This is a genomic window from Burkholderia sp. Bp8963 (assembly GCF_003854275.1).
In the GTDB taxonomy this organism is placed as follows: Bacteria; Pseudomonadota; Gammaproteobacteria; order Burkholderiales; family Burkholderiaceae; genus Burkholderia.
In genome coordinates this window covers 56,919-99,017 of the sequence record NZ_QTQP01000029.1, presented here as the reverse complement: position 1 = coordinate 99,017, position 42,099 = coordinate 56,919, and the positions used below count along the sequence as shown (strand labels likewise).

Annotated in this window: 41 protein-coding genes (1 of these 41 cut by a window edge); 25 read left to right on the top strand and 16 right to left on the bottom strand. The window is 67.7% G+C overall.

The features are described 5' to 3' along the window. The 6 genes from DID96_RS23365 to DID96_RS23340 form a co-directional block, all read right to left on the bottom strand. On the bottom strand, positions 1-265 hold a 265-nt coding region (locus DID96_RS23365; RefSeq protein ID WP_409333803.1), incomplete at its 3' end, for an acetyl-coenzyme A synthetase N-terminal domain-containing protein. A gap of 343 nt (positions 266-608) precedes the next feature. Next, positions 609-2,576, bottom strand: a complete 1,968-nt coding sequence (locus DID96_RS23360; protein ID WP_124601637.1) for a sigma-70 family RNA polymerase sigma factor — start codon at positions 2,574-2,576, stop codon at positions 609-611. After that, on the bottom strand, positions 2,560-2,874 hold the full coding sequence (locus DID96_RS23355) for a high-potential iron-sulfur protein (RefSeq protein ID WP_124601636.1): 315 nt from the start codon (positions 2,872-2,874) through the stop codon (positions 2,560-2,562). Before DID96_RS23355 ends, DID96_RS23360 begins: the two co-directional genes overlap by 17 nt. A gap of 115 nt (positions 2,875-2,989) precedes the next feature. After that, positions 2,990-4,198 (bottom strand): c-type cytochrome, encoded by a 1,209-nt coding sequence (locus DID96_RS23350; protein WP_124601635.1) that lies wholly within the window; start codon positions 4,196-4,198, stop codon positions 2,990-2,992. A 79-nt stretch (positions 4,199-4,277) separates the two neighbouring features. Then, positions 4,278-5,999: a methanol/ethanol family PQQ-dependent dehydrogenase gene (locus DID96_RS23345; protein ID WP_124601634.1), complete on the bottom strand. Its 1,722-nt coding sequence runs from the start codon at positions 5,997-5,999 to the stop codon at positions 4,278-4,280. Positions 6,000-6,563: 564 nt separating this feature from the next. Next, a complete protein-coding gene (locus DID96_RS23340) occupies positions 6,564-7,550 on the bottom strand; it encodes an alpha/beta fold hydrolase (RefSeq protein WP_124601633.1) in 987 nt (328 codons plus the stop codon). 349 nt (positions 7,551-7,899) lie between these two features. Here DID96_RS23340 and DID96_RS23335 point away from each other — a divergent pair, with 349 nt between their 5' ends. The 6 genes from DID96_RS23335 to pqqE all read left to right on the top strand — a co-directional run bounded on the left by DID96_RS23335 (position 7,900) and on the right by pqqE (position 13,495). Beyond that, positions 7,900-9,990 carry a sigma-54-dependent Fis family transcriptional regulator gene (locus tag DID96_RS23335; protein WP_124601632.1) on the top strand — a complete coding sequence of 697 codons (2,091 nt, stop codon included), beginning with the start codon at positions 7,900-7,902 and terminating at the stop codon, positions 9,988-9,990. Positions 9,991-10,297: 307 nt separating this feature from the next. After that, entirely contained in the window at positions 10,298-10,372 is a 75-nt protein-coding gene (pqqA, locus tag DID96_RS23325; RefSeq protein ID WP_006485436.1) for a pyrroloquinoline quinone precursor peptide PqqA, read from the top strand. A 64-nt stretch (positions 10,373-10,436) separates the two neighbouring features. Next, positions 10,437-11,360, top strand: coding sequence for a pyrroloquinoline quinone biosynthesis protein PqqB (gene pqqB, locus DID96_RS23320; protein ID WP_124601631.1), 924 nt, complete (start codon positions 10,437-10,439; stop codon positions 11,358-11,360). A 2-nt stretch (positions 11,361-11,362) separates the two neighbouring features. Then, positions 11,363-12,082, top strand: coding sequence for a pyrroloquinoline-quinone synthase PqqC (gene pqqC, locus DID96_RS23315; RefSeq protein ID WP_124601630.1), 720 nt, complete (start codon positions 11,363-11,365; stop codon positions 12,080-12,082). After that, positions 12,079-12,360, top strand: coding sequence for a pyrroloquinoline quinone biosynthesis peptide chaperone PqqD (pqqD, locus tag DID96_RS23310; RefSeq protein ID WP_124601629.1), 282 nt, complete (start codon positions 12,079-12,081; stop codon positions 12,358-12,360). Before pqqC ends, pqqD begins: the two co-directional genes overlap by 4 nt. A 1-nt stretch (position 12,361) precedes the next feature. Then, the gene (gene pqqE, locus DID96_RS23305; protein WP_124601628.1) at positions 12,362-13,495 is read left to right on the top strand and encodes a pyrroloquinoline quinone biosynthesis protein PqqE; all 1,134 of its coding nucleotides are present in this window, start codon (positions 12,362-12,364) and stop codon (positions 13,493-13,495) included. A gap of 577 nt (positions 13,496-14,072) precedes the next feature. Here pqqE and DID96_RS23300 read toward each other — a convergent pair. Then, on the bottom strand, positions 14,073-14,411 hold the full coding sequence (locus tag DID96_RS23300) for a helix-turn-helix transcriptional regulator (RefSeq protein ID WP_124601627.1): 339 nt from the start codon (positions 14,409-14,411) through the stop codon (positions 14,073-14,075). A 79-nt stretch (positions 14,412-14,490) separates the two neighbouring features. On the opposite strand from DID96_RS23300, the gene DID96_RS23295 reads away from it, so the two are divergent. Both DID96_RS23295 and DID96_RS23290 read left to right on the top strand, forming a co-directional pair. After that, positions 14,491-15,396: a hypothetical protein gene (locus DID96_RS23295; protein ID WP_124601626.1), complete on the top strand. Its 906-nt coding sequence runs from the start codon at positions 14,491-14,493 to the stop codon at positions 15,394-15,396. 287 nt (positions 15,397-15,683) lie between these two features. Next, positions 15,684-15,905, top strand: coding sequence for a hypothetical protein (locus tag DID96_RS23290; protein ID WP_124601625.1), 222 nt, complete (start codon positions 15,684-15,686; stop codon positions 15,903-15,905). Positions 15,906-16,053: 148 nt separating this feature from the next. Here DID96_RS23290 and DID96_RS23285 read toward each other — a convergent pair whose 3' ends face one another. The 3 genes from DID96_RS23285 to DID96_RS23275 all read right to left on the bottom strand — a co-directional run bounded on the left by DID96_RS23285 (position 16,054) and on the right by DID96_RS23275 (position 18,676). After that, positions 16,054-16,953, bottom strand: coding sequence for an alpha/beta hydrolase family protein (locus DID96_RS23285; RefSeq protein WP_124601624.1), 900 nt, complete (start codon positions 16,951-16,953; stop codon positions 16,054-16,056). Positions 16,954-17,102: 149 nt separating this feature from the next. Then, the gene (locus DID96_RS23280) at positions 17,103-17,831 is read right to left on the bottom strand and encodes an alpha/beta fold hydrolase (RefSeq protein WP_124601623.1); all 729 of its coding nucleotides are present in this window, start codon (positions 17,829-17,831) and stop codon (positions 17,103-17,105) included. Between the two features lie 65 nt (positions 17,832-17,896). After that, entirely contained in the window at positions 17,897-18,676 is a 780-nt protein-coding gene (locus tag DID96_RS23275; protein WP_124601622.1) for a DinB family protein, read from the bottom strand. Positions 18,677-19,083: 407 nt separating this feature from the next. Here DID96_RS23275 and DID96_RS23270 point away from each other — a divergent pair, with 407 nt between their 5' ends. Beyond that, complete coding sequence (locus tag DID96_RS23270) at positions 19,084-19,707, top strand: hypothetical protein (protein ID WP_260463984.1); 624 nt, start codon at positions 19,084-19,086, stop codon at positions 19,705-19,707. An 81-nt stretch (positions 19,708-19,788) separates the two neighbouring features. On the opposite strand, the gene DID96_RS23265 is transcribed toward DID96_RS23270, so the two are convergent. Continuing rightward, positions 19,789-20,223: a YciI family protein gene (locus DID96_RS23265; protein ID WP_124601620.1), complete on the bottom strand. Its 435-nt coding sequence runs from the start codon at positions 20,221-20,223 to the stop codon at positions 19,789-19,791. A 130-nt stretch (positions 20,224-20,353) separates the two neighbouring features. Then, positions 20,354-21,172: a FadR/GntR family transcriptional regulator gene (locus DID96_RS23260; RefSeq protein ID WP_124601619.1), complete on the bottom strand. Its 819-nt coding sequence runs from the start codon at positions 21,170-21,172 to the stop codon at positions 20,354-20,356. 239 nt (positions 21,173-21,411) lie between these two features. On the opposite strand from DID96_RS23260, the gene DID96_RS23255 reads away from it, so the two are divergent. The 7 genes from DID96_RS23255 to DID96_RS23225 all read left to right on the top strand — a co-directional run bounded on the left by DID96_RS23255 (position 21,412) and on the right by DID96_RS23225 (position 28,932). Next, complete coding sequence (locus tag DID96_RS23255; protein WP_124601618.1) at positions 21,412-22,620, top strand: ABC transporter substrate-binding protein; 1,209 nt, start codon at positions 21,412-21,414, stop codon at positions 22,618-22,620. A gap of 69 nt (positions 22,621-22,689) precedes the next feature. After that, positions 22,690-23,550 carry a branched-chain amino acid ABC transporter permease gene (locus DID96_RS23250; RefSeq protein WP_124601617.1) on the top strand — a complete coding sequence of 287 codons (861 nt, stop codon included), beginning with the start codon at positions 22,690-22,692 and terminating at the stop codon, positions 23,548-23,550. Beyond that, positions 23,547-24,602, top strand: coding sequence for a branched-chain amino acid ABC transporter permease (locus tag DID96_RS23245; protein ID WP_124601616.1), 1,056 nt, complete (start codon positions 23,547-23,549; stop codon positions 24,600-24,602). The genes DID96_RS23250 and DID96_RS23245 overlap by 4 nt, the downstream gene beginning before the upstream one ends. Continuing rightward, on the top strand, positions 24,599-25,366 hold the full coding sequence (locus tag DID96_RS23240; RefSeq protein ID WP_124601615.1) for an ABC transporter ATP-binding protein: 768 nt from the start codon (positions 24,599-24,601) through the stop codon (positions 25,364-25,366). Before DID96_RS23245 ends, DID96_RS23240 begins: the two co-directional genes overlap by 4 nt. Beyond that, positions 25,363-26,064, top strand: coding sequence for an ABC transporter ATP-binding protein (locus DID96_RS23235; protein ID WP_124601614.1), 702 nt, complete (start codon positions 25,363-25,365; stop codon positions 26,062-26,064). The genes DID96_RS23240 and DID96_RS23235 overlap by 4 nt, the downstream gene beginning before the upstream one ends. Positions 26,065-26,098: 34 nt before the next feature. Then, positions 26,099-27,433 carry a Zn-dependent hydrolase gene (locus DID96_RS23230; protein ID WP_124601613.1) on the top strand — a complete coding sequence of 445 codons (1,335 nt, stop codon included), beginning with the start codon at positions 26,099-26,101 and terminating at the stop codon, positions 27,431-27,433. Beyond that, a complete protein-coding gene (locus tag DID96_RS23225) occupies positions 27,430-28,932 on the top strand; it encodes a M81 family metallopeptidase (protein ID WP_124601612.1) in 1,503 nt (500 codons plus the stop codon). The genes DID96_RS23230 and DID96_RS23225 overlap by 4 nt, the downstream gene beginning before the upstream one ends. 39 nt (positions 28,933-28,971) lie before the next feature. Here the strand turns inward: DID96_RS23225 and DID96_RS23220 are convergent, their stop codons facing one another. The 3 genes from DID96_RS23220 to DID96_RS23210 form a co-directional block, all read right to left on the bottom strand. Further along, complete coding sequence (locus DID96_RS23220) at positions 28,972-30,402, bottom strand: MFS transporter (protein ID WP_124601611.1); 1,431 nt, start codon at positions 30,400-30,402, stop codon at positions 28,972-28,974. 151 nt (positions 30,403-30,553) lie between these two features. Continuing rightward, complete coding sequence (locus DID96_RS23215; RefSeq protein WP_124601610.1) at positions 30,554-31,315, bottom strand: ABC transporter permease; 762 nt, start codon at positions 31,313-31,315, stop codon at positions 30,554-30,556. A gap of 6 nt (positions 31,316-31,321) precedes the next feature. Next, on the bottom strand, positions 31,322-32,266 hold the full coding sequence (locus DID96_RS23210; protein ID WP_124601609.1) for an ABC transporter ATP-binding protein: 945 nt from the start codon (positions 32,264-32,266) through the stop codon (positions 31,322-31,324). Between DID96_RS23210 and DID96_RS38400 the strand changes: the two genes are divergently transcribed. The 9 genes from DID96_RS38400 (at position 32,265) to DID96_RS23170 (ending at position 41,238) form a co-directional block, all read left to right on the top strand. Further along, positions 32,265-32,432 carry a hypothetical protein gene (locus DID96_RS38400; RefSeq protein ID WP_185732336.1) on the top strand — a complete coding sequence of 56 codons (168 nt, stop codon included), beginning with the start codon at positions 32,265-32,267 and terminating at the stop codon, positions 32,430-32,432. The genes DID96_RS23210 and DID96_RS38400 overlap by 2 nt on opposite strands. Before the next feature lie 657 nt (positions 32,433-33,089). Continuing rightward, a complete protein-coding gene (locus DID96_RS23205; RefSeq protein WP_124601608.1) occupies positions 33,090-34,709 on the top strand; it encodes a DUF2957 domain-containing protein in 1,620 nt (539 codons plus the stop codon). A gap of 71 nt (positions 34,710-34,780) precedes the next feature. Beyond that, positions 34,781-36,034 carry a DUF2957 domain-containing protein gene (locus tag DID96_RS23200; RefSeq protein WP_124601607.1) on the top strand — a complete coding sequence of 418 codons (1,254 nt, stop codon included), beginning with the start codon at positions 34,781-34,783 and terminating at the stop codon, positions 36,032-36,034. A gap of 78 nt (positions 36,035-36,112) precedes the next feature. Further along, positions 36,113-36,937 (top strand): OmpW family protein, encoded by an 825-nt coding sequence (locus DID96_RS23195; protein WP_124601606.1) that lies wholly within the window; start codon positions 36,113-36,115, stop codon positions 36,935-36,937. Between the two features lie 111 nt (positions 36,938-37,048). Next, entirely contained in the window at positions 37,049-37,552 is a 504-nt protein-coding gene (locus DID96_RS23190) for an activator protein (protein WP_124601605.1), read from the top strand. Between the two features lie 80 nt (positions 37,553-37,632). After that, positions 37,633-38,706 carry a hypothetical protein gene (locus DID96_RS23185; RefSeq protein WP_124601604.1) on the top strand — a complete coding sequence of 358 codons (1,074 nt, stop codon included), beginning with the start codon at positions 37,633-37,635 and terminating at the stop codon, positions 38,704-38,706. 310 nt (positions 38,707-39,016) lie between these two features. Next, positions 39,017-40,159, top strand: coding sequence for an MGDG synthase family glycosyltransferase (locus tag DID96_RS23180; RefSeq protein ID WP_124601639.1), 1,143 nt, complete (start codon positions 39,017-39,019; stop codon positions 40,157-40,159). After that, positions 40,156-40,650, top strand: a complete 495-nt coding sequence (locus tag DID96_RS23175; protein WP_124601603.1) for a hypothetical protein — start codon at positions 40,156-40,158, stop codon at positions 40,648-40,650. The genes DID96_RS23180 and DID96_RS23175 overlap by 4 nt, the downstream gene beginning before the upstream one ends. 6 nt (positions 40,651-40,656) lie before the next feature. Continuing rightward, positions 40,657-41,238: a dual specificity protein phosphatase family protein gene (locus DID96_RS23170; RefSeq protein WP_124601602.1), complete on the top strand. Its 582-nt coding sequence runs from the start codon at positions 40,657-40,659 to the stop codon at positions 41,236-41,238. A gap of 130 nt (positions 41,239-41,368) precedes the next feature. Here DID96_RS23170 and betA read toward each other — a convergent pair whose 3' ends face one another. Next, positions 41,369-42,099: the 3' portion of a choline dehydrogenase gene (gene betA, locus DID96_RS23165; RefSeq protein WP_124601601.1), read on the bottom strand. It continues 970 nt past the right edge of the window; the window shows 731 of its 1,701 coding nt (coding positions 971-1,701); its start codon lies off the right edge, out of view; it ends in the stop codon at positions 41,369-41,371.

Sequence of the window (42,099 nt, the reverse complement as noted above, 5' to 3'; positions counted from 1 at the left end):
ACGACGCGTTCAGCTCGCCGTCGTCGAACCACTTGCAGAACGGCGCGTCGGATTCGTCGAGCACGTTCGTGAACGGCTTGTGCCACGCGAGCGTCTCGCGCGCGTGGCGTGCCCAGAATCCTTCGTAGTCGCTTTCGGCCTCGGCGGCGAGCGCGCGATAGGCTTCCATGCCGGAAATGGCCGCGCGGTCGCGCAAGTCGGCGGGCGGATCGAAAGTCCGGTGTTCGTGAAGGATCGATACGAGGGCGGTCACTGGAGTCTCCATGTAAATCGTGCGGTGAAGCTGTGGCAGGACAAAAGGCAACTTGCATGCCAGATGCGCGATGACCGACGCTCGCGCTCGCCGCAAGCGGTTGCGTGCACCGTGCAGGCGCCTGCGGAACCGGGCGATCGCAATCGGCGATGCCCGCTGGAGCAGGGCTGGCGGCGCGCGGCATGGCTCAGCGACTGCGCAGCCGGCATCATGCGAATCAAAAAACAGAGGAATACGAATCGATGAAAGAAGAGTCAGACGAGACAATCAACGGCGTGCAACCCGCTGCATCATTGCGCCGAAACGCATCAGTCTCTGTTGCAGGCATCAACAGGCGGAACGGCTGCCCCCGGCGTCATCCGATGAATGAGCGGAGGCCAGGCAGCGCGTCGGATGCGCGGATACGCTCGAGCGCCGATGCCTCGATCTGCCGCACGCGCTCGGCCGACAGGTTGAGCTGGCGGCCGATGTCGCGCAGCGAATACCCGTCGTCCGCGCCGATCCCGTAACGCAGCCGCAGGATCGTCGCTTCGCGGGCCGGCAGCCGGTCGATCGCGGCTGCCATCGCGTCGCGCAACTGCGCCGCGCTGGCCGCGTCTTCCGGCGACGGCATCGCGCTGTCCGGCACGACGTCGCCGAGCGTCATGTCGCCGTCCGGCGATACGGGCACGTCGGTCGACACGGGCTCCTTGACGATCGCCAGCAGGTCGAGCACCTTCGCGACCGGCAGCCCCATCCGCGCGGCCAGCTCGGCAGGCGCCGCGGCGTCGCCCGTGTGCTGCGCGTGGTCGCGCTTGATGCGCGACAGCTTGTTGATCGCGTCGACCGTATGCGTGGGCACGCGTATCGTGCGGCCCTGATCGGCGATCGCATGCGTGATCGCCTGCCGGACCCACCAGGTCGCATACGTCGCGAATTTGAAGCCGCGCCGATGGTCGTAGCGATCGACGGCCTTCATCAGGCCGATATTGCCTTCCTGGATCAGGTCGAGAAGCTGCAATCCGCGATCGGGATACCGTTTGGCGATCGACACGACGAGCCGCAGATTGCTCTGGAACAGCTTCTTTCTCGCGGGCTGCATCGCACGATCGATGCGCGACAGGCGCGCGTCGATCGCGATCGTGATATCGAGCGGCAGGATCGACTCGCTCGCGAGATGCGCGAGCGCGGTTCGCGCTTCGATCAGCGCCGGTGCGCGGCGGGCGAGGGCCGTGCCGCATCCGGGATGCGCGGCGATGCGTTCGTGAAGCCACGCGCGAACGTCGTTGCAGGGTGTGAAGAGAACGCGACGCGGCGTATCGGCGCGCATGCCCGATTCGGTCAACGATTCCACGATGCGTTTTTCGAACTTGCGTGCTTGCGTCGCGCGTTCGCAAATCGTGCTGCCGATACGTTCGATCGCGCGCGCGGTGAAGCGGATCCTGCCGGTCAGCGCAGCGGCCTCGCGCATCAGCAACCGGTAACCGGCCGAAGCGAAGCCGTCGGAGCGCAACGCGTGATGCATCGCCGATGCAAGCGCACCGGCACGGTCGAGCGAATCGACGACGGCATCGCGCCACGCCGGGCTGTCCAGCGCGCGCTCGGCTTCGCCTTCCGGCGCCGGTGATTCCGTCTCCGAATCGGGCGTGGTTTCGTTCCCGGGCGAATCCGCAGGCGATCCCGCAAGCGGGTGCGCGGGCGAATCCGTGAGCGATCCGGCGTGCGATTCCGTGAGCGATTCGGTGAGCGCTTCGGCGTGCGATTCGGCGTGCGATTCGGCGCCGTCGACGAACCCCGTCACGTAGACCGAAGCTGCCGCCTTTCCCGCGCGGATGTCGTCGGCGATCGATGCGATGACCTCAAGCGCGGCCGGATCGCGGCTCAACGCCTCGATGCACGCGGCGCGACCGCTTTCGAGACGAAGCGCGAGCGCGACCTCCTCTGCGCGCTCGAGCAGCGGTGTCGCGCTCATTTCCCGCAGATAGATCCGGACAGGATCGTTCGTGCGGCCCGCAAGCAGATCGGCGGCCGCGAGCGGCGCCGACGCATCGGCAAGCGGCGACGTCACTTCCGTCGCTTGCGCGAAATGACGATCGAGCGTCCACGCGGTGCGCGAGTCGGCATGCTCGCGCACCTCGATGCCGAGCTCGCGGAGCATCGACGCGGCCGCATCGAAATCCGTGCCTTCGGCCGCATCGTCGGGCAGCGCATCGACGATTTCGCCGCGCGTCACGTAGCCGCGATCGATGCCCAGCGCGATCAGCGCATGCAGATGCTCCGCACGTTCGGCGTCCGCACCGCCGCGCGGCGCGCTGTCGTGTGCGCGATCAAGCACGCTTCGCATAGACGTTGCACCAGCCTTCAGCGGCAACCGACTTGCCCGCGAACATCGGGCACGTGCCGGACGATTCGCCTGCGGCGCCCTTGTAGAAGCGGCAATCCGCGCACGTCTGGCCAGCCTGATACTTCGGGAACTTGCTCGTGTCGACGGTCGATGCTTTCGCGCGATAGCCGAGCGTCTTCGCGGTCGCGTCGTTTTCGTCGACGAGCGGTGCTGCCGCGAATGCCCGGGTTCCGGCCGCGAGCGTGGCGCACAGGCCGGCCGTCTGAATGATGAAGGTTCTGCGATTGCGGGAGATCATGTCGTTTTCCTGAATGAAATGAAAAGAAAAAGGCGGTCGCACGCGCCGGGAATGCTTCCCGGCGCGGCGGGTAGACCAAAACGAAGAGGCGGCGAAGCGGCGATGAGGCGGGAACTTACTTGCGCGGCCCGGCGATGAGCGGCGCTTTCGACGCGTTGGCGATATCGGTCGTCAGCTTGGTCTTCGACGCGTCGTAGCCGTTCGAATAAAGCAGGAACGCCATCAGATCCTCGTATTCCTGCGGCGTCATCTTGCCGGGGCGATCGGCCGGCATGTTGTTCGACATGTACTGGTACACCCCGCCGACGGTGATATGCGACTTGCCTTCGGGCGCGAAGGCTTCCCCGATCAGCGCGGGCGCGGTGTTGCCCTCGAGCTGGTCACCGTGGCATTTCGCACAGGCGTCCGCATAGATCGTCTTGCCATGCTGCACCTGCGCCTGGTCGAACGACGGTACGGCGTTGCCTTCATTGGTCGACACCTTGATGAAGCCGCTCTTCGCCGGCTGCTGTTGGGCGGATGCGACCGCGCCGTCGAGGAACCGGCCGGGCGTGCGCGTGCCGGCCGTGTGCGCGACTGCGTCCGGGAGTGTCCAGCCGCGCGTGAGCGCAGCAAGACGGCCATTGTCGTTCATCCGGGACAACGTTGCGTCGATGCGCTTCTGCAGCGCTTCCTTGCCCGGTCCGAAGGCGAACGAAAGCTGCCATTCCGAGTACGGCGACGACGTCGCCGCCACCTGGAAGCGCTGCTGCGGGTGTGCGCGTTCATATGCGACGACGCTCGGATACCAGACGATTGCGCGCTGCGCGCGGCCGTCGGCGAGTGCGGCGATCGTTTTCTCGCTCGTGTTTTCCAGAACGAAACGGGCGTTGGCCTGCTGCGCGGCGATCAGCTGCGAAGGGCTCCCGTACGTGGCCGCGATCGCTTCCTTGGCGCCGGACGGTGCATGCGGGTCGCGCAGCGAAACGCTGACGTAGCCGGAGCGCAGATAGCCCTGCGAGAAACTCATTCTGGATCCCGACGCATCGGCGATCTCCGAGCGCGGGAAGCCGGCGATCACATCGCAGTCGCGTTCGAGCGATTTCTTCAGTTCGCTGGCGGAGATGCCGTCGTCGCCGCCATCGTCGTCGACACCGCGTTTGTTCATCGATGCGGCGATGCCGGCGGTGCGGAACACTTCGCGCGCAATGGATTGGTCGAGCGCCGTGGTCGGGCTGCCGGGCAGCGTGCAGATGCGTACGCCGGCCGACGCGGATGCCGGTGCGAGCGCCACGCCCACGGCGAGCAGACTGGCGACAGTGAGGGGAGTGAGGCGAGTAGTCATGATCGTGTGTCCGGTTGAAGCGGTTGGGGTGTCGCGCCCGCATCGGGCGCATGCGGGCGCGACCGGGGCTCGAGCCCGATCAGTCGAGCGCGAAGACGTACAGGGTGCCGCCGCGCGGAACGTCCTTCGCGATGTCGGCCATCGGGCCGCCCCAGATCGGGTTCGCGCCGCCGTAGCCGGCGAGCACGGCGACGTATTCCTTGCCGTCGACCTCATACACCGACGGTTGCGAGATGATGCCGCTCGCGAGCTGCGGGCTCTCCCAGAGCACCTTGCCGGTGGCCGTATCGAATGCATACAGGTGACCGTCGAGCGAGCCGCTGAACGCGAGGCCGCTCGCGGTGGTCGCGACGCCACCGTTCCACGGCTTCTTCGTCCAATGGCTCCACAGCTTCTTGCCGGTGTTCACGTCGATTGCGGTCAGTTCGCCGTAGCCCTCGCTGCCCGGTTCAGGCTTGATCTCGAAACCTTCGCCGAGATACGGCAGGCCTTCCTGATAGCTGACCGACTTGCCGGTCAGGCTCATGCACGCGTGCAGCGCGGGCACGACCGCGATGCGGCGTTCCTGGTCGTACGAGATCGACCACCAGTTCTTGCCGCCGAGGAAGCTCGGGCACGTTTCGATCGTCGTGCCGGCCTTCGGGAACTTCGATTCGTCCTGGATCGGCTTGCCATCGTCCGTGTAGCCGGTGACCGACGTCGCCTTCACGAACGGTGTCGCGTAGATCAGCTTGCCGGTCGTGCGGTCGATCGCGTGGAAGAAGCCGTTGCGGTCCGCATGGATGATCGCGTCGTAGTCCTTGCCTTTGTACTTGATGTCTGCAAGGACCGCCGCGTTCACGCCGTCGTAGTCCCACGTGTCGTGGTTCGTGTACTGATAGTGCCATTTCAGGTCGCCGTTCTTCGCATCGAGCGCGAGCAGCGAGTCGGAATACAGGTTGTCGCCGGGGCGCAGCGCCGCGAGCCACGGGCCGGGGTTGCCGACACCCCAATACAGGGTGCGCGACGCGGCGTCGTACGTGCCGGTGAGCCATGCGGCGCCGCCGCCGTGATCCTGCATGCCGTCGGGCCAGGTCTCCGAACCCTTTTCTCCGGAACCCGGGATCGTGTAGCGCTTCCAGACCTCCGAGCCGTCGTCCGGATTCAGCGCGACGATGTAGCCGCGAATCCCGTATTCGCCGCCGGACGTGCCGACGATGATCGCACCGTCGAGCGCGAGCGGCGCGAGCGAGAACGAGTAGCCGAGGCCCGGCTCGAACATCTGCTTCTTCCAGACGAGATTGCCGGTCTGCGCATCGAGTGCCGCGACTTCACCGCCCAGCATCGCGACATAGACATTCTTGCCGTACAGCGCGACGCCGCGGTTGACGACGTCACAGCACGCGGTCTTGAACGATGCGGCGCCGAGCTTCGGTTCGTATTTCCAGAGCTGCTTGCCCGTCTTCGCATCGAACGCGTAGACGTTGTCCTTCGGCGTCGTCACGAACAGGTAATTGCCGTTGATGATCGGCGTGGCTTCGAAGCCCTGCTTCAGCTCGGCCGGGAACTTGTAGGCCCACACCTGCTTGAGGTTCTTCGCGTTCGACGGGTCGATCTGCTTGAGCGGCGAATGCGACCGGCCGTTGTAGGTGCGGTAGTAGGTCAGCCAGCCCGGATCGCGCTGCGCATCGGTCAGCCGCTGGTAGGTCACGGCCGGGTAGTCCGCGGCCGCTTCGACGAGGCCGGGGTTCAGCGCGACGGCGGCTGCCGCCGCGATTCCGATCGTGGCCAGCCGGCTCGCTGAAGCCGAGAATTTCTTCATGGTTGTCTCCTGAGTCATTGTGGTCGCACCGCCGCGAATGTTCCGTCGCGCCGGCACGGGTGGGGTTCCGGGCCGAGTGCGCTGCCGTTCACGCAAGTCGCATGCCATCGCGCCGCGATGCCCGCGCGACGCGGCGGACCGGGCCATCGCGGGTGATGCGGTGCTGGCGGTGCATGGCGGGGGCGTCGACGAAGGTGTTGCATTCAGGTACACCGCCGTGCGCGAGGTGTTGCCAAACATCACAGCTGGCGGTGCGCCTGTGACAGCGTGCCGCGCCGTTGACGGATGCCGTGCCGGACGGGCGTTCGGCGTTGGGGGCGATGTTGCTGGCGACGCTGGCAGGTGATCGCGCATGCGGCGCTGGCATGGTTCTCGCTGTTCTGGATCGCGGGGAGACATCGCGGCGCAGCGAGCAACGCCGCACGGAAGAACATGAACAGGGAGACGGAGGGGAATGATCAGGAGACCAAAGGCAATCGGCGCCGGCGGCGGGAAGCGGGACCATCGGCGCGTGCGGTGTGTCGGTGCGACACTCGGTACGGTCGCGCTGTTCGGCAAGCTGCGCTACACCGATGCGGACACCATGCTGTCGCTGGCCGCGAACATCGCATGCACCGCGCGGGCGATGCTGCGCGCTAGCGCCGGGTCGCTCGCCAGATGCCCGGCCGGCACCCGTTCGACGTCGGCGGCGGGCACCGCACGCATGAGCCGGTCGACGTTGTCGATCGGGCAGACGGGATCGCGCAATCCGTGCGCGGCGAACAGCGGCACGCCTGCGTCAGCCGCGCGACGCGCGAGCGCGAGCAGCCGGCGTTCGCCGAGCCAGCAGTCGTGCTGCAGGTAATGCGCCTGGATCCGGTACTTGTCGATCAGCCGGAGGACGGCCGGGTGCGAGCGGGTCACTCGCGCATGCGAACGGCGGCGCGTCTGCGTCGACGCGAGCACCGCGTCTTCGTAAGCGCGCCACGCGAGCGCCACCGCGCGTTGCCCGGCCGCGCCCGCGCCGGGATGCAGGCGCCGCGCGCAGCACGACAGCAGGCGGTCCGGCTGGCTGCAGCGGGCCGCCCGGCACAGGCGCTGCCATGCGCGCGGCGCGCGCGTGCGCGACGTCGTGAACAGGCGGCGGACCTCGCGTGCCGATGTCAGGAACAGGCCACGCAGCACGACGCCGGTCACCTGCCCCGGATGCGTGCCCGCGTACGCGAGTGCGAGCGCGGCGCCCCACGATCCGCCGACGACGCCCCAGCGCGCGATGCCGAGCTGCTCGCGGATCGCTTCGAGATCGCCGATCAGCCGCGCGGTGCTGTTGTGGCGCGTGCCGCCGCGCGGCGACGATGCGCCCGCGCCGCGCTGGTCGACGAGCACGACGCGCATCCGCGTCAGGTCGAACAGGCGCAGGATGCCGGCCTGGCTGCCGCTGCCTGGCCCGCCGTGCAGCACGACGACCGGGTGGCCGCGCGGATTGCCGGCGACCGCAAAGGCGATCGACTGCGCATCGCGATGCAGGCGCCGACGGTCGGGCGGGACAGATCGAATCGGGGCAGGCATCATGTCGTCGTGGCTCGGGCGGGATATCGGGCAACCGTCGTTCGGGTTTGTACGCAGCCGAACGATCGCGTCGTTTGATGTGAAGCAAAGCCAGAAACGCGCCAGCCGCGAAGATCGGGATTCGCACGGGTAGCCGCGAGCCCGGCAATCACGGTATCAGGATCGCTGAGCCGTCCGGTGATCCGACGCGCGCGGGTACGACCGGTCGTTGTCTTGCAATAAGCTTTCAATCCGGGCCGCACATCCGGCGCAGGATCGTCCGCCTGCGCCGCGACGATCGCGTGGCCCGATGCTTGCTTGCAATGACGGCATAGAGTCCGGCAAATGACCGGAAGGATCCCCGGAGGAGACAATGCGCAATGACGTACCTCAGGCGGCCGGGTCACGGGCCACGCAGTCCGCTGGCTGGCCCGCCCCGTCGATCCAGAAAGCCCACGAGCGGTCCGAGACATTCGGCCTGCAGGTGGCGGCGCGGCCCGACTACGACGTGCTGTCGAATGCGGGGCTCGTGCTGAAGCGCGAGCAGAACCGCGTGCTGTGCGTGCACGCGATGCCGGTGATGGAGACGCTGCACGAGCAGATCGTCAATACGCAGAGCATGATCGTGCTGACCGACGCGGAAGGCCTGATCCTGCATTCGATCGGCGACGACGACTTCCTGCGCCGCGCGGAAAAGGTCGCGCTGCGCCCGGGCGCGAACTGGGCGGAGAACCGGCAGGGCACCAACGCGATCGGCACGGCGCTCGCCGAGCTGTGCCCGATGGTCGTCCACGGCGACCAGCACTTCCTGGCCGCGAACCGCTTCCTGACCTGCTCGAGCGTGCCGATCCTCGACCCGTACGGCGACGCGATCGGCGTGCTCGACGTGACGGGCGACCACCGCAGCTATCACCAGCACACGATGGCGCTCGCGAAGATGTCGGTGCAGATGATCGAGAATCACCTGTTTACGACGACCTTTCAGGAAACGCTGCAGGTGTCGTTCCACGGCCGCCCCGAGTTCCTCGGCACGCTGATGGAGGGGATCGTCGCGTTCACCGCCGATGGCCGCTTCCTGTCGGCCAACCGCAGCGCGCAGTTTCAGCTCGGGATGCCGCTCGCCGCGCTGCGCGCGCACACGCTGTCGTCGCTGTTCGACGTCACGACCGCGCAACTGATCGACCGGATGCGCGCGAGCACCGACCAGCACCTGATGCTGAATCTCGGCAACGGCACGGTGGTCTGTGCGCGCGTGCACTTCCGCCGCGCGACGCTCGCCGAAGGCAGCCGGCCGACGGATGTCCATGACGCGGCCGCACCGGCCGCGCGCGCGTGCGCCGCGACGGCGGCCGCTGCTGCGGCGGCGGGAAACTCGGCGGGCCTGTCGCGGCTCAGCTATCTCGACACCGGCGATCCGCAGGTCGCGTCGGTGATCACGAAGGTGCGCAAGGTGATCGGCAAGGACATTCCGATCCTGATCACCGGCGAGACCGGCACCGGCAAGGAACTGCTCGCGCAGGCGATCCACAACGACTCGCCGCGGCGCGACGCGCCGTTCGTCGCGGTCAACTGCGCGTCGATTCCGGAGACGCTGATCGAATCCGAGCTGTTCGGGTACGAGGAGGGCGCGTTCACCGGCGCGCGCCGCAAGGGCGCGATCGGCAAGCTGCTGCAGGCGAACGGCGGCACGCTGTTCCTCGACGAGATCGGCGACATGCCGTATCCGCTGCAGGTGCGGCTGCTGCGCGTGCTGCAGGAGCGCCTCGTCAACCCGCTCGGCTCGACGAAGACGATCGCCGTGGATATCTCGATCATCTGCGCGACGCACCGCGACCTGCGCGAGATGATCGCGCAGAACCGCTTCCGCGAAGATCTCTATTACCGTCTGAACGGCCTTGTGGTGCGCCTGCCGCCGTTGCGCGACCGCACCGATCTCGCGGTCGTCGTGCAGAAGATGCTGCAGCGGGAAGCGTTCGCGGGCGTCGACCGCCCGCCGCTCACCGTCGCGCCGGACGTGATGGCGCTGTTCGTGCGCTGCACGTGGCCCGGCAACTTCCGCCAGCTCGGCAACCTGCTGCGCACGGCGGCGGCGATGGTCGACGACGACGGCGAGATCCGGCGCGAGCACCTGCCGGACGACTTCTTCGACGACCTGCGCCGCGGCGACGCGCAGGCCGCGCCCGACGCGTGTGCCGCGCCGGGTGTTGTGTCGGGTGTTGTGTCGGGCGTTACGTCGGGTGTTGCGTCGGGTGTTGCGTCGGGTGTCGCACCGTGCGCCGCGGACGCGCTCCCGCCCGCCGACGCGCGCCTGCAGGACGTCGCCGCGTCCGCGATCGCTGCGGCGCTGGCCCGTCATGGCGGCAACGTGTCAGCGGCGGCGCGCGCGCTCGGCGTGTCGCGTAACACGATCTACCGGAAGATGCCGGCCGCCGACGCGGGCCGCCATCCGTCGGAAGAACGCTGACGCGCTGGCCGTCCGACGGCCGCCGGTCGCGTGCCACCTGTCACAGCCGGTGTGTCAAGTTGCAACACCGGTGTTCAACGATTCAACACCTGTCACCGCCCCCGTGCGTCATGCCGCCGGGGTGGCGGAGCGCGTCCGCGCCGTTCCTGTCGGCAAATCGTAAGGATTCCGTCCAGACGCCCGGGCGACGGGCCTATGCCGCGTTCGCGCGCGCTTTGCGCGGCTTCGGCACGCTCCTTGCTGAAGAGGTAACGACCGCTCGATTGGCGCGGTTCCTCGACTCACCAACTCAACAAGGAGACACATCATGCAGTGGACGACCCCGTCTTACACCGACCTGCGCTTCGGCTTCGAAATCACGATGTACATCGCCAACCGCTGATCGCCGCGCGATGCGCTGCCCGTGTCGCCTTGCGCGGCGCGGGCAACCTCGGGAGCTGACGCCCATGAAGATCAAGATACTCGGCTCGGGAGCCGGCGGCGGTCTGCCGCAATGGAACTGCAACTGCGTGAATTGCCGCCGCGCGCGCAGCGGCGCCGGCGACGTGCTGCCGCGCACGCAGTCGTCGATCGCGGTCAGCGAGAACGGCATCGACTGGATCCTCGTCAACGCGTCGCCCGACATCCTTTCCCAGTTGCGCGCGAATCCGGACATGCAGCCGGCGCGCGCGATCCGCGACAGCGGCATCGCCGCCGTCGTGCTGTGCGATGCGCAAATCGACCACGTGACGGGCCTGCTGATGCTGCGCGAGCGCTCGACGCCGCTGCCGCTTTACGCAACCGCGCCGGTGCTCGACGACCTGTCGACCGGCTTGCCGCTCGTGCCGCTGCTCGGCCATTACTGCGGCGTCGATGCGCACACGATCGCGCTCGGCGAGCCGTTCTCGGTGCCCGCGGCCGCCGGCATCCGCATCACCGCGATCCCCGTCGACAGCAAGGCGCCGCCTTATTCGCCGCGACGCGCGTCGGCCGCGCCCGGCGACAACGTCGCGCTGTCGATCGAAGCTGTCGCGAGCGGCCGGCGCGCGTTCTATGCGCCGGGGCTCGCGGCAGTGACCGACGACGTTCGCGCGGCGATGCACGACGCCGACCTCGTGCTGGTGGACGGCACGTTCTGGACCGGGACCGAGATGATCGATCTCGGCCTGTCGAGCAAGCACGCAGCCGACATGGGGCATCTCGCGCAGTGCGCGGCGAACGGGCAGCCGGGCATGATCGACTGGCTCGACATGCTGCCCGCGCGCACGCGCAAGGTGCTTACGCACATCAACAACACCAACCCGATTCTCGACCCGCATTCCGCCGAGCACGCACACCTGCGCGCGCATGGCATCGATGTCGCGCACGACTGCATGCAATTCGAGGTTTGATCATGAACGCACCGATCCCCGCTACGGCGTTGCACGCGACGCCCTGGACCGCGACCGAATTCGAGGCGCAACTGCGCGCGCTCGAATCGCGCTACCACATCCATCATCCGTTCAACCGGCGGCTCAACAGCGGCGCGTGCTCGCCCGCGCAGATCCGCGGCTGGGTCGCGAACCGCTTCTACTACCAGATCAACATCCCGCTCAAGGATGCGGCGATCCTGTCGAACTGCCCGGACCGCGACACGCGGCGCCTGTGGATCCAGCGCCTGATCGACCACGACGGCCAGGGCGACAACGCAGGCGGGATCGAGGCGTGGGTGCGGCTGGGCGAAGCGGTCGGCCTCGAGCGCGCCGAGCTGTGGTCGCTCGAGCACGTGCTGCCCGGCGTGCGCTTCGCGGTCGACGCGTATGTGAATTTCGCGCGGCGCGCGCCGTGGCAGGAAGCCGTGTGCTCGTCGCTGACCGAGATGTTCGCGCCGCAGATCCACCTCGACCGGCTCGCGGGCTGGCCGTCGCATTACCCGTGGATCGAGCCGGAAGGGCTGCATTACTTCCGCAGCCGCGTGCCGCTCGCGCAGCGCGACGTCGAGCACGGGCTCGCGGTCACGCTGCAGCATTTCACGACGCCGGACGCGCAGCAGCGCGCGCTCGGCATTCTGCAATTCAAGCTCGACATCCTCTGGTCGATCCTCGACGCAGTCGAAAAGGCCTACCCGGTATGAACGCGATCGATGTCGCCAGCGGCGTGCCGCTGCGCCCCTGCCTGAGGGGCATGTTCCGCCTGCAGTGGGAGGCGGCCCAGGATGCCTACGTGCTCCTCTATCCGGAAGGAATGGTCAAGCTCAACCCGAGCGCGGGCGAGATACTCGCGCGCTGCGACGGTACGCGCGAGCTGGACGACATCATCGGCGAGCTCGAGCGGCTGTTCAGCCAGTCGGATCTCGCCGCCGACGTGTACCGCTTCCTCGATCACGCGCGGCTGCGCGGCTGGCTCGACTAACATGGCACCCGATACATCCCGTCCGTCCGCGCCGCTGTGGCTGCTCGCGGAGCTCACGTACCGCTGCCCGCTGCATTGCGCGTTCTGCTACAACCCGGTCGACTTCGCGACGCACGGCGCGGAACTCGACACCGATGCGTGGCGCGCGGTGATCAGCGACGCGCGCGCGCTCGGCGCCGCGCAGATCGGCTTCTCGGGCGGCGAGCCGCTGCAGCGCGGCGACCTCGAGACGCTCGTCGCGCATGCGCGCGGGCTCGGCTTCTACACGAACCTGATCACGTCGGGCATCGGGCTGAACGCGGCGCGCATCGAACGGCTCAAGGCGGCCGGGCTCGATCATATCCAGGTGTCGCTGCAGGACTCGACGCGCGAGCTGAACGATTTCCTGACCAGCACGCGCACGTTCGAGCTGAAGCGCAGCGTCGCGCGGCTCGTCAAGGCGTACGGCTATCCGATGGTGCTCAACTGCGTGCTGCATCGCTACAACCTGCCGCACGTGAGCCAGATCATCGAGATGGCGCTCGATCTCGGCGCCGATTACCTGGAGCTCGCGAATACGCAGTACTACGGCTGGGCGCTGCTGAACCGCGACCAGCTGATGCCGACCGCCGAACAGTTGCGCGAGGCCGAGGACACGGTCAACCGCTATCGGAAGCTCGTCGGCGAGCGCTGCCGGATTCTGTTCGTCGTGCCCGACTATTTCGAGCAGCGGCCGAAGGCGTGCATGAACGGCTGGGGCTCGGTGTTTCTCGGCGTCGCGCCGGACGGCACCGCGCTGCCGTGCCACGCCGCGCGTTCGCTGCCGGGGCTCGCGCTGCCGAACGTGCGCGACCGGTCGTTGAAGGAGATCTGGTACGACAGCGACGCGTTCAACGCGTTTCGCGGCGACGGCTGGATGCGCGAGCCGTGCCGCACGTGCGACGAGCGCCATGTGGATCACGGTGGTTGCCGGTGCCAGGCGTACCTGCTGGCAGGCGACCCGGCGGAAGCCGACCCGGTGTGTGCGAAGTCCGCGCATCACGGTAAGGTCGAGCAGGCGGTGAAGTTCGCGCGGCAACCTGCGCGGCGCGACGAACAGACGATGATCTTTCGCAGCAAGGAGAATTCGCTGGCGCGGTCGGTAGGCGGTGAGTAGGCGGTGAGCGGTCGCCGAGGAAAGTTGGCGGCGAAGAAAGCGGGAGCGAACGAGGCGAAGCGATGAACACCGGGACAATCGATACGTAGTCCTCTTCATGCTGGCGTGGCAGTGCACATGTTCTGCACGCGAGCAGCCAGCGCGAGGACTTGCGCACGCCGCACGTGGATGTCGCGAAACTGCTGTCCGCGGCACAAGCGGCCGGCTTCACGAAGATCGGCTTCGTCACCGATCCCGGCTCGCCCAAGCAACCTGCGCACCCGTAACGTGACGCGTTAGTCCCGGCGGCAGCTCAAGCTCGTCACGGGCGTGAACGGGCGCCGACACCTGCCGCCGTGCGCTCGTCGGCAGCGACCGCGGATCTCTCCCGCTGCGCGCTCGCCGCCAGCGAACGCGCACATATTTTCCCGCCGACATGCGACGCGGGCGGTGACGACCTCGGCCGTCACCGCCCGCGTAATGTCGTTCCGCACCTGCTTCGTGCGCGGCTGCCCGCAAGCCGCCGCACCAGCGGGGCGGACTGCCACGTCATGCCCGGCCTTGCTGACCACCGCACCCGGCGGGCCGACCCGCCACGTCAGCCGTCGTCGGCACGGCCCTGCAAATCCTTCAATCCCTTGATCACGACCAGCAGCGCGCGCCCGTGCTCGTCCGAGCCGTCCCACGCGTCGACGATCGCGTCGCGCAGCAATTCGTTATAGCGACGCCGCGACGGATGCACGTCGACGCCATAGAAAGTGCATAGCTTATTGAATGGCGTGCTGCGACGCACCCGGTGCCCGTTCGACTGCCGAAGGCGCGACACGGTCGGCTGGCTGACTCCCGAAAGTCGCGCTATTTCGCTGGACGAGCGGGTATCGGCCATCAAGCGGCGCAACAGGTCTTCGACGGGAAAATCAGTGTCTGGGGCTTCCATGTGCTGCATTATACCTATACAGTTACGGCTGTTGAATGGCTTGCTGAAGCTGGCAGGCTGCTGCGCCCCGAGAATGTTGATGACACTGAAACACCTCCCTCGTACGTTTTGCTGGACCAAGATCGGCGCCGAGTCCGGCGAAGAACTGGCCACTGTGGTGCTCCGCAAGGAATGGGAGCGCCGGCTGGGGGGCGGGCGGTTTCTGTGGGGGATCAACCAGCCGCTCGGCAGCAGCGCGCAGGTCGCCGCACATCGCACGGGCTCGCTGCTCGCGCTGTTCTCGCCGGTTGCCGCGCGCACGCGCGCGGCCGAGCGTGGGCGCGGCAACCTGCTGCTGTGGAATGCGTGGGTCGATGCGGGCGGCCAGGTGCGGCAGTTGCCGCCGCACACGTTCATCACGAGCCGCGCGAAGCTGCCGTCCGGCCGCCCGCGCGAGCATCACTACGCGCTCGTGTGCGCGTCGTCCACCGCGCTGACGATCGGCACGCGCCTGCGCGTGTATCCGGAGCAGCTGCGCAGCGTGAGCACCGGCAAGACGCTCGGTGCGGCACAGGGCGCGGTCGTCGTCGACTGCGTCGGCAGGCCCGCGGAGCACGCCGGCAAGGGCTATCCGCTCGCGCTGTCGGTCGAGCTCGAGGCGCCGTATTTCGTGCGGCTCGCGCAGCCGAGCGTGCTGAAGGCACGCGACCTCGCCGGCGTGAACAAGGCGACCCGCGACGGCGATTTCGACCGCTTCGTCGACCTGGTCGCGCGCCTGCGCGGCCGCTCGTCGGCGGAAGACGTGCGTGGTTTTACGCGCGACCTGTTCGACGCGTCGCCGATCGAAACCGCGGCCGCATATGTCCCGCCGTCGCATGCGACGCGGCTGCGCAGCCGTCCTTCGGCCGAGCACGCGCGCGGCGCCACGCAGGATCTGTTCGACCTGTCGCCGGGCGAGCCGGCGGCATTCGGCGGTCTGACGCATCCGCACGTCGGCCGCGCCTGACGAAATGGTGTTCTACGGCTGAAGGAAGGCGAAGAAGCAGGCGAAGAAGCAGAGGTAGGGGCGCGCGATTCAGACGCGCGTGCGCGACGGTCGTATCGGTTCGCGCAAGAAAATGTTGCATCTCGTCGCGTCGGATCGACGAGCGCAGAGCGACAATTGGCCCGAAGCGCGCTGCGCGGCGGCCGATGCGTCGACAGGCAGTTGGCAGTCGTTCATGCCGTCGCCATGCGCACCACGCACACTGAGCGTCGGCTTGCTTCACACGGCAACCTGAGGGAGAAGTGTCGATGCCGACCCACATCTGTTCGCGAGAAGCCCGGGCCGCACAACGCTTCGTCGAGGCGACGCGCAACGTCGATCAGGCGTTTCGCGCGGTGCGCGGCGAGGCCGACGACGACACGTCGTCGGCCGCGTATGCAATGGCGATGTCCCGGCTCGATAGCGCGCTAGACGAACTTGCGCGCGCGCAGGAATGCTTTGATCGGGTGGTGAGCGCGGACGCACAGTAGCGCAACGGATCCCGCTCCGGCGTCGATCGCGACGGTCGACGCGTTCATCTCATTGTGCTGACCGGATTGAACCGGCACTTCACGCATCTGACACGACACGGCACCGTGTCACGCGTCGCATTCATCACGACTGCACGATGTGTCGCGATCAGCCCGCGTGCGCCACATCCGTCGGATGATTCGCGACGTCGGCAAGCGGGTGGAACGCAAAGCCGTTGCGCTGGAACGACGTCGCGAAGAACCGCACCTGATAGCGGATCGCGTTCGCCCAGTAATCCCACGTATGACCGCCGGGCCGCTCCGCGTAATCGTGAGGCACGCCGAGCGCGACGAGCCGCTCATGCAGCGTGCGGTTCGACCCGACGAAGGAATCGTCGCGGCCGCAGTCGATCGTCAGGTCGATGTGCGCGTGGATGAACGCGCGGGCGCTTTCGACGATCACGTTGCGGTTCCAGAACGACGGATGTCGCTCCGGATCGCCGAACACGTGGTCGATGCCTGGCTCGTCCTCGCACGTGCGCGGATCGACCGCGCCGCTGATGCTGCCGACCGCGCCGAACGTGTCCGGCTCGTCGAGCGCGATGCGCAGCGCGCCGAAGCCGCCCATGCTGAGCCCCGTGATCGCGCGCGCGCGTTTCGTCGCGATGGTGCGGAAATGCGCGTCGACGAACGACACGACTTCCTTGCCGACGAAAGTCTCGTAGCGGCTGCCGGAATCGTACGGGCTGTCGATGTACCAGCTCTCGTGGCCGCCGTCGGGCATCACGAGGATCACGTGGTAGCGGTCGGCCAGCTCGCCGATCTGCGTATTCGATGTCCAGTCGGTATGGTCGCCGCCCGAGCCGTGCAGTGCATAGACGACCGGGAAGTGCTCGGCGCGATTGCCGTGCAGGTACGCGTCGGGCAGCACGACCGTCGCAGCGAGCGTCTCGCGCATCGCGTCGCTGGGAATCGTCACGACCCGCGCCTGGAACGCCCACGCGGGGCTCGCGACGGCAAGCAGCAGGAACAGCCGGAGGGCGCGCGTCATGGTCGTCGATCGTCGCATATGTCGTGTCCGCCTGCGGGCGGGCCTCCTCGGAAACCCTATCCGGATCGACTCTAGCAACGGCGCCTTTCAGCCAAATTTCGACGCAGCATACGGGTTGTCAGGCTGCGGGGGCTTCAACCTGCGCGATGCGGGCAGGCGCCGACAGTTCACGCGACGCAGCGCTCGACCGCCGCGCGGAACGCGTCGGGCTGCTCGGTCATCATCAGGTGCCCGCAGCCGCCGACGATCTCGCTGCCGGCGCAGCGCGCGAGCGCCCAGCCGGGCGCATGCCAGCCGTCGCGCGAGCGTTCGCCCGCGATCAGGTACACGGGATGACGTTCGAATACCTGCGCGAGCGCCGCGAGATAACCGGCGTCGCCCGTCGTCGCGACGACCGAGCGGCCCATCGCGCGCAGCGTCGACGCCGGCTGGTGCGCCAGCCAGCGGGCCGCGGTGGCGGTCAGGTCCGGCCCCGGGTCGCGGATCGCGCCGCGCAGCCACGCTAGCGGATCGGCGCGGAACCCGTCGAGCATCGCGTCGGCGTCGGCGGGCGACATGCGCCCGACCGACGCGGACCAGAACGCATCGTCGAGCGTGAAGTTGCCTTCGACATTGACGATCCGGCGCACGCGCGCGGGATGCGCATGCGCGAACAGCATCGCGATCGCGCCGCCGACCGAATGCCCGACGACGTCGACCGGCGTCGCGCCGAAGCGTGCTTCGACGGCTTGCCGCACGTGTTCGGCCTGCGCGGCGAGCGTGATCGTGTCGAATGGCGCTGCGCGATGCGCGCCGTAGCCGAGCAGGTCCGGCGCGATATGCGGGCCGCGCCAGTCACGCACGTCGAACGTGCCGATGAAGCCGTGGATGAAGACGACAGGTGTGTGCGGTGTCATGTGGAGCGGTCCGTTTAGTCGGTGGCGTGCGGCAGGTTCGGCGCGGCGAGCAGTGAGTTGAGCAGCTACTTGAGCAGTTCCGCGACCAGTTCGTCGAGTTCGAGGCCGTGCGTGCGGTCGTGGTCGAGCACTTCGCGCACGAGTTCGTCGAGCGACATGCGCCGGATGCCGTCGCGCAGCCCGCAGCGGGCCAGCTGCGCGGCGTCCAGCGTCGCGAGCGTCGCGCCCAGCCGCCGCCGCGCGGCGCGGAAGGCGTCGAGTGCCGTTGCGAGGTCCTGATGCAGGTAGTCGCGCGCTTCGGCAAGCGCGGTGCCGTCGACAGACAGGATCACCGGCAGCTCGGCGGTGCGCACCGCGTCGATGCGGTCGGCGAACACCGCGTCGAGGTCGCGCAGGTGGCATGCGTGTTCGACGAGCGAGAAGCCCGTGCCGTCCGGGCGCTGCGTCCACTGCGCCGCAGGCACGCGCGCGACGGCGGCGGCGAGCGTGTCGGGCATGCGTGCGAGCGCGGCGACAACGTCCGCGAACGGCAACTGCTGCGGATGCGGGCTGAACACCGCGCCGTAGCTGAACAGCGCGCCGCCGATCCGGCCACGCGCCTGCACGACTTCATGGCCGCGCCGCCGCATCACGTCGGCGACCAGCGCGCCGCAGAACTGGCGGGCTGTCGTGTCGGCGGCGATTTCCGGGAATTTCCGCGCGATGTCGTGCTGGATCGCGCCGATCGCGGCGACGCCGACGCGCGACAGCGCCGCGAATTCGACGTAGCGCTCGGGCTGCTCGATCAGCGCTTCGAGCTGCGCGCCTAGCGGCGTCGCGCGGAAGCGGTCGAAACGGGAATGCATCGCAGGCGATCTTGGTCAATAACGTCGCAAAACGATACGTTATAAAAGAGGGGCACGTCAACTCGACGGTGCCGACATATGCACGGCCTCGGGAAGCGGTAGGGCAACAGAAGCTGGGCAGCAGGATCGGGGCAGCGTGAGCCGACAGGCGCGCGCGGCACGGTCTCAGGGGTTCCTCCCAAGTTACGCAGCCGGTCGCCGCCGCTCACAATGCACCAACGGCGATACATGCCCGATTGACCGCGTGCATGCGCGGCGCGTCGGGCGGGTCCGGAACAACGAGCGACGCCGGTCGGGGAAATGCAATGCAGGGGGGAGCCATGTCTCCGCACGCTCACGTCGTTCTCGTTCTTGCGATCGGGTGGCTCGCCGCTGCGCCGGGCCGCGGGCTGGCTGAGGACCGCGTCATGCACTTCGATGCCCACGTCGAGGCGCCGCAGAACGAACTGTCGGATCGCCCGATGGAAACGGACGAGCCGCAGCACGCGCTCGTCATTCACGGCCGGAAGGATCCGAAGGTCGAGCTGTGGCTCGGCATCGATTACGCGTCCACCAATCCGCAGTGCCGGTCGCGGACCTGGTTCGGTCGCATCATGGGCGCGCCGGAGACGACGCAGGTCATCGGGGACAATGTCCGGTTGCCGGCCGGCCAGGACCGCTTCGACATCCGCTTTCTTCTCGATCGCTACGAGCCGGGCCGCTGCGGCTGGCAGCCGGTGCTGGTGCGCCACGCGGAGTTCGTTCCCGGCGTCGGCGCCGGGCCGGGGGGATGGAGCGCGCTCGTCGGATTCAGCGATACGGGCAGGAGCGAGGCCACCATCGGCTGGTCGTGCCGGCTCGGCATCGATGCGACGTCGCCGTCCTTCCTCGGCTGCTTCGCGACGAGCCGTGGGGATGTCGCGAGGATGTCCAGTCAAGGCGGGACGGTCAACGTGAGCTTCGCGCTCGTGCAGCAGTTGCCGCAGCCGCCGGTAGCGCCGGTGCCGCAGGGGCTGCAGACGAGGCTCCCGGTGAAGGCGGGCGGCGGGTGAGCGCGTGCGCGGCGGCGCGCGGGTCTCGCGTCCGCCGCCGCGTTGCGCCGTCACGCGCCGCCGCCGCCGTCAGTGCCTGTGTCAGTGTTTCTGCTGCGCGGCAGCGATCTCCGCGCGCAGCTGGGCCTCTTGCTCCTGCAGTTCCGGCGTGAATTCCGCGCCGAAATCTTCCGCTTCGAACACCTGCCGGATCTCGATCTCGGATTCGCTTTTCATCGGATTCGGGCAGCGCTTCACCCATTCGACGGCTTCGTCCATCGATTTCACCTGCCAGAGCCAGAAGCCGGCGATCAGCTCCTTGGTCTCGGCGAACGGCCCGTCGATCACGGTCCGGCCCGGCCCCGAAAAGCGCACGCGCTTGCCGCGCGAACTCGGGTGCAGCCCTTCGCCGGCTTGCATCACGCCCGCTTTCACGAGTTCCTCGTTGTAGCGGCCCATCGCGGCCAGCAGTTCGGTGTCCGGCATCTCGCCGGCCTCGGATTCGCGGGTTGCCTTCACGATCACCATCACACGCATTGTCATATCTCCTTGAACGGGAAACGGTTTGGCGTCCGCCGGCCGCGCGGGCAGGCGACGAACGCTTACGACACTACGACGAACCACGGCACCGGAAATCGACATCGCACCCGGAAAATCTTTGTCGGGCTCAGGATTGGCTCGTGCGCACCCGCTTGCGGATCTCCGAGTCGAGAATCAACCGCCCGCGCAGCTTGCCCTTCATCCGCTTCACGTGTTTCGGCGCTTCGGTCATGTGTTCGACCATCAGCGCGCGCACGCGCTCGACGTCGCGTTCGCGCGCGGCCTGCAGGATCGCGCGGTGAATCGCGACGTTCGCTTCGCCGAAGCGCTTGTGCTCCGCGAGCGGCGTGTCGTTCCGGAACTCGATCAGTTGCCGGATCATCTCGTTGATCAGTTCGCAGCTGAAGCGCAGGAACGGATTCGGGTTCGCGGCCGCGAGGATGTCGTGGAATGTCGTGTCCTCCTGGCGCTGCCGCACCAGATGGCCGCGCTCGAGCGCGCCGGACGAGCCGTCGCAGCACGCGATGTTCGCGTCGAGCGCCGCGAAGTCGCGCTCGGTCAGGTGCGGCACCGCGCCCGCGGCCAGCTCGGGTTCGAGCAACTTGCGCACGGTATAGATGTCGTCGATCGTCACGTCCTTGAAGAACAGGTAGTTCTGCAGCAACTGCAGCGTGCGGTCGAGCGGCACCTCGACCACCATCCCGCCGCCTGTCGGCCCGGTCGTGACCTTGATCAGGCCCTGCACCTCGAGCGACTTCAGCGCCTCGCGGATCGTGCTCTTGCTGACCGCGTACAGCTGCTGCAGCTCGGCTTCGCGCGGCAGGCGGTCGCCGGGCTTCAGGTTCTTTTCCGTGATGAGCCGCTTGATTTCCTCCGCGACGAGATCCGCGCGCTTCGGCTGCTTGATTTCGACCGCGATGCCCGCCCGGGCTCGGTCCATGACCATCTTCAAGACTCCTTTGTCTGACTGCGCGCGCATCGCATCGTACATCGTCGTCGATCCGTGCCCGCGCAGGGTAGGGAATTTTGCCTGATTGACACCAATTTTGATCATCCCTAGGATCAGGATCATCCTATTTATCATGATAAATAGAATGAACCGGCGGCGCATCCTTTCCGGTGCGCGTTGGCACGGTTTGGCAGTCGGTCGTATCGCGTGTGTCCATCCCAGCAAGGAGCGTCAACTTGAATCGCCGAGAACTGTTGAAACTGGCCGCGCTGTCGGCCGTGCCGGGCGCGCTCGGCAGCTTGTCGTCCCGCGCCGCGTTTGCGCAGGGCGCGCCCATCCAGCTCGCGTGCCCGGTGCCGATGTCGGGCCCGTTCGCCGCCAACGGGAAGTACGCCGATCTCGGCATGCAGCTCGTCGTCAAGCAGTACGGCAAGGTGCTCGGCGCGCCGCTCGCCTATTCGGCCCTCGACACCGAAGGCAAGCCCGCCACCGCGGTGCGCCGCGTGCAGGAGATCGCGCAGCAGAAGGGCGTGCGCTATTTCGCGGGCGGGATCCTGTCGTCCGAATCGCTCGCGATGGGCAAGGAAGTCCAGAAGGCGGGCGGCGTGTTCATCACGACGGCCGGCGCGGACGAGATCACCGGCAAGGACTGCAACGACGCGACGTTCCGCTGGTCGGTGCCGACCTTCGGCGCGATCGAGCAGACGGTGCGCCCGCTGATCGGGATGCTGCCGAAGGCGAAGCGCTGGTACACGATCACGCCGCAATACGTGTTCGGCGACGGCCTGCTGTCGGCCGCGAAGGCGATCTTCAAGGAGAAGGGGATCGAGCACGTCGGCAACAGCTACCACTCGCTCGCCGAGAAGGAGTTCAGCGGCTACCTGACGAACGCGGCGGCCGCGCAGCCGGACGTGCTGCTGATCCTGAACTTCGGCTCGCAATCGTCGGACACGCTGCGCCAGGCCGTCAGCTTCGGGATGAAGCGCAACTGCACGATCCTGGTCGCGTGGGCGTCGGGCCTCGAGCAGTTCGAGGCGCTTGGGCCCGACATCTGCGACGGCGTGTATTTCGGCGCGCAGTACTGGCACGGCATCGATTCGCCGCTGAACCGCGATCTCGTGAAGCGCACCAACGCCGCATTCAAGGCGAACCCGAACTACAGCCTCGCGGGCTCGTACATCTGCTCGAAGATCCTGATCGACGCGATGGTGAAGGCCGGCAGCGCGGATCCGAAGAAGGTCGTCGCGGCGATGGAAGGGATGAAGTACGACGGCCTGACGGGCCCCGAGGAAATCCGCAAGGGCGACCACCAGGTGCTGAAGAACTACTACCTGCTGAAGGGCAAGCCGAAGAGCCGGATGAAGAGCGCGGACGACTACGCCGACATCGTCAGCGCCGGCCAGTCGTTCCTGCCGGTCGACAAGACGGGCTGCAAGCTCGCGTGACGCTGTGCATGTGCCCGCGGCCGTCGTGCGCCGCGGACGTCCGTTACCTTCCTTTCTGACACGGAAGCCATGAACGTCTATCTGCTGCAGATCGTCAACGGCATCGGCGTGGGAATGCTGTATTTCCTGCTCGCTGTCGGCCTGTCGATCGTGTTCGGCCTGCTGCGCTTCGTGAATTTCGCGCACGGCGCGTTCTATCTGCTCGGTGCGTACCTGTGCTATCAGGCGCTGCAATGGTCGGCGAATTTCTGGGTCGCGCTCGCCGTCGTGCCGCTCGTGGTCGGCGCATTCGCGTGGGTCGTCGAAAAGCTCGTGCTGCGTCATGTGTACGCGCAGCAGCACGAATTCCACATTCTCGCGACGGTCGGCCTCGCGCTCGTGCTGCAGGAGTGCGCGATTCTCGCGTGGGGCCCGCTCGGCGACAACGTGCCGCCACCCGACGCGCTCAGCGGCGTCGTGATGTGGGGCAGCTTCGTCTACCCGAAATACCGGCTGTTCGTGATCGCGTTCACCGCGGTGCTCGCCGCGCTGCTGTGGTGGGTGCTCGACGGCACGCGGCTCGGCAGCACGGTGCGCGCGGGCAGCGAATCGTCGGAGATGGTGTCGCTGCTCGGCATCAACGTGACGCGCGTGTTCAGCCTCGTGTTCGCGCTCGGCGCGGCGACGGCGGCGCTCGCCGGCGTGCTCGCCGCGCCGATCCGCGGCGTCGATCCGTTCATGGGCATCGAGGCGCTCGGCGTCGCGTTCGTCGTGGTCGTCGTCGGCGGGATGGGGAATTTTCTGGGGGCGCTCGTCGGCGGGCTGCTGGTCGGCATCGTGCAGAGCGTGATGAGCACGCTGTGGCCGGAAGGCGCGCGGCTGATGATCTACGTCGCGATGGCCGTTGTGCTGCTGGTGCGTCCGAATGGATTGCTCGGGAGGGCTGCATGATCGAATCGTCGAAATCGCTGCCGGCCGGCGCGCCCGCGCCGCAGGCCGCGCGGCCGTCGCGCGGCGCGCTGTTGCGCCGGCCCGAGGGCTGGCTCGCGCTCGCGGTCGTGTGCGCGCTGCCGCTCGCGTTGCGCTCGGGCTCGCTCGCGACCGAGGTGCTCGTGTTCGCGCTCGCCGCGCTCGGCTGCAACCTGCTGCTCGGCTTTACGGGGCTGCTGTCGTTCGGGCAGGGGATCTTCTTCGGGCTCGGCAGCTATGCGGCCGGCGTCGTGCTCACGCACGGCGTTGCGTCGACGCCGGCCGCGCTGGCGGCGGCCACCGCGCTCGGCGCGCTCGCGGCGCTGCTGGTCGGCTGGTTCTCGATCCGGCAGCGCGGCACTTACTTCGTGATGCTGACGCTCGCGTTCGGCCAGCTGTTCTACTTCCTCGCGTACACGACGCCGGACCTGACGGGCGGCGACAACGGGCTGCTCGACATCCCGCGTCCCGCGCTGTCGCTGTTCGGGCATCCGTTCGTCGTGCTCGATTCGCCGTGGCGCTACTACGGCTTCGTCGCGGTGCTGTTCATCGCGGTGTTCTGGCTGCTGCTGCGTGTGTCGCAATCGGTGTTCGGCCGCACGCTGCTCGCGATCCGGGACAACGAGGCGCGCGCGGCGGCCGCCGGTTACGACGTGAAGCGCTTCAAGCTCGCGGCGTTCGTGATCTCGGGCGCGGCGACGGGGCTCGCGGGCGCGCTGCATGCGCTGATGACGGGCATCGCGCCGCTGTCGAACATCGACTACCACACGAGCGAGATGATCCTCGTGATGACGGTGATCGGCGGCACCGGCAACCTGTTCGCGTCGGTGCTTGGCGCCGCGTTCTACGTGCTGTTCGCCGACTGGCTGTCGACGTTGTGGCCGCGCTGGCTGCTGCTGCTCGGCCTCGTGCTGATCGCGGTCAGCCTGTTCATGCAGCGCGGGTTGTGGGGACTGGGTGAGCGTGTCGCAGCGTCGCTGCGGCGCACCGAACGCACGGCCGATACGGCTGATACGGCCAGGGGGCATCAATGAGCGAAGCGATTCTCGAGGCGCGCGGCGTCGTCAAGCGCTATGGCAAGTTCACGGCGCTCGGCGGTGTCGACCTGCGCATCCTGCCGCGCACCGTGCATTCGGTGATCGGCCCGAACGGCGCGGGCAAGACGACGCTGTTCCATACGCTGACCGGCACGCTGCCGATCACGTCCGGCTCGATCGTGTTCGACGGTCACGACGTCACGCGCGAACCCGACTACAAGCGCGTGCGGCGCGGCATCGCACGCTCGTTCCAGGTGACGAGCCTGTTCGCGAGCCTGAGCGTGCGCGAGAACCTGCGGGTTGCCGCGCAGGGCGTCGATGCACGCCGCGCGCTGAATGCGTGGACGCCGCCGCACGGCGCGCTCGCGCACGGCGAGACGGTCGACGCGGTGATCGAACGCCTCGGCCTGCAGCGTTTCGCGGCGACGGCCGCGGGCGCGCTGTCGCACGGCCAGCAGCGCCGGCTCGAAGTCGGGATGGCGATTGCCGCGCGGCCGCGTGCGATCTTTCTCGACGAGCCGACGTCGGGGATGGGGATCGACGATCTCGACGACATGAAGACGCTGATCCGCGGGCTGCGCGACGACTACACGGTCGTGCTGATCGAACACAACATGGGCATCGTGATGGACATCTCCGACACGATCACGGTGATGCAGCAGGGCCGTGTGCTGGTCGAAGGCAAGCCGGACGCGATCCGCGGCGACGAGCGCGTGCGCGCCGCCTATCTCGGCAACATGATCACGGGAGGCCGCGCATGATCCTCGACGTGCGGGACATACACGCCTGTTACGGCAAGAGCCACATCCTGCAGGGCGTGTCGCTGTCGGTGCGCGACGGCGAGACGGTGACGCTGCTCGGCCGCAACGGCGCGGGCAAGTCGACGACGCTGAAGACGATCGCGGGCGTCGTCGCGGCGACCGGCGGCGAGGTGACATTCGCCGGCGCGGCGATCGCGGGCAAGCCCGCGCACCGGATCGCCGCACGCGGGCTGTGTTTCGTGCCCGAGCATCGCGGCATCTTCCGGCTGCTGTCGGTCGAGGAGAACCTGCGGCTCGGCGCGCGCCGCGATTCGCCGTGGCAGCTCGACGACATCTACCGGATCTTTCCGCGCCTGAAGGAGCGCCGGCGCAACGGCGGCGCGCAGCTGTCCGGCGGCGAACAGCAGATGCTCGCGATCGGCCGCGCGCTGATGAACCATCCGCGCCTGCTGATGCTCGACGAGCCGGTCGAAGGGCTCGCGCCGGTGATCGTCGAGGAGATCGTCGCGCAGCTCAGGCAGATCAAGGCGGCCGGTGTCGCGATCCTGCTCGTCGAGCAGAACCTCGAAGTCTGCACGCAGCTCGCCGACCGGCACTACATCATCGAGCAGGGCGTGATCGTCTACGAAGGCGGCAATGCGGCGTTCGCCGCGGACCGCGAAGTGAAGGACCGTTACCTGGGCGTCGGCGTCGCGTGAGCGCCGCGTCTTCTCATTGCGAGGGATTTCATCGATGCAAGTTCAGGATTCGACAATTGGCGTCGCGGCATCCGGCCTGCGCGTCGACGGCGCACGGCTGTGGGACAGCCTGATGCGTCTCGCGCGGATCGGCGCCACGCCCAAGGGCGGCGTGTGCCGGCTCGCGCTGACCGAGCTCGACCGCGAAGCACGCGACCTGTTCGTCGCGTGGGCGAATGCGATCGGCTGCACGGTGCGCGTCGATGCGATCGGCAACCTGTTCGCGCGGCGCGCGGGCGTGCGTGACGACCTGCCGCCCGTGACGACCGGCAGCCACATCGACACGCAGCCGACCGGTGGCAAGTTCGACGGCAACTACGGCGTGCTCGCGGGCCTCGAAGTGCTGCGCACGCTCGATGATGCGGGCGTGCGGACGCTGGCGCCGCTCGAGGTTGCGGTGTGGACCAACGAGGAAGGCTCGCGCTTCGTGCCGGTGATGATGGGCTCGGGCGTGTTCGCGGGCGCGTTTACGCTCGAGCATGCGCTTGCGCAGCGCGATCGCGACGGCGTCGCGGTGCGCGACGCGCTGGCGGCGATCGGCTATGCGGGCCATGCGAATGATGGGGGCGATGGGGGCGACGCGCACCGGATCGGCGCGTACTTCGAGGCGCATATCGAGCAGGGGCCCGTGCTGGAGGCGCACGGCACGACGATCGGCGTGGTCGAAGGGGCGCTCGGCCAGCGCTGGTACGACGTGACCGTGCACGGGATGGAAGCGCACGCGGGCCCGACGCCGATGGACCTGCGTCGCGACGCGTTGCTCGTCGCGGCCGACCTGGTGCGCGCGGTGAACGCGATCGCGCACGCGTATGCGCCGCACGGACGCGGCACGGTCGGCTGGATCGACGTGCATCCGAATTCGCGCAACGTGATTCCGGGCCGCGTGACGCTGACCGTCGACCTGCGCGCGGCCGACGACGCGTCGCTGGCCGCGATGGATGCCGAATTGCGCGCGGCATGTGAGGAAGCGGCCGCGCAGGCCGGCATGCGGATCGACGTCGAGCAGGTCGTGTATTTCCCGCCGCAGCCGTTCGACACGGCGCTCGTCGAGACGGTGCGTGCGAGCGCGGCCGCGCTCGGCCTGTCGTCGATGAACGTGATCAGCGGCGCGGGCCATGACGCCGTGTATCTCGCGCGCGTCGCGCCGGCCGCGATGATCTTCGTGCCGTGCAAGGACGGCATCAGCCACAACGAGATCGAGGATGCCGACCCGGCCCATCTCGAAGCGGGCTGCAACGTGCTGCTGCACGCGATGCTCGGCGCGGCTGGCGTGGCCGATGTGGCCGATGTGACCGATGTGACCGATGTAGCCGGAGAGGGCGCGCAATGAGGATCCTGATCGCCCGGATGAATCACGAGACCAACACGTTCTCGCCGGTCGCGACGCCGCTCGCGGCGTTCGGCCGCCACGGCCCCGACTGGGGCGAGGACGCGTACCGCGCGAACAAGGGGATGCGCACCGCGATGGCCGCCTTCATCGACGCGGCCGAACGCGACGGCGCCGAACTCGTGACGCCCGTGTCGGCGGCCGCGAATCCGAGCGGGCCCGTCTCGGCTGCAGCCTACGACGCGATCTGCGACGCGATCGTCGCGGCGGCGCCGGGCTGCGATGCGGTGATGCTCGACCTGCACGGCGCGATGGTCGCCGAGCAGACGCCCGACGGCGAAGGCGACCTGCTCGCGCGCGTGCGCGCGGCGCTGCCCGGCGCGCCGATCGCGGTCGCGCTCGACCTGCACGCGAACGTCACGCAGAAGATGATCGATCACGCCGACGTGATCGTCAGCTTCAAGACCTATCCGCACGTCGACATGTACGAGACCGGCGCGCAGGCGGCGCGGCTGCTGCTCGATCGGGTCCACGGCCGTGCGCGCCCGGTGCTCGCGTGGCGGCAGCCGCCGCTGCTGACCTCGACGCTGCGCAGCGCGACCGCGGAAGGCGCGATGCGGCGCGCGGTCGACGCGGCGCGCGCGGCCGAGGCCGGCGGGATGCTCGCGGTGTCGGTGCTGTCCGGCTTTTCGCTCGCGGATATCCCGGCACCGTGCATCAGCGTCGTCGTGGTCGGGGATGGCGACGCGGCGGCGGCCGACGCGGCCGCCGAGCGCATCGCGCGGCAGATCTGGGACGCGCGCGACGATTTCGTGTTCCGCAGCCTGCCGCTCGCGGAATCGGTCGCGCAGGCGGCCGCGCTCGCGCGCGGCGCCGACAAACCGGTGCTGATGCTCGATCACGGCGACAACTGCATGTCGGGCGGCACGTGCGACACGATGGATCTGCTGGAGGAAGCGCTTGCGCAGGGCCTCGACGGCATCGTCAGCGGTCCGCTGTGCGATCCGGAGGCGGTCGCGCAACTGATCGCGGCGGGCGTCGGCGCGACCGTCACCGTGCCGGTCGGCAACAAGCTGCCGCAGCCCGGCGGCGCGCGGCGCGAGCCGTTGCGCGCGACCGGCGTCGTGCGGGCGATCACCGACGGCGAGTACGTGATCACCGGGCCGACCTATACGGGCCAGCGCGCGTACATGGGCCGCGCGGCGGTGCTCGATCTTGGCGCGGCAACGCTCGTCGTCACCGAACGCACGCAGGAGCCTTGGGATCTCGGCGTGTTCGAGAGCGTCGGCGTCGATCCGCGCCGCGCGCGGTTCCTGCTGCTGAAGTCGCGGATGTATTGCCGTCCGGTGTTCGTGCCGATCGCGGCGGCGCTCGTCGAATGCGACAGCCGGGGCGTGACGAGTTCCGACTATGCGCTGTTTCGCTACGAGCGGCTCGCGCGGCCCGTGTATCCGCTCGATGCGGTGGCGGAGTGGGAGCGCGCGGCGCGCCGCGTCGCTTAACGTGGCGGTATGTGCGGTATGTGCGGTATGCGGCGGCGGTCAGGACGCCTTGTCCACGGCCGCCGTATACCGAGCGCCACTGCCCTCGTCGTCGCCCGACGCCAGCGCCTCCAGCGCAAGCCCCTTCGTCTCGATCCCGAGCGTCCACACCGCGAGCGCCGCCGCCGCGAACGACAGCGCGCCGAGCGTGAACACGCCGCCTTGCCCGAACACCGGCAGCACGACGCCGACCACGTACGGCCCGATCAGCGACCCGACGCGCCCGATCGCCGACGCGAACCCGGACCCCGTCGCGCGCGCACCGGTGCCATACAGCTCCGGCGTGTACGTATACAGCGCGGCCCACATCCCGAACAGGAAGAACTGCATCGCGAGGCCCGTGCCGATCAGCAGCGTCATGCTGCCGCCGTACAGCGCGCTCTGTCCGTACGCATACGCCATCGCGCCGCCGCCGAGCAGCGACGCGATGCAGGTCGGCTTGCGGCCCCAGCGCTCGACGAGCCAGGCCGCGCACAGGAAGCCCGGCACGCCGCCGAGCGAGATCAGCACCGTATAGAACACCGATTTCGTGACTTCGAAGCCGGCCTGCTGCAGCAGCGCGCCGAGCCACGACGTGAGCCCGTAAAAGCCGAGCAGCGCGAAGAACCACAGCAGCCATACCATCGTCGTGCGGCGGCGGTACGCGCCGCTCCAGATCTCGCGCAGCGCGCCGTGGCCGCGCCGGGCCGGCACTTCCGCGATACGCGCGGGCGGCGGCAGCGTCGCGACGCGGGCCGAGCGCATCACTTTCGCCTCGATGTCGTGCATCACCGCGTCGGCGTCGCCGAGCCGGCCCGCGTGTTCGAGCCAGCGCGGCGATTCGGGCACGATGCGGCGCACGATCAGCACGAACACGGCCGGAATCGCAAGCAGCGCGAACACGGTGCGCCAGCCGAACTGCGGCAGCACGAAGTACGACACGACGCCCGCGGTGATGAAGCCGAGCGGCCAGAAGCCGTCCATCAGCGCGATCAGGCGGCCGCGGTTCGCGGTCGGCACGAACTCGGACAGCAGCGTCTGCGCGACCGGAAACTCCATGCCCATGCCGATGCCGAGCAGCACGCGATAGACGATCAGCGCGTCGACGCTCTGCGCGGTCGAGCACAGGTACGACGCGGCGCCCCACAGCACCATGCTCCACTGAAAGACCGGCCGGCGGCCGAAGCGGTCCGCGAGCAGGCCCGCGACCGCCGCGCCGAGCACCATCCCGAAGAAGCTCGCGCTTGCGACGAGGCCGGCCGCCGCGGTCGACAGCCCGAACTCCTTCTTGATCGAGCCAAGCACGAACGTCATCGTGCCGAGATCGACCGAATCGAAGAAGAACGCGATCGCGATGATGAAGAAGATCAGTTTGTGATACCCGGAAAACGGCAGGCGTTCGAGCCGGGCGGCGGCGCTGGCGCGCGTGATGGAGGCGGTGGCGGCGGGCATGGCGTCCTCTGAAAGAAAAGGAGCCTCGAAGCGACAGGCTTCAAGGCTCCGAGCTTTCAGTAGACTTGACCACAAAAGGCCGCATCAGAGGAAAAGCGCCGCCGGCTTGCACAAATGCGCCATCGCCTTGCCATCGCCGCGCCGCCGCCCGTCAGTTCTTCAACCGGTACCCCGTGCGGAAAATCCACGCGACGATGGCGAGCAGCACGATGAGGAACAGCGAGGTCGCGGCGAGGCTGATGCCGACGTGCACGTCCGCGAGCCCGTAGAACGACCAGCGAAAGCCGCTGATCAGGTAGACGATCGGATTGAATAGCGTGACGATGCGCCACACGGGCGGCAGCATGTCGACCGAATAGAAGCTGCCGCCGAGGAACGTCAGCGGTGTGATGATCAACAGCGGCACGAGCTGCAGCTTCTCGAAGCTGTCGGCCCAGATGCCGATCACGAAGCCGAACAGGCTGAACGTGACCGACGTCAGCACGAGGAACAGCACCATCCAGAACGGATGCAGGATGTGCAGCGGCACGAACAGCCCGGCGGTCCCGAGGATGATGAGCCCGAGCAGCATCGATTTCGACGCGGCCGCGCCGACGTACGCGACGACAACCTCCCAGTACGACACGGGCGCCGACAGGATCTCGTAGATCGTGCCGGTAAAGCGCGGGAAGTAGATGCCGAACGACGCGTTCGAGATGCTCTGCGACAGCAGCGACAGCATCACGAGGCCCGGCACGATGAACGACCCGTAGCCGATCCCGTTCACGTCGCTGATCCGCGAGCCGATCGCGGAGCCGAACACGACGAAATAGAGCGACGTCGAGATCACCGGCGCGATGATGCTCTGCATCAGCGTGCGCCGCGTGCGGGCCATTTCTGCGCGGTAGATCGCGCGGATCGCGTGGAAATTCATGGTGCGTTACGCCTCTCGTGCGCCGTTTCGGCGGTTGTCGATCAGACTGACGAAGATGTCCTCGAGCGAACTCTGCGTCGTGTGCAGGTCGCGAAAGCCGATGTCGGCCGCGCCCAGCGCGTTGATCAGCGTCGCGATGCTTGCGTCGTCGCGATGCGAGTCGTACGTGTAGACGAGCGCGCTGCCGGCATCCGCGAGCTCGAGCCCGAACGGCGCGAGCGCGGGCGGCACCGCCGCGAGCGACTGGTCGAGCTGCACGGTGAGCTGCTTCTTGCCGAGCTTGCGCATCAGCTCGCGCTTTTCCTCGACGAGCACGAGTTCGCCGCCGAGGATGATGCCGATCCGGTCGGCCATTTCCTCCGCTTCCTCGATGTAGTGCGTGGTCAGCACGATCGTCACGCCGCTTTCGCGCAGCGTGTCGACGAGCTTCCACATGTCGCGGCGCAGCTCGACGTCGACGCCCGCGGTCGGTTCGTCGAGGAACAGGATGCGCGGCTCGTGCGACAGCGCCTTCGCGATCATCACGCGGCGCTTCATGCCGCCCGACAGCGTCATCAGCTTGTTGTCGCGCTTGTCCCACAGCGACAGCGCCTTCAGCGTCTTCTCGATGTGCGCGGGGTTCGGCGCCTTGCCGAACAGGCCGCGGCTGAACGACACGGTCGCCCACACCGTCTCGAACGCGTCGGTGGTCAGCTCCTGCGGCACGAGGCCGATCATCTCGCGGGCCGCGCGGTACGCGTCGCGGATGTCGTGGCCGCCAACCGTCACGCGGCCTTCGGTCGGCGTGACGATTCCGCAGATCGAGCCGATCAGCGTCGTCTTGCCGGCGCCGTTCGGGCCCAGCAGCGCGAAGATCTCGCCGGGGCGGATGTCGAGGTTCACGTGTTTCAGCGCCTGGAAACCGGACGCGTAAGTCTTGGACAGATTGGTGACGGAGAGGATAGGTTGCATGCTCACGGATCGCGCAAAAGCCGTGGAATCGCGGGACCGCCATCTTAGCAACCGGCAGATCGAAATGCATTTTGGTGGAAAGGCGGCGTGGCGAGCACGTGCGATTCGGCGCAAAAGCTGCGGGATTTTCGCGACTGGCGTCGATTTGTTCGTCGTCGGCAAATAATTCGGGTCGATTTCGGCGAAATCGCCGGTACGTGTCGGGCGGTCTGGCACGGCGGCGACCCAGCACGCAGGCGATTGCCGACGTGTAACACACGGCGCCGGTCGTTTCAGCGCAGCGTTTTTATTTGTCTGATCTATTGCGCCGAAGGCTGTTTGAAAAAATGTCAAACATGGTGCGCGCGCTGGGATCCCGCCGGTGCGGCCGTTTGGAACTCTGTATCCATTTACTTGCGTGATTCGTCAGATCATAGTCTTTCGAAACGACGCGACACGATAACGATTCACGCGTACGTACGGAGACCAAGATGACACGTACCGCCGAGGGCCAGTTGCACTGCCGTTTCCGATTCATCCATCGCATGCGGGCGCGACGCGAGTTGCACGCCCGTCCTGCCGCTTAGCCGCCTGGCCGCTTAGCCGCGGTTTCTCGTTCCGCTTCGATTGTCCGAAGGCGCCGTGCCGCACGACGGCGCCTCCGGAAACGCGCGCGCTCGCGCCGCCGTCGTGCACCGCCGGATCGTCCGTCGCGGTGTCGCGATGTGGTGCGCGTGGCGGGCGGCTCCGTGCGCCGCACCTTCGCATCACGCGGCGAGATACCAACCGGCGGGCCATGCAGCCCGTCCGGACGAGACCTGATGTTCGAAAAATGGAGGGGTTGATGTCTTGCATTCCTGATTGGCGCGCGACCGTCCTGGCGTGCGCGGTGCTGGCCATGCCGTTCTTCGCGGGGTGCGGCGGCGGCGCAGACGACCCCGGCCCGATCAACGTGCCGCAATGCTCGGGCAGCACGTGCGGGCCGAGCGGCCCGTCCACGACGCCGCCCGTGGTGACGAAACTGTGTCCGGACGCGCTCGACTACACGACGACCTATACGGGCGGCTCGGGCAGCGGCGAATACGTGAAGGTGCGGTTCGACACGACGAAGCTCACCTACCAGATGCAGTTCATCGAATCGTCGGTGCCGACCTCGGCCGGGCAGGTCAACAACACGCGCCGCGGCCTGACCATCAACGGCGCGTTCCATCATCCGACCGACCTGCCGACCGCCGAGCAGAACCGCTGCGCATTCGTGCTCGACAGCGGCGCGACGAGCGACGGCGCGTATGCGGTGACGATCAACCGCGCCGATCCGCCGAAGCTGTTCGTCGGCAACGGCGTCGTCGGCGGCGGGATTCCGGGCGCGACGATCGCGTTCGCCGGCATGGAGCCGTTCCCGGGTATCGTGTTCGGCTTCGTGCCGTCGCGCACCTTCGACTTCTATCCGTTCATCGGCTTCACCGACACCGAGACCGATTTCTCGAAGGTCGCGGGCAACTACAACGAACTCGGCATCCATTTGTCGCCCGTCGGCGGCCTCGCGCAGAGCATGAACGGGCCGGTCGGCTGGGAGCCGGACGTGATCAACTGGAACCAGACGTTCAATGCGGACGGCTCGTGCACGATCACGCCGGGCAGCGACTACTCGTGCCAGACCACCGGGTCGCCGTGGACGCTGCGCAAGAACGCGGACGGCTCGGCCGACAATGTGTTCGTGAGCAACGCGGTGCTGAACCAGGCGGCCGGCGTAGTCGCGTATCCGGTGGCGGCGCAGGCGCCGGGCATCGTGCTCCCGACCACGCCGAGCCAGGCGAAGGGCATCATGATCGTCGGCAAGCTGAACGGCGTGCGGGTGCCGATCGTGATTCGCGTCGGCTACACGCACGTCGATCCGGGCAATTTGCTCGCATCGGTCGCCGATGCCGAAGTCGGGATCTCGATGCTGTCGCCGACCACCGCGATCGCGGCGAATTCGCTGAAAGGCGGCTTCATCGGCGCGACGAGCGCGTCCGCGTGCGGCATCGTGACGTTCGACAACACTGCGGGAGTGATCCCGAATTCCCCGGACTTCAACCACAACGTGCCGCACCCGGATCTGCCCGGCACGTTCGACGGCACCTTCTTCAGGGCGAAGGCCGGGAGCTGCAACGATGGCACCGCGGTGTCGACGCAAGCCGCGAACTACACGTCGACGCTGTTCCAGGGCGACACCGCGGCGTTCATCGATCCGCTGACGTCGCGGGTGAGCGCGAATTTCGCGCTCGACTACACGCAGGCCACGCCCGGCAAGATCAAGGTCACGGCCAGCAACGACTTCAACGCGCAGGGCGCCGCCGGCAAGACGGCGATCTTCAGCAAGGGCGATGCGGGCTGGATCGTGATGGACGGCAACGTCTACGCGATGGTCGTCAACAACAGCAAGGTCAACCCGTTCTTCACGATCGGCGCGTTCGTCCAGTAACGGCTCACGAAACATGTTGCACCGGCGGCGCACGCATCGCCGCCGGAGAATCGACATTAAAGAGGATTCCTATGAATTTGAAGCATTGGATGGCCGCGGCGGCGTTCGCGCCCGTGCTCGCCGCGTGCGGTGGCGATGGTGACCCGCCGCCCGCACAGGTGGTCCGGCTGTGCCCGCAGACCATCGACTACAACACGGTGTTCGTCGGCGGATCGGGGTCGGGCGAGCTCGTGAAGGTGCAGCTCGACACGACGCAGATGACGTACCGGATCACCTACCTGGCCTCGCCCGTGCCGGTTACGACCGGCACCGTGCAGCCGACGCGCGACGCGGCGCCCGCCAATGTCGTGAACGGCACGCTGACCGCCGAAACGGGCCTGCCGACGGTGAAACTCAACCAGTGCACGTTCCGGATGCAGAACGCGAGCCTCGACCCGACCCGGCCCGCGCGCCTGTTCCTCGGCGAAGGCGTGCTGGGCGGCTCGATTCCGGGCTCGACGATCCAGTTCGACGGCGTGATCGGCGTCGGCAGGATTCCGAAGACGACGTATCCGTATTACCCGTTCATCAGCTTCTCGTCGCTGGAGACCGATCTCTCGAAGATCGCCGGAACCTACAACCAGCTCGGCTATCACCAGGTGCCGTCGCAGAGTTTCGCGCCGGTGGGGATCGATGCGCAGGTGTCGATCCACAGCGACGGCAGCTACGTGGAGACCGACAACTTCGGCAAGAAGAACGGCGGGCAGCCGCTCGCGTCGGGCGCGACCGTCAACCAGGCGTTCACGCTGCGCAAGGACGCGCCGGTGTTCCAGTCGCTCAATTACCAGCCGCAGATCCCGCCGACGCTGGCGGCGGTCGATCCGTCGAAGGCCGGCAAGGGGATCCTGATCGTCGGCAAGCTGCGCAACCAGCTCGTGCCGATCTTCATCCGCACGGGGGCCGCGAACGCCGCCCTGCCCCAGGGCACGCCGAGCGCGGACGACGAATCGGGCATCTCGATGCTGAGCCCGCAGGCAGCGATCGCGCAGGGTTCGCAGAACGGCGAGTACACGGGCGTCGACAGCGCGCTCGGCTACCGCGCGACGGCGCTGATGGGCACGCAGGCGACGCTGCTCGATCCGTTCGACGCGTCGCAGGCCGCGCTGACGCGCGCGCTGAACCTCGACTACACGCAGAAGGTGCCGGGCGTCGTCACGACGGTGCACGCGGATGTGGCGTCGGGGCCGGCAACCGGCAAGTTCGTGTTCTCGGGCGGCGTATTCGGCTTCCTCGACATGAGCGACACGAGCACCCCGTATTTCACCGTGGGCGCGTTCGTGCAGTAAGCGATGACCGCGAATGCGTGACCAGCGGCGCCGCGCGGCGGACAGCGCGCGGCGCCCGAACAGAATCGAGGAGACACGATGAAAAAGCTGATTGCCGCAGGCGTCGTGGCAGGCGTATCGACGCTCGCGTCGGCTCAGCAGGCGGGCGACAACGTCGCGACGCTGGGCTGGCTGCACATCATGCCGCAGGATTCGACCAACGGGCTGACGACGAATCTCACGGGCATGCCGATCAACGGGCCGCTGCGGCTGCCCGGTTCGTTTACGTCGCCGGGCACGAGCCTGACGGTCAACAACGCCGATACGGTCGGCCTCACGCTGACGCACTTCTTCACGGACCACATCGCGGTCACGTCGGTGCTCGGGGTGCCGCCCGAGTTCACGCTGACGGGCCACGGGGTGATCAGGCCGTTCGGCCCGGCCGGCTCGCTCGGCAACGTCGACATGGACAAGGCATCGAATCAGCCGGCCGTGAAGAACGCGCGGCAGTGGAGCCCCACGATCATTCTGCAGTACTACTTCAATTCGTCGACGGCGAGATTCCGGCCGTTCGTCGGGATCGGCGTGGCCTACAGCTGGTTCAGCAACATCGAGCTGAACGGCAACTTCGCGAAGGACATCAACGAGAACCTCGGCAGCGTGCTGGCGGCCGGCGCCGGCAAGGCGGGGCCGACGTCGGTCGAGGGCAAGGCGTCGTCGTCGTTCACGCCGGTCTACAACGTCGGCGCGAGCTACGCGTTCGACAAGCACTGGGGCGTGACGGCGACGCTCACGTACATGCCGCTCAAGACGTACTCGTCGCTCGTGATCAAGGCCGCCGACGGCTCGACGCTCGGGACCACGCGCACGCGGTTGAAGGCCGATCCGCTGATCACGTTCGTCGGGATTTCCTACAAGTTCTGAGCCGCGTGCGCCGCTTTGGCGCCGCGGCTTCCTGCGACCGGCGGGGGCATTCCGTCCGTGAGGTCGCATTCCCGGCGGCTTGCCGCCATACGTCAAGTGAGGGCAGTTCAGATGAGCCATCGTCAAATCGCATCGCTTGTTGCCGCACTCGCCATCTCCGCCGCGTCGGCCGTGCCCGCGTTCGCGGTCACCGTCACCCGCGCCGACGGCCAGCCGATGAATCCGAACGGCGAGCCGTTTTCCGCGTCGGGCATCACGACCCTCAGCAAGGGCGCGATCAGCGCGAATTGCACCGCCACCTTCAATGGCACGATCACGTCGACCGGCATTCTCAACATCACGTCGACGCAGTTCGCGGGCGGCGGCACCTGCGGGCTGATCGCCGGCAGTGCGAGCAGCGTGGCGCCCTGGACCGGCCAGGCCGACAGCGCGACGCAGCTGTCGATCAACAACGCGAAGGTGACGGTGTCGCTGCTCGGCACCTGCGGCCCGAGCAAGGTGGTGACGGCATGGAGCGAGGCGAACTCGTCGCTGACGTTCAACGGGGCCGTGCTGACGCCTGACTGCAAGGTGAGCGGCACGGTTGCCACTTCGCCGAAATTCCACGTGCAGTAAACGTCGTTGACCGGGGGGGCGGCAGAGCGACCAGTGCGTATGGCCGCCTCCCGGTTCGCGCCGATTCTTACGGATGACCCATGCTCACTCACGAAGCGCAGTATGGTGCCGCGCGCGGTGCGACGCCCGACCGGTTGCGCACGGCCGCGTGGCTGCAATACCTGATGGACCGGCGGGAAGATGCCGTCGCCACCGCGGCGGCGGATCCCGACGCGCGGATTGCCGCGGTCGCGCGTGCGATGCTCGCGCGGCTCGCCGGCGGCCCGCGCGATGACGCGGAGCTCGACGCATGCTTGCTCGCGCCGTGGCTGACGGCGCTCGGCTGCGGCGTGGAACGCTGGCTGCCGGATGGGCCCGATGCGTGCGCGCGCGTGCCGAATGCGCGCGAGCTCGCGCAGGCCGAACGCTATTTCCCGGGATCGCGGGTCGTGTTCGAGTCCGCGCATGGCGTGATCGATGCCGGCATGTTCGACGATCCGGGTGTCGGCTGGGCCGCGCTCGGGCGGATATCTTCGGGCGTCGACCGGGCTGCATGCTGGTCGGGCGAGAAGGGCGAGAAGGGCACGCTGTCGTCGGCAGACATCGATGCGTCGCGGCCCGGCGAGCTGATCGACGCCGTCGTCACCCGCATCCTGCAGCCACGGGACGATGTGCGCCACCTCGACGAAATGGCGGCCCTCGCGGAATTCAGCGCGGCGCTCGCGATCCGGCCTGACGTCGTGCCGCTGTCCGCCTACGGCGGCGCACACAACGGCATCGCGCTGGCGATCCGCCGCGACCGGCCCGATCTCGCGACCGCGGACGGCCTGCTTGCCGCGCTGTCCGTGTGCCGGCTCGATCAGCTTGTCGGGGCGGGGAGTTTCTGGGCCTACTACCTGCTGGCAGGGATCGTGATCGCCGCGCCGGACGTCGTGCGCGACATCGGCGGCCGCTTCAGCGGCGGCATCTGGTGGACGTGGCTCGAATCCGTGCTCGCGTGGCCGGCACGCAGCAACTTCGGGCGCAGGGAAGATGCCGCGTTCGAGCGGCTGCGCGACGCGATGAGCTTCACGTCGCGCCACAACCCGATCGTGCGCACGAAGCGCACGAAGCGCACGCGGCCGCGGGCCGCGACGCCGGCCCCGTTCGGCGGCCGGCGGACAAAGACGGGATGACGCGATGACGCGCGGCTGTGCGCGCGAACGCAGCAGTGCGTGTCATTGGTTCGATCGACGACGGGCAGCGCGCGCGCCGGCGAGACCGTCTCCGGCGCACGCGCCGCGTGCTGCGTGCCGTTTGCGGCGAGGTACGGTACGTCATGCCGTATATTTGCAGTGTCCGGCATGGAAGGAAGCCGCGATACGCTTGTCCGCTCCGGGATTTTTCGCGATGCGACAATCGAGCCTGCTCGACGCAGGCGCGCGAGCCCGCCGCTACCGCAACCGCAACCGCATTCAAGTCACGCAAATCGAAACGGTCAATCCGATGTCAAAGCAACGCAAGAGAATTCTCCTTCTGAGCGTCAGCGCAGGAGCCGGTCATACCCGCGCCGCCGAAGCGATCCGTGCGTTCGCGGACAGTCATCCCGCGGGAATCGAGGCCACGCATCTGGACGTGATGGATTTCGTGTCCGCCGGCTTCCGCAAGCTGTACACGGACCTCTACATCAAGCTCGTCAGCAGCCAGCCGGCGCTGTGGGGCTACCTGTACCAGAAGACCGACGAGGTGCTGCCCAGCGCGCCGTCGCAGAAGATCCGGCGTTCGATCGAGCGGCTCAATTGCCGGCAGCTGCTCGCGGAGATCGAGCGGCAGCGCCCGGACGCGATCATCTGCACGCACTTCCTGCCGGCGGAGCTGCTGTCGCGCGAGATTCGCAAGGGGCGCGTCGACGCGCCGGTGTGGGTGCAGGTGACCGACTTCGACCTGCACAGCATGTGGGTCGTGCCCAACATGCGCGGCTACTTCGCCGCCAACGACGAGATCGCGTGGCGCATGCATGCGCGTGGCATGGCGCCCGACACCGTGCACGTCAGCGGCATCCCGATCATGCCGGCGTTCGGCCAGCCGCTCGATCGCGCCGCGTGCGCGGCCGAATTCGGCCTGGACCCCGCGCGACCGACCTTCCTGATGATGTCCGGCGGTGCGGGCCTCGGCGGGCTCGACGTGCTCGCGACGCGTCTGCTCGAGATGGACGCCGACTTCCAGCTGATCGCGCTGGCGGGCAGGAACGAGGCGATGCTCGCATCGTTGCAGGCGCTCGCCGCGCAACATCCGGGGCGGCTCTTTCCGCAGGGCTTCACGCAACAGGTCGAGCGCCTGATGGCCTGTGCGGACCTCGTGATCACCAAGCCGGGCGGCCTGACGACCTCTGAATGTCTGGCGATGCAGTTGCCGATGATCGTCAACTCGCCGATTCCGGGCCAGGAAGAGCGCAATGCGGATTTCCTGCTCGAACAGGGCGTGGCGTTGAAGGCCATCGACGACGATGCGCTCGTCTATCGGATCCGCGCGTTGCTGCAGGCACCCGAGCGTCTTGCCGACATGCGCCGCCGTCTCGCGCCGCTCGGGCGCCCGCATGCCGGACGCTTCGTGCTCGATCGCGTGCTGGGGCTGGAGCCCGCCGCATGAGCGTGTGCCGCTTTCTGCCGGCGCGCCGTACGCTTTTTGTCGTCGCCTGGGTGATCTTGCTGGGCTTCTTTTTCGCCAACGTCGAGATTCAGATCGAAGGCAGCGCGGGCTGGGCCGCCAGCCTGCCGACCTGGCGCATCCAGAAGCACTGGCTGCTCGACCTGTTCTGGGGCGGGCGTCCGATGACCGGATACCACGCGTGGGTGTTCCCGTTCGTCGCGCTGTTCTTCCACCTGCCGCCCGTTTTCACCGGACAGTGGTCGTGGCGCATCGAAGCCCGCCTCATCGCGTGCATCATGCTGTTCTGGCTGACCGAGGATTTTCTGTGGTTCGTGCTGAACCCGGCCTATGGTCTCGCGCGGTTCAACCCGGCCAACGTGCCGTGGCATATCCACTGGCTGGGCGTTGCTCCGACCGACTACTGGACCATGAGCGCCGCTGCGATCGTCCTGTTCTTCCTTTCCCGCGAGCGGGAGCAAACCCACAACTGATTTGCCATGAAAATCGCCGTCATTGCCGTGATCGCCGTCACGCTCGCCGGACTCGTGCAGCCGGCCGGCGCGCAGCCGGATTCCGTTGCCTACGCCCGGCCGCTTCAATGGGCGCAAAGCGTTGCCGATGCGCGCGTGAACAACCTGCATCGGATCACGCCGTCGCTGTATCGCAGTGCGCAGCTATCGAAAGAGGATGTGCCGCAATTGCAGAAGCTCGGCATTCGCAAGGTCATCAGCTTCCGTGCCTTTCACTCGGACGACAGCGTCCTGGCCGGCTCGCAGATCACGATGCAGCGCATTCCGATCAATACCTGGTATATCCGCGACGAAGACATGGTCACGGCGCTCAAGGCGCTGCGTGACGCGGACCGCGATGGCCCGGTGCTGATCCATTGCCAGCACGGAGCGGATCGCACGGGCCTCGTGTCGGCGTTGTATCGGGTCGTGTATCAGGGGTGGACCAAGGAACAGGCACTCGATGAACTGCAGCATGGCGGATATGGGTTCCATTCGATCTGGCAGAACATCACGTACTACCTGAAGCACGTCGACGTCGAGCGTCTGCGGCAGCAGGTGAACGGATAAGCCGGACAGAAATGCAAACGCCGCTGACAATGACCGTCAGCGGCGTTCGGCATAGCGAAGGACGGGCAGGGCGCCCGCGCGGTCAGACCTTCCGTCAGACTCGCAGTCAGACCCGCCGTCAGACCCGCCGTCAGACCTTCTCCGGCTGACGTGCAGCCTTCGCGACGTTCCGCGCCAGCGCACCATTCGCGACGAAGTACGGCACATCCACACGCGCGAGCGCCTGCCGGCCGCGGATCTTGTCCGCGATCTTCTCGGCGATCATGATCGTCGGCGCATTGAGGTTGCCGGTCGTGATGATCGGCATGATCGACGCATCGACCACGCGCAGCCCCTCGAGCCCGTGCACGCGGCCTTCTTCATCGACCACGGCCATGTCGTCGTAACCCATCTTGCACGAGCACGACGGATGGAACGCGGTCTCCGCGCGGGCCCGCACGAAGGCGTCGAGTTCCTTGTCGGTCTTGCAATCGGCGCCCGGGTTCAACTCGCGGCCGCGATAGCGGTCGAGCGCGGGCTGCCGCATGATCTCGCGCGTCGCGCGGATCGCGTCGCGGAACTCGCGCCAGTCGAGCGCCTCGGCCATGTAGTTGAACAGGATGCTCGGATGCTGGTTCGGATCGCGCGAGCGCAGCTTCACGCGGCCGCGGCTCGGCGAGCGCATCGAGCCGACGTGTGCCTGGAAGCCATGCATCTCGATCGCGTTCGAGCCGTTGTAGTTGATCGCGACCGGCAGGAAGTGATACTGGATGTTCGGCCACAGGTCGTCGTCGCGCGTGCGGATGAAGCCGCCCGCCTCGAAGTGGTTGCTCGCGCCGAGGCCCGTGCCGTTCAGCATCCATTCGAGGCCGATCTTCGGCT

Bases quoted from the DNA above. Each gene is read 5' to 3' on its own strand.
- DID96_RS23290 (WP_124601625.1), top strand. From the start codon at position 15,684: ATGCCGACCCACATCTGTTCGCGAGAAGCCCGGGCCGCACAACGCTTC.
- DID96_RS38400 (WP_185732336.1), top strand. From the start codon at position 32,265: ATGCTCACGGATCGCGCAAAAGCCGTGGAATCGCGGGACCGCCATCTT.
- DID96_RS23260 (WP_124601619.1), bottom strand. From the start codon at position 21,172: ATGGTCATGGACCGAGCCCGGGCGGGCATCGCGGTCGAAATCAAGCAG.
- DID96_RS23335 (WP_124601632.1), top strand. From the start codon at position 7,900: ATGCGCAATGACGTACCTCAGGCGGCCGGGTCACGGGCCACGCAGTCC.
- DID96_RS23275 (WP_124601622.1), bottom strand. From the start codon at position 18,676: ATGCATTCCCGTTTCGACCGCTTCCGCGCGACGCCGCTAGGCGCGCAG.
- DID96_RS23240 (WP_124601615.1), top strand. From the start codon at position 24,599: ATGAGCGAAGCGATTCTCGAGGCGCGCGGCGTCGTCAAGCGCTATGGC.
- DID96_RS23170 (WP_124601602.1), top strand. From the start codon at position 40,657: ATGAAAATCGCCGTCATTGCCGTGATCGCCGTCACGCTCGCCGGACTC.
- pqqC (WP_124601630.1), top strand. From the start codon at position 11,363: ATGAACGCACCGATCCCCGCTACGGCGTTGCACGCGACGCCCTGGACC.
- DID96_RS23235 (WP_124601614.1), top strand. From the start codon at position 25,363: ATGATCCTCGACGTGCGGGACATACACGCCTGTTACGGCAAGAGCCAC.
- DID96_RS23220 (WP_124601611.1), bottom strand. From the start codon at position 30,402: ATGCCCGCCGCCACCGCCTCCATCACGCGCGCCAGCGCCGCCGCCCGG.
- pqqB (WP_124601631.1), top strand. From the start codon at position 10,437: ATGAAGATCAAGATACTCGGCTCGGGAGCCGGCGGCGGTCTGCCGCAA.
- DID96_RS23180 (WP_124601639.1), top strand. From the start codon at position 39,017: ATGTCAAAGCAACGCAAGAGAATTCTCCTTCTGAGCGTCAGCGCAGGA.
- DID96_RS23195 (WP_124601606.1), top strand. From the start codon at position 36,113: ATGAAAAAGCTGATTGCCGCAGGCGTCGTGGCAGGCGTATCGACGCTC.
- DID96_RS23295 (WP_124601626.1), top strand. From the start codon at position 14,491: ATGACACTGAAACACCTCCCTCGTACGTTTTGCTGGACCAAGATCGGC.
- DID96_RS23355 (WP_124601636.1), bottom strand. From the start codon at position 2,874: ATGATCTCCCGCAATCGCAGAACCTTCATCATTCAGACGGCCGGCCTG.
- DID96_RS23360 (WP_124601637.1), bottom strand. From the start codon at position 2,576: ATGCGAAGCGTGCTTGATCGCGCACACGACAGCGCGCCGCGCGGCGGT.
- DID96_RS23285 (WP_124601624.1), bottom strand. From the start codon at position 16,953: ATGCGACGATCGACGACCATGACGCGCGCCCTCCGGCTGTTCCTGCTG.
- DID96_RS23340 (WP_124601633.1), bottom strand. From the start codon at position 7,550: ATGATGCCTGCCCCGATTCGATCTGTCCCGCCCGACCGTCGGCGCCTG.
- DID96_RS23230 (WP_124601613.1), top strand. From the start codon at position 26,099: ATGCAAGTTCAGGATTCGACAATTGGCGTCGCGGCATCCGGCCTGCGC.
- DID96_RS23190 (WP_124601605.1), top strand. From the start codon at position 37,049: ATGAGCCATCGTCAAATCGCATCGCTTGTTGCCGCACTCGCCATCTCC.
- DID96_RS23185 (WP_124601604.1), top strand. From the start codon at position 37,633: ATGCTCACTCACGAAGCGCAGTATGGTGCCGCGCGCGGTGCGACGCCC.
- DID96_RS23345 (WP_124601634.1), bottom strand. From the start codon at position 5,999: ATGAAGAAATTCTCGGCTTCAGCGAGCCGGCTGGCCACGATCGGAATC.
- DID96_RS23265 (WP_124601620.1), bottom strand. From the start codon at position 20,223: ATGCGTGTGATGGTGATCGTGAAGGCAACCCGCGAATCCGAGGCCGGC.
- DID96_RS23280 (WP_124601623.1), bottom strand. From the start codon at position 17,831: ATGACACCGCACACACCTGTCGTCTTCATCCACGGCTTCATCGGCACG.
- DID96_RS23250 (WP_124601617.1), top strand. From the start codon at position 22,690: ATGAACGTCTATCTGCTGCAGATCGTCAACGGCATCGGCGTGGGAATG.
- DID96_RS23245 (WP_124601616.1), top strand. From the start codon at position 23,547: ATGATCGAATCGTCGAAATCGCTGCCGGCCGGCGCGCCCGCGCCGCAG.
- DID96_RS23200 (WP_124601607.1), top strand. From the start codon at position 34,781: ATGAATTTGAAGCATTGGATGGCCGCGGCGGCGTTCGCGCCCGTGCTC.
- pqqE (WP_124601628.1), top strand. From the start codon at position 12,362: ATGGCACCCGATACATCCCGTCCGTCCGCGCCGCTGTGGCTGCTCGCG.
- DID96_RS23350 (WP_124601635.1), bottom strand. From the start codon at position 4,198: ATGACTACTCGCCTCACTCCCCTCACTGTCGCCAGTCTGCTCGCCGTG.
- pqqD (WP_124601629.1), top strand. From the start codon at position 12,079: ATGAACGCGATCGATGTCGCCAGCGGCGTGCCGCTGCGCCCCTGCCTG.
- DID96_RS23225 (WP_124601612.1), top strand. From the start codon at position 27,430: ATGAGGATCCTGATCGCCCGGATGAATCACGAGACCAACACGTTCTCG.
- DID96_RS23210 (WP_124601609.1), bottom strand. From the start codon at position 32,266: ATGCAACCTATCCTCTCCGTCACCAATCTGTCCAAGACTTACGCGTCC.
- DID96_RS23215 (WP_124601610.1), bottom strand. From the start codon at position 31,315: ATGAATTTCCACGCGATCCGCGCGATCTACCGCGCAGAAATGGCCCGC.
- DID96_RS23175 (WP_124601603.1), top strand. From the start codon at position 40,156: ATGAGCGTGTGCCGCTTTCTGCCGGCGCGCCGTACGCTTTTTGTCGTC.
- DID96_RS23270 (WP_260463984.1), top strand. From the start codon at position 19,084: ATGCACTTCGATGCCCACGTCGAGGCGCCGCAGAACGAACTGTCGGAT.
- DID96_RS23300 (WP_124601627.1), bottom strand. From the start codon at position 14,411: ATGGAAGCCCCAGACACTGATTTTCCCGTCGAAGACCTGTTGCGCCGC.
- DID96_RS23205 (WP_124601608.1), top strand. From the start codon at position 33,090: ATGTCTTGCATTCCTGATTGGCGCGCGACCGTCCTGGCGTGCGCGGTG.